Raw genomic sequence first — 42801 nt, 5'->3', positions numbered from 1 at the left:
CCGCGCCCCGCGCCAGCACCCCGGCCTGCGCCGGTGCCGCCAGCCGAGCCGGCCCAGCCTGCGGCGGTCGAGTGGCAATATCGCCCTGCGACGCCGGGCAACTGGACCTATCGCGCCGATCCGGCCGGGCCGGTCGCACTGTTTGGCGAGTCGGCTTCTGCCCCGCGTTTGACGCTGCGCTGCGACCGGGCGACACGGCGGATCAGCCTGAGCCGCGCCGGCGGCGGGCAGGGGGCGATCACGGTGCGGACAAGCTATGGCGCGAGCAGCTGGCCGGCGGTGATGGCGGGGACGCAGGTGCCGCAGCTGACTGCCGTGCGCGGCGCGAGCGACGCGGTGCTGGACCAGCTCGCCTATAGCCGGGGCCGGTTCGCGATCGAGGTGCAGGGGCAGGAGACGCTGATCGTGCCGGCCTGGGCCGAAATATCGCGCGTGATCGAGGAGTGTCGGGGCTGAAAATCAGCGGTCCCGCCGTTTCGGCGCGGACGTTCAAGTATGATTCCAAAAAAGAATATTACAAGTCTTGATCCTGCAATCCGTCTGATTCACAGTCCGTCTCGTGGCCGATCGAGGGGTAGCTCAAAGCCGGTCACGCGGGCTTAATTAGCGAAAGGAGGTGATCCGATGTCTCATGGTTCAGCAATGGGGTCGGTCAAGTCCATTCGGGAAACGCGCCGCTGACGACGCCGGAGCGTCGGTACAAACCCTTCATGGTGTAGAGACCAAGAGCGCCGACATACAGGCCGTCTCCGCCAGGGGCTTTAGCGCGAACTTGTCTTCCTTCTGGGCGGTTTCCGGCCGCTGACCATGCACATGATGGGCCGTCGGGCATTGCGTCCCGGCGGCCCCTCTCATGTCCGGGGTGCGGCGCTTTTTTTGAGACATCGCGAAAGGGCGATGTCTCGGTACGGTGCCGGCCCGCGCCCCCGCCCAACCACCCGACAGGATGACGCTGGATCGGGCGGTTGGGCGGGGGAGCGGGCTGGAACCGGCTTTCTAAAACGGACCCTCAACGCCGGCGGGTTGCGAACCAGATGACGTGGCGGGGGCCCTTGCCATTGTCGCGCGCCTTGACCGCGACTTCCTCGACCGCGAAGCCCGCATTCTGCAACCGCCGGGTGAAGGCGGCGTCCGATCCCGCCGACCAGATCGCCAATATGCCGCCGGGCTTGAGCGCGCGCATCGCGCTGGAGAGGCCGGCATTGGTATAGAGCCGGTCATTGGCGTCGGCGGTCAGGCCGTCCGGGCCATTGTCGACGTCGAGCAGGATCGCGTCATAGCTGCCATGGCCGGCGGCGATCACATGGGCGACATCATCCATCACCAGCCGCACGCGCGGATCGTCCAGGCAGCCGGCGGCCAGATCGACCATCGGGCCGCGCGCCCATTCGATGATCTCGGGCACCAGTTCGGCCAGCGTGATCTGTGCCTTGGTGTCCATTTCCGCGAGCGCGGCGCGCAGGGTGAAGCCCATGCCATAGCCGCCGATCAGCATATGGAGGCCGGCGCGCTTGCCCAGTCGCTCCAGCGTCATCAGCGCCAGCGCCTTTTCCGACCCGTTCATCCGGCTGCTCATCAGCTCATTGCGGTCGAGCACGATCATGAAGTCGCCGCCGCGGCGATAGAGGCGCAGTTCCTGTCCGCCCGGAACGGCGGCGGTGCCCAGCAATTCGCGCGGTGTCATGGCAATGGTCCTCAAGCAGGGCGGGGAAAGCGGCCGCATGACAGGTCGCGCGCCGCTGCGCAATGGCGGCCCATCGGACGGTTCGCCGCCTATGGGCTGGCCAGCGGCGGCGCAGGGGTCTATCGGCACCCCCATCATGCGTTATTTTCTCGATACCGAATTCAACGGCTTTGGCGGCGCGCTGATCAGCGTGGCGCTGGTGCCCGAACATGGCGACGATGATTTCTATGCGTCGCTGCCACTGCCCGATGTGATCGAACCCTGGGTCGAGCGCCATGTCATCCCCTATCTGCGCCATGTGCCGCCGGGGCTGGACCATGAACTCAGCCGGATCGAGGCGGCCGACCATATCGCCGCCTATCTGGATGGCGATTCCGATCCGGTGATCATCGCCGACTGGCCCGAGGATCTGGCCCATTTCTGCGCGCTGCTGACCACCGGGCCGGGGCAGATGGCGGCGGTCGACTATGGGCTGCGGCTGGAACTGATCAATGCGGCGGGCTTCAGCGCGGCGGCCAACAGCCGGGTGCCGCACAATGCCCTGCATGATGCGCGGGCACTGCGCGACTTTTACGTCAATAATTGAGGCGAAAGGGGCGGTGTTGCGCACCGCCTCTGGCTCTCAGAGACTGTTTGAGAAAGTCGGTTCCGGCCCGCTCCCCCGCCCAACCGCCCGACAGGATGACACTGGATCGGGTGGTTGGGCGGGGGAGCGGGCTGGTACCGCGCTGAAAAATCGCTCTTTCGCGATTTTTCAAACAGGCTGTCAGCGCTCCGTGCCCCTCGCCTTGCCCCAGGCATGGGCCGCGGTATAGCCGAGATAGGCGGTGCCGAAGAGCGCGTAGAGCGGCTCGGGCAGGGCGTCGAGATAGGCGCGCATGCCCGCGATGATCGCACCCGCTACCTCCGGCTGCCAGCCCGAGATCAGCCCCATCGGGATCGACCAGAGCAGCAGCGCATAGATGACGTAGAGAAAGGCCGGCCGCGACCGCTGGGTCCACAGGTCGGTCGGCTCGGTGGGGAGGGGGCCGGGGAGCAGGGGAATATCGTCGGTCTTCAACATGATCGCGTCTCCCTTCAGCCGATGCGGTTGGCGAGCCAGCCATAGAGAAAGGCCTCGTTGGCCGGGCGGCTTTCGGCCAGCGCCAGATAGCGTTCGCCCTGCAAGGCCTCGATCGCCTTGATCAGCACGGCGTCGCCGGCTGTGCCGCGCAGGGTGCGGAAGGCGCGCAGCGCGGCAAGCGTGCGGGCGCCGATCGCGCCATCGGCCTTCAGGTCGGGATAGTCGCGCTGGTTGCGGTTGAGCGCGTTCAGCGCTCGCTGGAGAAAGGTGCTGGCGACCCCCGGTCCCATGTTGACGGCGGTGTCGAACAGTTCGGCGGCGAGCGCCATGCTCTGCTGCGCGACCGCGGCATAGCCCGGCCCATCCCAATAGAGCTGGCGATAGATGGTGCGCGCGGTTGCGGGCGGCAGGCGGCGCATGTCGCCGGCAAAGCCGTTCGCCCGCGCGACGCCCAGCGTGATGCCCATATTGGTCGGCCCGCCGCGATCGGCCGGATGGTCGACATAGCCACCCTCCCGCGCGATCAGTTCGTCCAGCAATGTGTCGATGTCCATGATTGGCCCTTCCATGGTTCGTGGATGGCGAATCATTTATCCCATATGGTTATCTGTAGGACAGGGTGGAATGGCATGGGCGCGTCTGTCGAAGTTCAGTGTAAACGGGCTTCTGGGGTCGTTCGCGCCTGAACCGCGTCGGCAACGCCTCTGCTGCGCGTCGGTCATGCACTGGAACGCGCCCCGTCCAACAGGGGCTGGGCCATCGTGCCGCGTTAACGCCGCGCGCGGCACGCGCCCCGGACGCGACACCCACGCGCCTTGCTTGCACGCGGCACGCACCGGTCGACTGGCGCGGGCGCATTCACTCGCACCACCAAGTGTAGAGCAGGGAGAGAGAGCGTAGGAAAGGGGATGTCGGGGCGGGGCCAGCATGGCGCAGCCCGGATAGCGCTCGGTCCGCTTCCGGGCGGAAGGCTGCCTGGCGCGAAGCGAGCAGGAGCGCTCATTCCTTCTCCCGTTGGCGGGAGAAGGATACGAAGCCTTGCCGGCAAAGCCGGTTAGGCGAAGTTGGATGAGGGCGGCTTGTTTCAGAAGACCCTCACCCTCCCACGCCTTCGGCGCGGGCCCCTCCCTCTCCCGTGAACGGGAGAGGGTAGGCTGACAGTCCGCCCCCCCTCTCCAACATGACCAAGATTTCATGATTGCGCGGATTGATCCGGCGCGGTGCGGGGTCTAGCGGCCATCCTGTTCCAGCCGGAATATTCCGCCCATCCTTTCGAGGAAATCATGTCCGACAACGACCATAGTCGAAAGACCGCGCGTTCGGGCATGGGGGCGAACTGACAGGTTCGGATCACCCGCCCGCCCCGAAGGCGCGGTCGCACGAGGTGATCCATGAATGCAGCCATCCGTTTTCTCGTCGGCTCCCTGCGCCGCGGACCCCAGGCCCCTGATCTCAACCGCCTGTTCGATGACGGCCAGACCTATGGCGAGCGGCTGGCCGACCGCGTCGCGGCGATCGGCGGTTCCTGGCGCTTCATCATCGGTTTCAGCCTGTTCCTGGTCGCCTGGGCGCTGCTGAACACGCTGGTGCTGGCGCGCCATGCCTTCGATCCCTTTCCCTTCATCTTCCTCAACCTGATGCTGTCGATGCTGGCCGCGTTGCAGGCGCCGATCATCATGATGAGCCAGAACCGCCAGGCGGCCAAGGACCGGCTGGAGGCGCGGCTCGACTATGAGACCAACCTGCGATCGGAAGCGCAGATTGCCAGCCTGCACGACAAGATCGACCTGCTGCTGGCGATGGCGGGCGAGAGGGGGGATATGGCAGGGGCGGCCGACTGATCTTCCGGCATTTCCGGGTCTTGTTTGACATTGTGGGTCATGGTCCCGCAATGTGGCTGCATGTCCAATGGGGCGACATGGGGAGGGTCAGGTCGTGCAGAACAGGCTTATCATCGATCGGCGAACATGGCTGGCGGGGCTTGTGGGGCTGGCCGGCCAGGCATCACTGACCGGGCCGGCTCACGCCCTGACCGCGCGGGTCCGCAGCCGGGTGATCATCGACAATGATTTTTCCGGCGATCCCGATGGCCTGTTCCAACTGGCGCATCATCTGTTGTCGCCTTCGGTGCAGATCCCGCTGGTCATCGGATCGCATATTCATCCCAGGGATTTCCTCGACGGGTCGGACCGGCAAGCCGACAATGCCGTGCAATGCGTCAGCGCCATTATGGATTGCATGCGGCTGCCGCATCGGCCGCCGGTGCTGGCGGGGCGCAATGCCGCGCCGGCGCCCGGCATGCCGCCATCGGCCACCCCGGCGGTGGCCGCGATCATCGCCGAAGCGCAACGGACTGATAGCAAATTGCCCCTCTTCTATGTTGCGGGGGCTGGCCTGACCGACCTGGCCGAAGCGGTGCGCCTGCGACCGGAGATCGCGCGGCGGATCATCCTGATCTGGATCGGCGGGCCGGAACATGGGGATGTCGATCCCACCGTCCATGTCCGGGCAAGCAAGGAATATAATCTGACCATCGATCTGGCCGCCGCGCAGGCATTGTTCAACGATTCGGCAGTCGAGATCTGGCAGGTGCCGCGCAACGTCTATCGCACGCTGATGATCAGTCATGCCGAACTCGACCGGGAACTGGCAGGGGCGGGGCGGCTGGGCCGTTATCTGCTGGATCAGTTGGAGCGGGCAATCAGGCGGATCGATGCGCCGCTCGGCGAAACCTATATATTGGGGGACAGTCCGCTGGTCACACTGACCGCGCTGCAATCCTCCTTCGATCCCGATGCGGCGTCGAGCGATTATCTGATCCGGCCGACGCCGCGGATCAACGATCAGGCGGGCTATGTCGCACATCCGGCCGGGCGGCCGATGCGCGTCTTCACCCGGATCGATAGCCGGCTGACCTTTGCGGACATGTTTGCCAAGATCCGGGCCGGCAGCGTCTGACACGCAGGGGCAGGCCCTCCGCCGAAGCGGCGAAAATCATGGATTATGGCGATGTTCGGAGAATTTTGGTCGGGACGAGAGGATTCGAACCTCCGACCCCCACACCCCCAGTGTGATGCGCTACCAGGCTGCGCTACGTCCCGACCGGAGGGCGCCCAATAGAGGGATGAATTGGAAGTTGCAAGGGATTCGATGCAGGCTTTTTGCGGAGCGTGCAAATGAACGGCTTTCCCGTCCCTTGCCCGATGCTTTCAAAGCCCGTCATTCCGGGCGCGAAAAGCCAAGCTTGTTGCCTTGCCCCGGCCATCTGTGTTAGCCGCCCGCGCTTGATCCCATGCCCGCGCCCTGCGGGTTGGGGAGACCGAAAAACAAGGCGAAAGTCCCACCATGTTCATTACTCCAGCCTTTGCCCAGACCGCGGGCGGGCAAGCCTCCGGCGCCGGTATCCTGGTGCAGATGGCACCGCTGGTCCTCATCTTCGTCGTCTTCTACTTCCTGCTGATCCGTCCGCAGCAGAAGAAGATGAAGGAGCATAAGGGCAAGATCGACGCCGTGAAGAAGGGCGATCAGGTCGTGACCGGCGGTGGCCTGGTCGGCAAGGTCGCGCGCGTCGACGACATCTATGTCGATATCGAGCTGGCGCCGAACATGAAGGTCAAGGCGGTCAAGTCGACCCTGGCCGACGTGATCGACCCGACCACCGCCAAGCCCGCGAACGACTGATCCAACCATGCTGAACTTCTCGCGCTGGGCCATCGCCGGCATCCTGTTGCCGCTGATCATCGGCATCTTCTGCGCCGTCCCGAGCTTCCTGCCCGATTCGACGGTGGCGAAGCTGCCCCCCTTCATGCAGACGCGGGTCAATCTGGGCCTCGACCTTGCCGGCGGCAGCCATCTGCTGCTGGAAGCGTCGACCCAGGATGTGGCCAAGCAGCGGCTCGCCAATATGGAGGAGCAGGTCCGCACGGAACTGCGCCGGGGCGAGACGAAGATCGCGATCGGCGATATCTCCAGCCGTGACGGGAAGCTCAGCTTCATGGTCCGCAACCCGAGCGAAGTGGATGCCGCCGTCGAGCGCATCCGCCCGCTGACCCAGGGGGCGGGCCTGACCGGCCAGCGCGACTTCAATGTCGAGGTGGTCAACAGCTCCACCATCGTCATCACGCCGACCCAGGCGGGAATCGACAATGCGGTCAAGAGCGCGATGCAGGTCGCGACCGAAGTCATCCGCAAGCGCATCGACGAAATGGGCACGCGCGAGCCGACCATCCAGCAGCAGGGCGCCAACCGCATCGTCGTGCAGGTGCCGGGCCTGCAGGATCCCAAGGCGCTGAAGGCTTTGCTGGGCCAGACCGCGAAGCTGGAATTCAAGCTGGTCGACATGAGCGCCAATCCGAGCGAGGTGGCCCAGGGCCGCGCGCCGGTGGGCAGCGAAGTCCTGCCCTATCCGACCAATCCGGCCGGGCCGCCGGTGATCGCCGTCCACCGCCAGGTGATGGTGTCGGGCGAGGAGCTGACCGACGCGCAGCAGACCTATGACCAGCAGACCAACGAACCCAATGTCACCATCCGCTTCAACGGATCGGGCGGCAACAAGTTCGCCAAGGTGACGTCGCAGAATGTCAACCGCCCCTTCGCCATCATCCTGGATGGCAAGGTGCTGTCGGCGCCGAACATCAATGAGCCGATCCTGGGCGGGTCGGCGACGATTTCGGGCAGCTTCACCGTCGAGGGCGCCAACCAGCTGGCGATCGCGCTGCGGTCGGGCAAGCTGCCGGTCAACTTCGTCGTGGTCGAGGAACGCACTGTCGGTCCGGGCCTGGGCGCCGATTCGATCCGCGCCGGCCTGGTCGCGTCGATCGTCGCGGTCGTTGCCGTCGCCGCCTTCATGTTCGTGAGCTATGGCCGGTTCGGCATGTATGCGAACCTGGCCGTGGCGATCAACGTGCTGGTGATCCTGGGCGTGATGGGCATATTGGGCGCGACGCTGACCCTGCCGGGCATTGCCGGCTTCGTGCTGACCATCGGCACCGCGGTCGACGCGAACGTGCTGATCTATGAGCGTATTCGCGAAGAGCGGCGACGCGGGCGCGGGGTCGTGCAGGCGATCGAGTTCGGCTACAAGGAAGCCAGCCGCACCATCTTCGAAGCGAACGTGACCCATGCGATCGCCGGTGGCATCATGCTCGCGCTGGGCTCCGGCCCGGTCAAGGGCTTCGCCATCGTGCTGCTGATCGGCATCGCGACCAGCGTGTTCACCGCCGTGACCTTCACGCGCGTTCTCGTCTCGGGCTGGGTGCGTCGCACTCGTCCCACGGACATCCACATTTAAGAGGGGCGGGAGGAACAACCCATGAAACTTCTCAAGCTCGTCCCCGACAACACCAATATCGGCTTCGTCAAGCTGCGCCACTGGGCCTTTGGCCTGACGCTGCTGCTGACCGTGCTGGCGGTCGGCGCGACCTTCTACAAGGGCCTGAACCTGGGCGTCGACTTTGTCGGCGGCCTGATGATCGAGGCGAAGTTCCCGCAGGCGGTCGAGACCGACAAGGTCCGCGACACGATCGCGGGGCTGCGCGTGGGCGAAAGCTCGCTGCAGCAGTTCGGCGATCCCAAGACGGTGCAGATCCGCCTGCCGCTGCCCGAACAGGGCGGCGCCGGCGCGGCCAATGCGGTGGTCGAAAAGACCCGCAAGGCGATGGAGGCACAGTTCCCCGGCGTCACCTTCTCGCGCTATGACACGGTGTCGGGCAAGGTGTCGGGCGAACTGATCCAGAATGGCGTGCTGGCGGTTGTGCTGGCGATCATCGGCATCGCGATCTTCTCCTGGTTCCGCTACGAATGGCAGTTCGGCGTGTCGACCTTCGTCGCGATCGTCCACGACGTGCTGATGACGCTGGGCTTCTTCGCGATCACCCAGCTGGAGTTCGACCTCAACATCATCGCCGCCGTGCTGACCATCGTGGGCTATTCGATCAACGACAAGATGGTGATCGACGACCGTATCCGCGAGAATATGCGCAAATATCGCAAGATGGACATGAAGTCGCTGATCGACCTGTCGGTCAACGAGACGCTGCCGCGCACGGTCATGACCTCGGTCACCATCCTGCTGGCGCTGGGCGCGCTGCTGCTGCTGGGCGGCCATGTGCTGCGCGGCTTCACCGCGGCCATGATGCTGGGCATCATCGTCGGCACCTATTCGTCGGTCTATGTCTCCTCCTCGCTGCTGATCACGCTGGGCCTGAGCCCGCAGACGGCCGAGAAGAAGGCGAAGAAGGGCGGCATCGCCGCCCAGGCCGAGCGCATGGGCCCGCGCGACGGAGCCCAGCCCTGAGCGACCGTCACACCGGAATCGAACTGCGCCGCGACGATAGCGGCCAGGGTCCGATCGTCACCGGCTTTCAGGGCCGGGGCTTCCGGGTGAAGGACGATGTCTTCCCGGACGGGCTGTTGCTCAGCCCCGTCCGGGCACTGGCCTGGATGCAGGCGCCGGCGGTGTCGGCGATGAGCGTCGCGGCGCTGGGCGATTTGTTCGACCATCTGGAACTGGAGCCTGAATTCCTGCTGCTGGGCACCGGCAGCGGGTTGCAACAGCCGCCCCGCGCCTTCGTGCGGGAACTGGAAGCCCGCGGCATCGGCGTCGAGGCGATGGACAGCCGCGCCGCTGCCCGCGCCTGGGGCGTGCTGCGTGCCGAGGAACGCTGGATCGTGGGTGCGCTGCTGCCGCTCTGATCAGCCGGGCTGAAGTCGGGGATAGCGCGCCAGCCATTGCTTGGCGCGCACCCGTTCATCGAAGATCGTCCGCCTGGCGCCGAGAAAGGCCGGGCCGGGCACCAGCCGCAAGCCGAACAGATCATCCAGGCCGAAGGGGGCGTTGACCTCCAGCCGGTCGTCGGGCGTCAGACGGACGCCGATGGCGGTCGCCGTCTCGGTCCAGTGGCGCATCGCGTCGGCAGCATCGGCATAGGGGGCGTCCCGATTGCGCAGGTGCATCCGCGCCTGATTCTTGACCGACCAGTCGACGTCCGGGCGCAGCGTGGCCAGTTGCCGCTCGATCTGCCGGTCGAGCGCAGGATCGGTCCGGATGGGATCGAACCAGATGATGTCGATATCGCCGACGGGGATCGACGGGGCGTGGCCGTGGAGATGGTCCCAGACCGCATCGCGCACGAAGCCGGCGGCGACCCAGCCATCGGGCAGGTCAAGCGCGCGGAGCAGATGCAGGATGGCCATGCGCCAGGGATCGGCGTTCAGCAGATCGCGCAAACGGGCTTCCATGCGGATTACGACTTCATCGACCAGGCGGTCAGTTCCTCCAGGTCGAGGTCGCGTTCCAGTTCCTGCAGCACATGTTCGTCAATGTCGCCGGCGCGGTGCAGGCGCAGCAGTTCGGCGCGGCCGGCGGCGATTGCCTCCAGCACCAGATCGAAATGGGCGTGGAGCCGGTCGGCGAACTGTTCTTCCTGCCCGGCATAGTTTTTCGAGAGGACCGCGCGGCGCTGATAGCGTTCGAGCAGTTGCGGGTGGATGAGTTCGCCTGCCGCATCATAGGCGAGCTGTTCGACGCGCACGGCCTGGACCCTGGCGATGGCGGCTTCGGCATCGCTCATGCTGAGGCGGGGGCGATCATGAATCGGGTCGGAGAGGCCCGCCCAGCGGATCAGCAGGCCGAGCGTGGTGCCCTGGATCAGGACGGTGCCCAGGATCACGCCAAAGGCGGCGACCAGCAGGAAGTCGCGCCCCGGAAAGCCCTCCGGCACGGAGAGTGCGACCGCCAGCGTCACCACGCCGCGCATGCCGGCCCAGCCGAGCACGGTGGCGCCGCGCGGGCCGATCGGGCTGTAGCGGCGCAGGCCCATCGCGCGCAGCAGCAGGATGATGGCGTCCGAGCCGAACACCCAGACGAAGCGGGCGGCGGTGAGGGCGAGCAGGATGAGCAGCACCGGCACCGCCATATTGTCGAGCACGACGGCGAAGCCGCCGACCCGGTCGACCACGCCGCGCAGCGACGAGCCGATCAGCATGAACACGGTCGCTTCCATGAGGAAGATCATCACCGCCCAGAAGGCGGTGCCGCGCATCCGCACCGAGGCGGACCAGACGATATGCTGATACCAGCCGCAGATGAGGCCGGCTGCGACGGTGGCGATGACGCCGGAAACATGGAAGGCTTCGCCCAGCAGATAGGCCGACCAGGGCACCAGCATGGAAGAGGCGATCATCAGATAATCGTCACCCAGCCGCCGGACCAGCAGCACCCAGATGGCGCCGATCGCGCCGCCGACCACCAGCCCGCCGACGGCGAGCAGGATGAAGCTTTCGAGGCCGGCCACGGCACTGAAACTGCCGGTTGCGACGGCGGCGATGGCGAAGCGGAAGAGGACCAGGCCGCTGGCGTCGTTGAACAGGCTTTCGCCCTCCAGCAGGACCGACAGGCGGCGGGGGAGATGCACGCGTTGCAGCACGGCGCGCGCGGCAATGGCGTCGGGCGGCGAGACGATCGCGCCCAGCGCGGCGCAGGCGGCCCAGGGCAGGGACGGCATCAGGGCATGGGCGACGGCGGCGACCACGAGCGTGGTGAAGATCACCGCGCCGATCGCCAGTGACATGATGCCGATCAGGTGGCGGCGCAGATGGCCCAGCGCAATGAACCAGGCGCCGTCCATCAACAGCGGCGGCAGGAAGATGACCAGGACCAGTTCGGGGTCAAGCGAGATGACCGGCAGGCCGGGCACGAAGGCGAGCAAGGTGCCGCCGGTCAGCAAGGCGACCGCCGGCGGCAGGCCCAGCCGATGCGCGGCATAATGAAGCGCGATGATCGCCAGCAGCATGGCCACCAGCAGTTCGAACAATTCCACCGGATGCATCGGCCTGGCCCCTGTCTGTCGATCGCCCTACCCTAATAGGGTCGCCGATCCTGTCCAGCGGTCCGCCCGATCATCGCACCGGACAGGCGGCGAGGGCGGTGGCGATGGCATCATAAAAGGGTTTGGGCCGCAGCGCATCGTCGAAGGGGTTGCCGCGCATGGGCAGGCCATCCGGGCGGCGGCTCTTGGTCGGATAGCTGTCGCGATTGAGATTGGAATAGCGATCGCTGAGGCCCCAGCAGATGACCTGGGAGACATTGCGATGGCTGAGCGTGATGTCGAGATAGCCCTTCACGAAGGCGGCAATTTCGGCATCGCGTCTGGCCGGCTCCTGGTCGCTCAGATGGCGGTCGGCGCAATCCAGTTCGGTGATCAGCACCGTCATGCCCATGGCGTCCAGTTCGGCAAGGAAGCGATTCCAGGCCCGTTCGTCGCGGCCGCGGCCCAGCGTATTGCCCAGATGGCTCTGGATGCCGATGGCATTGACCGGCACGCCGCGCTTGAGCGCCTGTTCCAGCACGCGCAGCACGGCGTCGCGATGATCGGGATTCTGCTCCCAGCTCATATTGCCATTATAGACGCGCTGCGCATGGGGGGCATATTGCGCCATCAGCTGAAAGGCGAGGTCGAAGAAGCCCAGGCCAAGGATGCGGGTGTAGATCGAGTTCTTCAATTGTCCGCTCTGGACGACGAATGCCTCGTTCACGCAGTCCCATGATTCGATCTGGGGGAAGGTGGTCGCAATATAGCGGGCATGATCGTTCATCAGGGCGATGAGCGGGGCGCCACCCTTCTGTGCCAGCGCCGCCTCATTGGCGATCAGCCAGCCGGGCACCCGATCATCCTGGTTCCAGACGAACGTATGGCCCCGCGGCGACATGCGGTGGCGGCTGGCGAAGCGCAGGACGCGCAGCGCCTTTGCCGGGTTGCGCTGTCCCTCCTTGGCTTCGAGATATTTCCATTTGAAATTATTCTCGGCGGTCAGCACCGAACATTCCCGGACGATCAACTGGGCAAAGGCCGGATCGTCCAGATGGGTGGGCGATACGGCGGTGCCAAAGCGCAGGCCCCGGCTGCGGGCGATGGCGTCGAGTCCGGAAGGCGGCGCGACGGCCAGGCCGGGCGCGCAGGACAGGGCCGGGATGGCGCCCGCCGTCAGCGACAGCATGTGCCGGCGGGACAGGGGCGGGCCATGGTCTTTCATGCTGCATTTGTCCGAGCGGAGAGGCGCAGAGGCAATCGGTAATTGGCCGGAGGGGGCTGCCCGCAAAAAAAAAAGGGCCGCCCCATGCGGGACGGCCCAATGCTTCTGTTGCCGGGGAGCTACTGTCAGAAGCGGAATTTGAGTGCGGCGCGATAGCTCTGATAGCTGAGGTTGCCGCGCCAGGCGGTGGTGTCGGCCGACAGGCTGATGTCGACATTGCCGGTGCTGAGGGTCAGGCCGCCGCCCACTTCGCCCCAATTCTTGTCCGAGCCACCCAGCGCGAAGGGCGCGAGCGATCCGGTGCCGCCGACGAAATTGGCCAGGAAATAGGCCGGCTGGTCGCGGAACTCATGGACATAATTGGCGGTCAGATAGGGCTTGAACCCGCCGACATCGATCTTCGCCGTGGCCCCCAGGCGCCCCTGCGCGCTCTGGATCGCATGGCGATGGATCACCAGCGCGGTGTCGCCGCCATATTCAGCGAGGTTGCCGCCGCTGATATAGGCGCCGCGCAGCGAGGCGCGCGGCGTGATGGTGAAGGCGTCGCCACCCAGCGGCGCGCCGATGCCGATCTCACCCGACAGGGCCAGTTGCTGGTCGCTGCCGCGCAGTGTGTAGGGGGTGGTGCCCACCGCAAAGGCGCGCTTGGTCTTGCTGGTGAGGGTGCCGGCGCTGCCGACGCCATCCAGAACGACGCCGCCCAGATCCCAATTGCCATAGACGGTGGCCTGGTACAGGCGGGAACGGGCGGTGTCGCCGATGCCGGTATTGCCCTTGAGCTCGCTGAAGGAGGCGGCCAGGCCGATCACGGCATCGTCGCCGATCATCTTTTCGATGCCGGCCGCACCATACCAGCCGTCGAACTTGTCGCGGCCGGTGGTGATGGCGCCCCGCATCGGATCGCTCTTGCCGTCGATATAGCCGCCGGCGATGAAGGCGCTGACGTCTTCAGGCAGGGCATTTTCCTGGGTGACGGTTTCGTTGCCGCCGCCCTGATCCATGCCCAGGTTCAGATTGTTCATGCTGAGCGCGGCGAGCTGGAGCGGCTGACCGGTCATGGTCAGCGTGCCGCCCATGCTGCCGCCGCTGACGCGTGCCAGGCGATCGCGATAGAAGCGGGCCATATTGTCGTTCAGCACTTCGGACATGGAGGTGCGGAGCGCTTCGGTGCGCGGTGCCATGGCTTCGAGCGACGCCTGGATCGCGGCGACGCTCAGCAGGTCGGCCTCGCCATAGAGGGTGGCATAATTGCCGTAGAGGGCGCGGTTCTGATCGAGCAGGCGGGCAAAGCTGGTCTGCACCTGCGAGCCGCCATTGACGACGCCGGCATAGGTGCCGGCATCGACCGTGACGCTGACGCTGTTGGCGCCATAGGTCAGCACGGGCTTCAGGATGGCGCTGATGTTGGTCGGCGTGTCGAACGTGCCTTCGACGCCGCCTTCCGCAGTCAGGAAGGTGTAGCGGCTGCCATAGCGCAGCTTGGCGCCGGTCGCCGCGCCGAAGACGACCTTGCCATCGACCGCCGCGACGCCTTCGACATCATCGGTGGCCTTGACCGCGAGCAGATCGGAACCGCTGCTGCCAAGGTCGACATGCAGCGTGCTGCCCGAGGAGAGGATGGCATTACCCTCGACCGTGAGCGTGCCGATGGTGCCGATGCCGCCAGGCGCGACCACGCCCATGATGTTGGTGAAATAGGGGGTCCGCAGCGTGCCCTTGCCCGAGAGCAGGCCCGAGAGCAGCAGATAGTCGCCCGGTGTTTCGACCGCGCCATCGACATTCACCACGCCGGCGAGATGATTGATGTCCATCAGGCTGGTGAGCGATCCGGCGCTGGTCACGTCGAGCGTCGAGCCGGTGCCCGAGATGGTGAAGCGATCGACGGTGGCGTCGATGTCGAGCGTGGTCTTGCCGGCGGCGCTGAGCGTGACGTCATAATAGCGACCGACGACGCCCTGCGCAGCGACAGGGTCGATATTGTTCGGCACGAAATTGGTGGCGCCGGGCAGACCGTTGGCCAGGGTCGCGGCGGGCAGGACGGCATCGCCCTCCGCCTGGGCCTCCACGATGGCCTCGTCCGCCAGGCTGGCGGCACCATCAGACGGGCTGCGCTCGGCGATCTCGACCTTGCCCTTGTTGTCGGCGACGGTCTTGCTGCCGCTGGTGGTGGTCGCGTCGGTCGCCTCGACCGGCTCGCCATTGATCAGCAGCGTGTCGGTGCCGACGTCGTAACAGGCGTCGTCCGAGCCATCATTGGGCTGGTAGCAGACCTGGCCGAACTTCTGCGCATCATCCTCGCCAAAGGCGCCGGCGCCGGGCGTGGTCGGCACGCCGTTCACCAACGATCCGTTGCTGTCGATGATCATGTAATTGGGATCGAGCGCCGTCACCCAGTGGCTGGCGTCGCTCCATTTGCCGTCGCCGGCCTTGGCAGTGGCGTAGCGATAGGGATTATTCTGCGCGATCCAGTCCCAGAAGAGGTAGAGCGGTTGATAGAAGGCGGAGCCGCCATAAGAGCTTTGCGGCTGTTCCAGGAAGTAGCGGCTGCCGCCCGACAGGACGCCCAGCACCACCTTCTGGTCAAAGGTCTGGTCGAGGATCAGCGGGCCGCCGGAATCGCCGCCGGCGGTATTGCCTTCATTGGGAAGCGCATCGTCCTTGAAGACATTGAAGTCGAATTCGTTGGTCCGGGTCGGATCGTCGAAGTCGGTCTGGTAGAGATTCTGGGTATAGCCACCGCCTTCGCCGAACAGGAAGATGTCGATATCGTCGAGCGAGCCGAGCATGCCGAGGAAATTCTCGGCCACCTTGCGGCGATAATCGATGCCATAGCTGTTGCCGGTGGTGCCGCTGCCGCTGCGGCCATAGCCGGTGATCGTCACATGATAGCCGGTGCCGGTCGTGTCGCTGATGCTTTCCGGCGCGGGCAGGGCGGAAAAGAGCATCGCCCAGGTCGGCACGTCGCTGGCCGGCGTGTCGAGCGTGGCCATCGCCGTGTCGCCATAGAGGAAGCTGAGCGCCGGCGGATCGAGCGAGTCCGGATTATAGGCGATATTGTTGACGTTATAGACGCTGAGCGCGGTGTTGGTGCGATAGCCGTTGTTGATCCAGTTGACGAGGCCGGGGCGGGCGTTGCTCTGGAAGGCGAAGGCGACCGGAATGCCGTCATTCACCGTGCTGTAGGTGCTGGGGTCATAATCATTGACGCAGTGGGCGGCGAAAATGACGGTGCGCGGATTGATCAGCGTGCCGGTGCAGACATAGCCGTCGGCGCGATACATGATGCCGACGCCGTTCACATCGGTGCCATCGACGATGTCGGCCGGCGTATTATTGTCGTTCGGCACGACGGCATGGGCTGCCGGTGCGATGCTCAGAGCGGACAGAGCGGCCGATGCCAAAAGGGCAGAACGACCGGCGCGTGCCAACAGGCCCGCGCCATTCTTACGAATGCGCATGATGTTAACTCCCCAAAGACCGTTGGCGAGGCTATGCAGCTATCAGGCGCAAGACAATTACCCAAAAATGAAAGTTTCTGTCATGTATCCAAAAAGACACAATGTTATCTTTGCGTTATGAATATCCAACGTTGATTGACTGATCCGGCGGTCATGCCGTTTTCTATGTTAACGGTATCGATTATGTAATTTATGCAAATGTAATGGGTCGAAGAAATGCCGGGGATTTTCGGCTTGTTTCCCGCCCACTTGCGGAAGCGGGCGGTTCCGCTTAAGCATGAAGGCAAGTTCCGATCGGATTTGCGCGATCGGCGATTGATGAAGTGAGATACGGCCTTGGTGCAGCATAGCCGCCCATCGCCGCAGAGTTCCGGCCCGGTTGGCCGCGTTTCGGGCAAGTCCGCCCGTTCCGGTTCGGGTAATGGGAGCAAGGCTGCGGCCATTACGCCCCCGTCGAAGCAACGGGGCCTTTATCCCTACACGGCGCGTGACCGCCGATCCTATGCGGCAATCGATCTGGGTACCAATAATTGCCGTCTGCTGATCGCCAAGCCGTCAGCGGACGGGTTTATCGTGGTCGATGCCTTTTCCCGGATCGTGCGTCTGGGCGAGGGGCTGGCGGCCACCGGGCGGATCAGCGATGCGGCGATCGACCGGGCCATCGCTGCGCTGTCGGTCTGTGCCGACAAGCTGCGGCGGCGCCATGTGACGCTGGCGCGGTCGGTCGCGACCGAGGCCTGTCGGCGGGCGAGCAATGGCGCCGAGTTCATCCAGCGCGTCTATCGCGAGACCGGGATCGCGCTCGACATCATCAGCGCACAGGAAGAGGCGCGGCTGGCGGTGCTGGGGTGCCACGCGCTGCTGGAAGAGGGCAATGGCCCGGCGCTGATCTTCGACATTGGCGGTGGATCGACCGAACTGGTGCTGGTCGATTCCCATTGCGACGGCGCGCCGCGCATCGTCGATTGGGTGAGCGCGCCCTGGGGCGTGGTGTCGCTGACCGAGAGTGAATTGTTCGACCATGCCAATCCGGCCGAGCGGCTGGCCGCCTATGGCCGGATGCGCGCGCGCGTGGCCGAGGCGTTCGCGCCGCTCGCCCGTCGCCTGCCGCAGGGCGAAGCGGGCATCAGGCTGCTGGGCACGTCGGGCACGGTGACGACTTTGGCCAGCCTGCACCTTGACCTGCCGCGCTATGACAGGCAGGCGATCGATGGGTTGATCGTGCCGAGCAGTTCGATGCGCGCGATTTCCGAACGGCTGTCGACCATGGCGCTGGCGGATCGGCAGCGATTGCCCTGCATCGGCACGGAGCGCGCCGACCTGGTGGTCGCGGGCTGTGCCATTTTGGAATCGATCCTCGACATCTGGCCGGCCGAGCGACTGGGCGTCGCCGACCGCGGCATTCGCGAGGGCATATTGCGCGGCCTGATGGACCGCCATGGAGCAACGACGTGAGGGGTTCTGGCGCAGGCAAGGTGCGGGTGAAATCCGCCAAGGGGCGCACCGCGCAGTCGGTGCGCTGGCTGGAGCGGCACCTGAACGACCCCTATGTCCACAAGGCCAAGCAGGAAGGCTGGCGCAGCCGCGCCGCCTTCAAGCTGATCGAGCTGGACGAGAAATTCCATTTCGTGAAGGGATCGCGCGCGGTCGTCGACCTGGGCGTGGCGCCGGGCGGCTGGGCACAGGTGATCCGCAAGATGGCGCCCAAGGCGGCGGTGGTCGGCATCGACCTGCTGCCGGTCGATCCGATTCCCGGCGTCACCCTGTTCGAAATGGACTTCATGGACGACAAGGCGCCGGACCTGCTGCGCGAGGCGCTGGGGCAGGAGCCGGACCTGGTGATTTCCGACATGGCGGCCAATACGGTGGGCCATGCCCAGACCGACCATCTGCGCACCATGGGGCTGGTCGAGGCGGCCGCCGATTTCGCCGTGCAGAATCTGCGCAAGGGCGGCACCTTCGTCGCCAAGGTCTTTGCCGGTGGCACCGACGCGGAGCTGCTGGCGGTGCTCAAGAAGCATTTCACCACGATCAAGCATGCCAAGCCGCCGGCGAGCCGCAAGGGCAGCGTCGAATGGTATGTCGTGGCGCAGGGATTCAAGGGACGGCCGGACGCGCAAGAGTAACGGGGACAAGCGATCGGCCGCCTTCATGGGGGAAGAAGGGGGCGGGGCCTTTGGTAGCGACGGTTTCGACGGTGGCCTATCTGGGCCTGGAAGCGCGCACGATCGAAGTGCAGTGCCAGCTTGTTCCGGGATTGCCGGCTTTCATCGTCGTTGGTCTGCCCGACAAGGCGGTGGCCGAAAGCCGCGAGCGGGTGCGCAATGCGATCGCCGCGATCGGCCTGTCGCTGCCGCCCAAGCGGATCACCGTCAATCTTTCCCCCGCCGACCTGCCCAAGGAAGGATCGCATTTCGACCTGCCGATCGCGATCGCGCTGCTGGGCGCGATGGGGGTGATCGATGCCGAGACGCTGGCGGGCTATATCGTCGTCGGCGAACTGGGGCTGGACGGCCGCACCGCGCCGTCGCCCGGCGTCTTGCTGGCGGCGCTGCATGCCGGCGGGCAGGATCTGGGGCTGGTCTGTCCGGCTGCACAGGGGAGCGAAGCGGCATGGGCGGGGCAGGTGGAGGTGGTGGCGACACCCGATCTTCTGAGCCTGCTCAATCATTTCAAGGGCACGGCCGCACTGTCGCCGCCCCAGCCCGGCGCGGTCGAGCCGCCGATGCGGGCCGCTGACCTGCGCCAGGTGAAGGGGCAGGAAAGCGCCAAGCGGGCGCTGGAGATCGCGGCGGCCGGCGGCCATAATCTGCTGATGGTCGGGCCGCCGGGGGCGGGCAAGTCGCTGATGGCGAGCTGCCTGCCCGGAATATTGCCCGAGCTGACGCCGACTGAGGCGCTGGAAACGTCGATGGTCGCGAGCGTCGCCGGCACGCTGGAGGGCGGACGGATCAGCCGCGCCCGGCCGTTCCGCAATCCGCATCATAGCGCATCGATGGCGGCTCTGGTCGGTGGTGGCCTCAAGGCGCGGCCTGGCGAGGTCAGCATGGCCCATCTGGGTTCTCCGCGAAGATCAGATGCAGTCTCAAACTTTCTGTCACATTTACACCGCGTAGAACTTACCTGTATGATAGCCGAGAAGCAGGACCTTCTGCGGAAGGCAGGATCTGCGCGGAGCTTTCCCGTCCGCGCAGCGCTGATCCTGCCCGAGCCTGACACTCAATAGGAGGCATGGACCCGGCGCTCAGCGCCGGGCTCCCTCACCTGGGAAATTAGCCCGACGTCTCAGGTCCGCCTTGAGTTGGCCGGATCGGGACGATGTTTCCGCCCAACTTGTTGACCTGCTCCGTTAGCGCTTCGATTGTCTCGTGTGCCCGGCGTAGTGCAAGTGTCGCCCCGAACAACTGATTGACGAGTGTTTCGATCACCTGATCTGCGTTGTACCCGACATGCTCCCGCCTAGAGCGCCATGGCACCGCAGTCTTCATGTCCACCCAGGCCAACTGGATTTCCTCAGGCATCTTGTGGAATGCAGCGTAGTCAATCCGAGCGGTGTTCCAGAGTAGCTCATCAGTAAGGTCCAGTGAGGGGTCCTCGACCTTTCGAGCGCCAAGGGCTTTAATAGCTTCCGCAGCCGCAGCTTCCTTGGCCAGCCGCCACGTGATCATGGGTTCCTCACAGCGATACAGGGTGGCTCTTGACACCCCAGCTTCCAAAACAAGATTGGCATCGAGCAAATCACAATTCGGCGCGCGAAGCGGATCGCCGTCAAGGATGCGCTGCACAGCGGCGCGGACAGCTTCCGAGTTCGCACTTTTAACAGGCATGCTCTGCCCTGCTCAGTGATGAGCGGTACTTTGCTATCACCACGTCAAGTGCGGTCCGTTGGTTCTTGGATAGCTTAGGCCTTTTTCTGAGGCTTTGCGCATGCTCGAGGCTGGACTGAAACGCCGCCCGATGCTTACCCCAGAAGCAGCTGTTTGGGCACTTCTCCCAATCGCATTGGGCGAAGTAGGGCTTGTCTCGACCTTTCAAACCCGGTCGATGAAGGCAAAGTGCGGTCGCTCTATCGAAATAGCAGTCGTTCAAGAGCCCGGGGTAGATTTCACGCGTAGCGTTCTTGAGCATTCCAAGGAGACGCTTCTCGTCCACAACCTGGCCAGGGAGGTCGCCGAGCTTTGCGGCAACCGCTCTGAACTCGTCTGCGAGTTCCTTCCCTTTGGGGCCGCCCAAGGTTCCACCGTTTCTGACGTGAGCATACATCTCAACAATATCGCGCGTTTTGCCGATCTGACGTGCGACCTCAATCTCGTCGCGAAATCCCGCCTTCCAAGAGCCTGCATAGCCCTGGAAGGTAGTCTCTTGGACATGGCCAAACTGCCGTTTGCCTGCAACTACGCCAAACGGCTCAGTTGCGATGTACCAAGCAATCGTGCGCCGGAAATTGCGGCTAATCCAGTTCCATGGGCGGCCGTAGTCGTGCACCGGGATCAAATAGTTGCGGGCAATGTGCTCACGCTCTTTCTTGGTTTTCGCTCTAGCGATCGCATCACTTGCCAACAGAGTCGCGTGCTTCTCGAATGCTCGCAGCCACTGATTAATCTGGATCGTGATCGCCGCAACACTCGTCCGAACGTTAGAGTATCTTCGAAAAAGCAGGTCCGAGTCCGGCCATTCGAAGAACCGTGGCTCTAACTCCCGCATCAAGTCGGATATTTTCTCGACGCGTTCTAAAGCGCGATGCACCTCTGGTAAAACCACCCACTCTTCGATCACGCCTCTGACGTGCTGACGCTTAAAGGCCATCGAGACAATCGAATGCCGATACGGATTGCCCTCTTCATCCCGCTTCACTCGCGCAGAACCGCGCCTGATCGCCTGCACTTCGCAATCCCTCATCCCGGATAAGTAGGCAGTGACTATGTAAGCTGCTGTCACAAATAGATGTATCTGCTCATACCGAAAGCGATCTCTATGTTTGTCCGAACGCCAACTGACATTTGTACCGGGGATGCAGGCGCAGCCTGTCGTTGGACGGATAACAGATGCTCGATCTCCTCGGGCAATACGCAAAACATCTTCGAAAGCGACATCGACATAAAGCAGGGCCCATCTGAGCATCGGATCCATGATCGATCGCGGCACGCGGTTTGTCGTGTTAACGAAGGTCTGCTCTCTTTTGCCAAGCACTTCGTTCGCTTCGCGATCTCTCCAAGGCCCCTCTGCAGGCATATCTACGTCGAGATAATCCCGATATATGTGAAGGCGCTTCGGAACTGAGGAGGCCCTCACTCTGCTGGGGTGCGATTGGCCCCGAAAGAGAGCCATCCACGCGTCGTTATCTGAATCCCTGATGTTAGCGAGGCCAACGCCCCTGTTCTTCATAAAACGAAGGTATCTCAACAGTCGCTTCGCCTCTCGGCGAACTCTAGCCGGCGGAACTGCGGCGAGATTAGTCGCCACGCAACTATGATCAAAATTCATGCATAACCATGAATAGGCCCATATTAATTCAGCATATTCAATAGGATAGTCCTCGAATCTCACTTTCCGGTCATGGGTTGGAACATTTGTCCTCGCGATTCCTGGAGTAAGATCCCACTCTTTGTCACCCTTGATGCTGAGCTGATCGGCAGGCTCCCCTGGGTCCAGATAGTTTTTCGGGATGACGGGAAGAGACGGATCGATTTTGAGACCTAGCTTCGCCGCAGCCACCTCTGTCACGCCATCAGTCATGCCGAAAGTCCAATCACCGCCGGAATGAATAGTTCAGGGTCGTCGTCGAGACTGTCTCCTTGAATAATCTTCGAAGCTCCAGAAATCTGCGCCTCGCTAAACCTGGGAAGTATCTGTTTGGTCAAGCGATACCAATCCTCCGCATAGAGCGCTGCCCACTCTTCGTCGCCGACCTCAGTTCGCCGATCGGATAAAATACCTTTAAAGCGCAATAGATTGGGGAGCTTGCGGGCGGTGAATACGCTGTTGGGGCAGTGCAAGCACTCGGTGAATGGCGTAGGGCAATCCTCTCCCTTGGCGCCATATGGACTTGCAGAGAAGTCCAAGCAGCCGGCTAGCCAGACATCCTCTTCACCATCAATGACAGCGAGACAGGTGGCCACGCTGAAGCCTGTTGCTTGACTTAGCTGTTCAGCCTCCGATTCCCTATTCGATAGATCTGGCAGAACGCGATGGTCACAATCCGACAAAGCGCGCCTAAAAGCACTGGCAACAGCTTCGTCGTGCATCTCAGCAAGCGCTGGAAGATTTGCATAGTGGTCCCGGGCAACGTTTTTACTATTGTCGTCAGCGATAGCGTTGACATCGCCGCCACTTCTCAAATATTTTACCGCTTTGACTGTCTTACGGAATCTTGATGGCTGGATCGCATCTAGAACGTCGCCATTATCATTGGTAATTTTGTTGCGATCACAAAACGCTACCCAAGGATGGCTCTTAGTATCGAAAAAATCGCAAGCGTGTACTCCAGAACCTCTGAAAACACCCAGCCATAATTTTCTTGCATCTTGATGTCCGTGCTTCGAAAGTATTTGGCTTGCTAGATCTGTTATCTCCAAAACAGCTCTGATCAATCCGCCCGGGGTTTCCAAGCTTCCATCCTTGACAGTGCGTGATAGGAGTTTCTTAGAATTTCTGTTCTTTCTGTAGAATATATCTATCGTACCACCTTCTGAGTTCCTCAGGCATTCACGATCCAGCTCTTTCAATGAACCCAAGTCTATGTCGCACATGAGGGCCAGCTTAAACAGGAAGCTCGTCAGCTGGTGAGTGGTGGGGACAAAAGACGCTACAAGCTTTTCAATGCTCTTGCGGTTCTCAATGGGCGTCGGCGACGGAGCAACGCTGCCTAACTGCCGCCGCCTTGAGATTTGGAATGCAGCAAAAAGAGAGACTGCCCATTGTACCAAACCACCATATCTAGCATGGGTCGTGATCGTCCGTTTGTGCACGAGTTTCCCGAGTCCAAGGCGCGGATCTTCCCACTCTTCCAGAAATTTAGCTGTCGAAGCTTCATCTCCGAGTTGTAGGGCTTGCTCTCCCAGAACGGCGGCCTCAAGGTATTCGATCTTGCGGATCAGCATTTTCGAATGGGCCCTGTTCGGATGCCCGGGGAATCTTCTAGCTAAGGCGGCTATCAGCTTGATTAGTTCTTCTAACGTCTCGTGACTGTCCGCAACATTGCGGAGATTGCCAATGCCAATCGGAATGATCCCATAGTCGTCATCTTTCCATAAGCAGACATCCCACATATGGAAGTGCAACGTATCGAATTTCGAACGCGGCAATCCGTTGTAAAGCCAAGACCTCAGAACGTGAACTCGCAATTTAATTTGAATAATCAGATCTACGGGGTTTTTTCTATTAAGTTCAATAATTTTAACGGGTTTAGATAAATATATGAGCGATTTTTCGATAGAACGACCATTTATGATATTTGTTTTAACGCCTGAAAGATGCTTATCTTCTTCAGAAATTTTTAATAAGTTAAAATGAAATGAGTATTTTGTGAGAGCAGCTATCTCCGATCCTGATAGTTTTATCCGGTACTCCCCTGTCAATTTTTTCCCAATAGCTAATGATCGTGCCAATTTAAAGACTTCAATCTGGCTATATTCCGAGACATCGACTTGTCTTGTTGGGACTCTCTTGAGAGGAGATCCATCAACGATCTTAGAGTATTCTTTTACAACGGAACTGTAAGACTTTCCTCCGGCATATTTCATGACGCCTCGCCAATTCGGCGTGAGATCCATCACATCCTTCGCACTTTTTTCATCGAAGGCGTGTCGGCCAGCCCGCATTTCTTTCAGGACGACCTGAAGCTCCAGGCGCGCCGCTTGTTCGATTTGGCTGGCGACGTAGGGTGTATATGGGTCTCGAGGCGTGCTTTTCGGCTTGGGCCAACGACTAATAAAGCTAAGGCGGTCCGAAACGTTCGAGCCTCTTAAATCCTCCGAAACTGATTGAGGGTTTGCTTTGCGCGCTTCCCTCAGCAGGACAATGAGTACCAGGAGGCGACCGTAAGCGGCACTTGATAGGCCAGGGCCATCTAGTCGCTCTACAAACGACCTCGAAAATGAACTAATATCTATAATATCATTGTATGGATCAATCGCATCAATGTTTTTAATGATGTAAGAGATTGAATGTTTGTACTTAAGAAAAGTATTCCAACTGGTAAATAATCGACCTAAATTCAAAACATCAAACATCAACATCATGAAGTTTATCGCGAGATTTTTGCGCCGATATTTGGCGAAATCCCACCGAACGGTTTGGCTGGCAACAGAAGCGACGAGAGCCATACCTTCAACAGTCGCGCCGCTGACGATCGCTTGCTTGCAGTCACTCGCGTCCGCCTCTTCGTCGAAGGAGACGACGCTAGCTTTGCGTGATCTGCTCATGCTGCGAGTGCCATGTGTGCATCCCACGCTTCAAACGCCAAGCTGATCATCCGGCTGTGTTTCCGCGAGAATCTAAGGTATTTGAAAGTAGTCTTGATGCTCCTGTGCCCGAGAAGCTCCTGAAGAACCTGCAGCGGATCTCCGATCAGAGCGTCATATATCTCGCCACGGCTGTTGAGATGTCCCCGTGCTATGCGAAGCTCGACCAGTCCCTTCAGCATGAAGCTGAGCATGTAGACAGCGAACGTGTGCCGCAAGACGTGAGGGGTGATGTCGACACCGACCTGTTCTTCAAGGCCGGATCGTGCAAGGGCTGCGGAGAACGCTGAACGCCAAGCGGAATTCGAAACGCATGTTCCAATCTCGGAAATCCAGAGCGACCCGAAGTCGACAACCTTGAAACGATTTGGTTGGCCAATTGGACGAACCTCGATAAGACGCTCGCGCTCACGCAAAGTGAAGTTTGCGAGCGGCATTTCAATCTTCCTCGCGTCTCCAGCGATAACTTCTGCAATGCCTGGCCGACGAAGTTGAAAAAATATGCTGTTGTTCGACATCGTCAAAGTTCGGGGAGAGTATGATTTGAGAGGGAACCGCTCCGAGATTATTTTTGCTGCAACATGCGAGCGTTCCTCGTAAATATAAGGGTTGATAAAGTTCTTAATAACTCTTTTTGAAATAAAAGTATCTCTGCCTTTTTCCCACTTCGTAACAGTAGCAGGTATAGACCAAATTCTTGTAATGTCGTCTTGAAATAGGCCGATCTTTGGTATTTCCTGCCTCAGGATGTGAGAACACTCATTACATCGGATGCCGGTTGTTACGAGCATTTCGGAGAAAGCGCCATTGCGCAGATTGTTTCTGCCAGACATCATTCCAGTTTCGCGAAATGTTACGTAATTTTCCAAGGAAACCATTTTAACTTGGTCGTCTGCTTCCCGGGTGCCGCAGTATGATCGCCAAGTCACCTCCGAGAAGTGGATTTTAAGGTGTCGAAGCATTCGGAGGATGACGGCGGCAACTTTGTTCCAACTATTTGGAGACAGCCTCTCTGAAAGCGGGCCGTATAGTCGCCTGTTGCGGTATTCCCATAGGTCCGCTTCCCTGAGGTCTGCTAGCCTTCTTCCATGGCGCGCCATGAGGAAGCGAGCGAAAACCTCAGCCTCAATGGCGTAAGTTCGCCAAGTTTCGCGCGATGTCAGGGTTGCAGCAATCCTATCCGCAAAGCCGGTGAGCGTATCATCTAGGGTCCAATCAGAGTGAAGTATGATCGGCTGCTCAATCTGAACTGCGTAGTGATCGATTGCCTCCAGGGCGAGGCGCTTCATTTCATCATCAAAGAAGGCAGCATCAGGTCGGCCAAGGTCGCGTTGGAGCGAAATCGGATCATACTCAAAGCGGGGCACGATAAATCTCCGACCCGCAAAGAAACCAAAAAATTTCGCCGTACTTCATGTCGCGGCTTTCGATTTGTCTCGTTTTGGCGTCCAACATAGCATGGATCTTGCTCCGCAACTGCCAATCGTACCGAAGCTGACCTTGGTGATAGACCGCCGTCGCGCGGCGGATGCTCTGCGCCTCTTCGGATCGAAGCACGGAACAGCGGTCCGGCTCAGAGTAGCGCGTTGTAAGTGTCGAAAATGGCCTGGGCTCGATCAATCGTGCCGGTCACCGGCGCAGACTTGGCGTCGAGCATCTTGGGGTTTCGGATAAGCCATCCCGCCGGCGTGAAATGGTCGAACTCGGCAACCGTAGTCGGCATGATTGCGAAGGCAGCCTCGGCCTGTTTGACCAGCCGTGCGGTGCCCGTGTTCGCGGCCGCGAGCCGCTTTGAATCGAGCAACGTCGTGTCCGCCAGGCCATAGGTCGAGTTGAGGATGGACACAAAGAGATCCGGTTCGAAGATGTCCTCAATATCGGCCTCGGCCCGTTGGAGGAAGTCGGCCATCGTGTAAAAATGTCCGGCCTTCAGGACTTCGGAGCGCTTCATTTCCTCGACCTTGCGCTTGTCTCCCTGCGCTTGGTCCGAGAGCACTGCGATATGAAGAGCGTTGCCAGCGAACATCGCGACGAATGGGCGAATCTTATCGATCCCGCCCGCCGGACAGAGCGTCCAGCGCTGATCCAGGCCCGGTCGTCCGCGACGTTTGAGCGCGTCCGACAACGCCTGGATGTAGAGAATGTCGCCGGGCCCTTCGACGAGAAGCGTGTGCTCGCCGATAAACAGCGACTGGCTGATCTCATAGCCGAGCGCACCTTGCAACGGAAACAGAGTGTCGGGATCGCGGGTGAGCACGTCCTCGCGCACCTTTGTGCCGAGCGGCATGCGACGCTGCCCCTTCATCTCTACCTTATCCTCGACGATACGGACGGAAGCGAGCTCGTCGGCCGGCACCATGAACGGTGAATGGGTCGAGTAGACGATTTGGTGATGTGGGGCGAGCTTCTCCTTGAAAAAGCGCAGTAGGTCCGCCTGCGCTTTGCCGTGCAGGGTAAGGCCGGGTTCGTCGAGGAGCAGAACGACTGGCGTCTCCTCGTCCTGTACCTGCGCGAACTTCACGAGGAAGGAGAAGAACCAGACAAAACCAGCGCTTCGCTCGGAGAACGGCGTATCAACGCGGTGCAGCCCGTTGTGGATGCGGGCCCATGCGATCATGCCACTATTGAGCGGTGCGGTATCGCCCGGCCGAGATTGTTCGACGCGGACGACAACACTGAGATCCGGATTCTGCGTCCAGTATTCCAGCACCTGATCGGTGATGCTGTTGGAGGCCGCCTGCAGGCGGGCATTGAATGTCTCGTAGGTGGCAACATTGGTGATGTCGTCGATTGAGACGCGTGCGTATTCTAGGAACTCGGCGAACAGCCGCGCACCGCGATGCGCATCCTCGTTGATCTGCCCATTAGCGATCAACTGACGCGTCTGTTCGAGCTGTATCGCGCCATCCATCCTATCGTACGCGGCGAAATACATGAACTTCGGCAACATGTCCCGGATGAGCTTGCTGACCTGCCCGGTCACTGCGCCCACCCCGTCTAAGTGAGACTTCAAGGCGGCGTGGCGTTCCGTCGGAGATGATATCTCAGCCAGCGTGGTGATCAACTTCGAGGTGGTGTCGGCTGAGGAAAGGACCGACCGTTCCGAATCGTCGAGTTGGAACTTGGTATAAAGATGCTCGAGCGCCTTGCCAAAATCGAGATCGACCGAGACGTCGACTTCTTTGCCGTAGGCGCGTGAGATTGTGATCAGGTCGGTCGTCACGACACCCTCACCGACAGTGGCAGCGATGCGAGCGGCTTCGGGAGAGGTGAGGCGCCAAGTCGTAGTGATTGCGACAGCGGCCTTCCCAGAATGACGGTCCTCGTATTGGGTCAGCAGCCGGCGCGGATAGTCGCGCTCCTTGTCGAAGGTCGCGGGTGTCGAGAGATGTGGGTTCAGCGCCGCGAGCGCCAGAAGGATCGCGCTCTTGCCCGCCTCGTTCTTTCCGACGAGGCAGGTTACCGGCTCGACGCTAAACTCCTCGCTGTCGTCGACCGACCTGAAGTTGGTGACGTGAACCTTCTCGAGCTTCATTATTATCCTCCCAACTCACTTTCTCCTTGAGATGGCAGATCGCCGCTCCAAATCAACTTTAGAGTGCGACGGTATCGGGCCGGGGGCGTCTAGGTAACCTAAGGTCGTCCGTGAACTTCAGGTTGAACCGGCAGCGGCTTTCGGGATTTTCGTTGGGCCAATCGAGCCGCGGCAACTAGGTCGCATTGCCGCTCCGCCGTTTTGTGGAAGCTGATCGGCAGTTTTTGGCATGTGCCGACATACCGAGAGCTGGATCGGAACGGCGTATTATGGTCGCGTGCTGGCGGAAGCGGAACGCCGCCTCGTGGGACAAAACCGACGTTCGCGAGCTGCGCCGGGAACGGCAGGTTCCCGTCCAACACCTGCCGTTCCTGAAGCACTGATGATCGTTTCCCGGAATGCGAGGGATGGCCGATTGCGGAATGGCAGCTTCTCGTCGGCCGAGATGCACTAGCTGCCAGTCCGGTTCCGGGTGGGAAATCATCGAGGCACGAAGCGTGCGATTGCCGTCGAGCATGGCCATCATCCCAGAGAAAGGGGGTAGCGGAATATTGGACCGATGTGCATAGCAAGTCATGCCCCGGCGCAAAGACATATGGAGATGCGGGATCGTCCATCAGCCGATGGCTGCAATCATCGCATCGGGCCGGATCGATAGCGCGTTGACATGGCTCCCGGAGGAGCCGGCATTCCAGTTTCTTGCCGATCCATTCGGATGGAGAGGTGCGGACGGAACGCTTCACATCTTTGCCGAGCATTATGATTATCGCCATCGTCATGGCACGATCATGCGCCTGTCGCTCGATGAGCATCTGTCGGTTGTCGAACGGCGCCTTTGCCTGAGTGAGCCCTGGCACCTGTCCTACCCCCAGATTTTCGCCGGCGAAGGTGCGACCTGGATGCTGCCCGAGGCGCATCGATCGGGCGCGCTGACGCTTTATCGCGACCATGGCGGCCTGGCTGACTGGCGGCCGGAACTGCGCATCGCACTGGACTGCGTTCCGGTCGATGCAACGATCCTCCATCATCAAGACCGCTGGTGGCTCTTTTATTCGCCGGCCACCTCAAAGCAGACAAAGATATCGCAGCTTCATATCGCCTGGGCCGAGCGCCTGGCGGGCCCCTGGATCGTGCATCCGCGCAATCCCGTGCGCGTCGATGTGACATCATCGCGCCCTGGTGGCTCGCCCCAGATCCTGTCCGGACATGTCGTTCTGCCGGTCCAAGACTGCAGCAGCACCTATGGCGGAGCCATCCGTCCTCTCTGGATCGACAGGCTGGATGAGGCGAATTTCAGCGCGAAAGCCGGCGACGCCATGCCGGTCCCATTGTCCGCCGGCGCCTATCGGGACGGCATGCACAGCCTGACCGCATGCGGGGAGATCAGCCTGGTCGATGTGAAGCGGATCGACCGATCCGCACGCGGGCTGGCGCTGGAAATCAGGCGTGCGCTTGGCGGATATGGGTGAGAATGGCTGTACCTGTTCTTTCGAAACGCTCTCTTGAGTAGCGCTGGTTCACCAGGTTTCGTGCGGCCTGCCCCATTTCTTCAAGCCTTGAAGGCGTAGCAAGCAGGGTCTCCAGCGCATGGGCGAGAGCATCAGTATCTGCCGGTGCGCAGGTCAGGCCGCTGACGCCCGGCATGATCGAATAGGGCATTTCCCCGACCGCTGAAGCGATCACCGGCAGCCCGGCCGCCATCGCCTCATGCGCGGCGATGCAAAAGCCTTCGGATCGTGACGGCTGAACATAGAGATGCAGTCCGGCGAGGAAGCTCTTGGGGGCATCGGTAAATCCGGCGAATTCGACATCGACCCCTGCGTTGCGAGCCAGCATCTCCAGGCGACCGCGCTCGCTCCCCTCACCCGCGATCGCCAGCGAGAATGGAGGCGTGGCAAGGCCCCGAGCCTTGATTTGCGCCAGGGCCGCGATCAAGATGTCATAGCCCTTGACCCGATGAAGCCGTCCCAAAGAACCGATGCGGATCGGCTCGCCGGCCTGCCATGGGGATGCCTGCGGCATGGCTGGATCGACGGCGTAGATGGGCCAGCAGCGTAGCCGCTCGTCCGGAACCTGGAGTCGATGCTGCGTCAGATCGGTGACGGACTGCGAATCCCCCACCCACAAAGCCGCCCTGGGCGCCAGGAGGCGCATCAGCCTTTCATTCCAGGGCTTGAGGAAGGCAGCATGCTGCCAGCAGACGACCGGAAGTCCGAGGGAAGGCCCGATAATGAGACCAAGGATCGTGGCACGGCTGAGCGACGTCCAGATATGGGTCGCGCCCCAGTCCATCAGTTCCCGCCGTAGCCACAAGGCGGCCGCCAGATGATCGCCTGTCCCGCCTTCCCGAACGCGCGGAAGCAGCCCCGCCTCGATAATCGCGGGCAAGCCGCGCCTGTCGCTTGGCCGAAGCGCGAACAACCGCACCTGCGCGCCGCCGGCGCGCAGCACGTCGGCTATGGCGGGCACGGGCTGCGCAGCGCCGCCGCCTTCGACCGAATTGATGACATAGGCAATGCGCATGCCGTTCACTGCGACAGGCTCCGGTGCCAGGCCAGGCCGCCCAGCAGGAGACTGGCAATCAGGGCCTGACCAACGGCCTGTATCCCTGCGCCCATCAGCCCGAACGACCCGAGCAACCAGGGCAGCGCCGGCAGGAAAATGAGGCTCGCAAAGAGGTTCGCGCTCATCGACAGGGCCGGATATCCCATAGCGGAAAGCGCAGAACTGCAGGGCGGTCCGACCAGCGCGATTACCCGCGCAATGATCAGAACCACCATGACCGCGCCGGCCGCCTGGAACGCGCTGCCCGCCAGCAGGGTAACCATCATGGTCGGGAAAAGCGCCGCCAGGATGACCACGGGCAAGGCCGCGGCGATCGCGATCAGAATGACGCGCACAAGCGTGCGGCGGAGCGGTGCGCCGCCTTGGCCGGAGGCAACCATCCCTGCCAGTTCGGCATAGGCGGTGTTCCCCAATATCTGTGCCGGCTGCGAGATGATCACGGTCGCGCGCTGGGCGACCGCGAAAAGCCCGGCGACGGCAGGCCCCATGACCCAGCCGACGATCAGCGGTGCGAGCCGCCCAGCCAGTTCCGCTAGCGTGACATCGGCATTGCTGGCCACCAGGAACCGCCAGATGCCGGCATTTTCGCTTGCCACATTACCCGCCTGTGGACGGATCAGGACCGCGCCCAGTCTTGTGTAGGCACAGATAAGCCCCATGCCCCAGAGTACCGCGAACTCGGCGATGGCGGCCAGCAGCCAGGCAGCGAGGAAGCCCTTGAGCCCCCAGCCGAACAGCAGCGCCAGCGAGGCTCCGCACAGGCGCACGAGCGGCTGGACCATATTGTGCAGGCCGATAAGGTCGAAGCGGTCGATCAGTTGCAGATAGCCCGCCGGCGTAGAGCGCACCGATCCCAGCACGGCGAAGCTGTAAGGAATGGCGAAAGCCATGGTTTCGGGCGGCCAGCCCAGATGTGGTCCGACCCAGGGCGCCAGCAGCATGGCGGCGATGATCGCCGCGACGCCGCCCGCCAGTTCGACCTTGGCACCGAAACGAAGCAGACGTGCGAGGCGGTGCGATGCCCCTTCCTGTCGCGCCTCCGCGCCATAGCGCACGATCGCCTGCCAGGCCGGAAATTCGACGATGCCGCATATCGCCGTCACATAGGCATGGACGAGAACCAATATGCCATAGTCATGCGGCCCCAGGGCGCGCGCGGCGATGACAAGATAGACGAGACTGATGAGCCCGGCGCCGGCCTTGCCGCCGAGCACAAGTCCCAATCCCCTGAAAATACGCCCTGTAACGGTTGCTCGTTCGATCATGGGCGTTGGGCAGGCCAGTCTTTCATGCGCAGGGCATCGCCCGTGCCGTTGCGTGCCGCAAGACGCCGGCCGAGGAAAGTGTAGAAATACCAGTCCAGGGCAAATCGCGGCGTGTAGCGGTAGATCAGCCGTTCGGCCCGTGTCCAGCTTACGGCCTTGCGGCATGATCGCCGCGCTGAGGGAAAACAGACATGATCCCGGTCGTAGATGGCGCGGCCATGCGTCATCACGCGATGCACGATTTCATGATCCTCAAGGACATAGGGCCATCGTTTGGCGTCGAAGCCGCCTGCTGCCCGCAAGGCATCCGTGCGATAGGCCTGGGCATAGCCACCGGCATGACATTTCGCCGAGAAACGTCGGCTCTTGCGCAGGATGAAATCGGTCCGTTTTCGTGACTCAGCGCTCTCCAGCGGCGCATAAAGGTCGATGGCCATCACCGAGGCCGCTTCCGGATCGCCCGTAAACAGGTCGAGGATGCGCTTTACATAGTCGATCGGATATTCCGTGTCCGCATCACAGATCGCCACAAAGGCGGTCTCAACCCTCGACAGGCCAAGCGCCATGGCGTGAATTTTCCCGGGGGTCGGGCACGACAATATCTCTGCCCTGGATCCGAGAGATCGGGCTGCCTCGCGCGCTTGTTCGGTGCCGTTGTCAGTCGAGCCATTGTCGATAAGAAGCAGTCGGAAACGAATATCACTTTGAATCGCAAGGGTCTGAACCGTCTTGTCGATCCAGCCTTCCTCATTGAAGAAAGGCAGAATGATGGTCAGCGAGGACATCAGGCAGCACGAAAATTGCTGAAGCCAACGACGTTGCCTCGGCGCTTGTCTGCAAGCTGCGTGATGACCGCCGCTGCCCGGTCTGACGACGGTCGGCCGTCCAGATCGAAGCTGTCGGCGAACAGATTCTCCTGAATGGCTTGGTAGTGATCGCGATGCAGACCATTTGCGCGGGCGAGAGCCGGGCCAAGATCCTTGGGATCCGAGATGACTTCGCCGGCTCGCCAGTGCGCAAAGTTCGGATCCCCCCGCCAGTCGATGCCATGGCTGTTGAGAAACACACAGGGTCGCGGACGCAGCAGAAATTCATAGACCTGGCTACTCGCGTCGCCCAGATAGACATCGGCGATCAGCGTATAGCTCATATCGGTCGATGCCCGGCTGCCGAGGTCAATATGGATATTGTCGCCATGCAGAAAGCGCTTCGCGATGGTCCCCGGGCGATTGACGCTCAACTTGTCTATCGTGACTACGAACGGCCTTTCGAAGAGCATTACATGGGGTGCAAAAATAAGCTCTTGCGCATCCCGCTCGACGAAATGATCGAGCACCTGTCTGCCATGCTTGTACCAGGAAGAAAGATGCGGCGAGCAGTGCGGATTATATAAAATGATCGGCCGCTCGCGGGAAAAATGCTGGGTTCTGCCCGCCTGCCGAACAAGATCGAATTTGGGATAGCCCACGATGCTGATGGTAGAGGGATCAATCCCGGCTTCAGCGATCAGCCGGCGACGGATCTTCTCGCCCGAACACAGAACATGGTCGAACCCGGCACTGGCCTTGTCAAAGCCGATCGCACGATCGCCCGCGCCATGACGCGTATGAATCATGAAGAGCTTGTCGAGGCCATAGCGCTTCTTGAGGAGCAGAGATGTCTTCTCCGCCACGACAAGCATGTCCAGGCTACGGAAAAATTCGAGATTGTCCCGATAGAGCAGCAATTTCCTGGCCGGGATCATGCTGCCCAGCATCCCGACAAGCCGCTCCGACCGCGTCGTCAGGCCGAGTTCGACATGCTGGATCCTTGATCCCAGTAACGGTCCCGCCAACCGCCGCACCTCATGGGCCAGGCGATCATTTGTTGTTGCGATGATGATCTCGCCGGCAAAACCGCCCGCAGCGAGTGAAATCGCTATGGGCAGGCTGTGGGCCAGTTGGTGGATCTGATCATGGTTGAACAGGAAGCCGATGCGCATGGGGCGCTGACGCCGTGGCACTGGAGCCACCTCAGCTCACGAACGAAAAATATTTGCGGAAGGCGCCATCCGATGAGTTTTGCGATCTGGAGCTTCGTTCTCTCCATATTCTGTACGATTGGCCCGTTGATAGCAGGGCGCTTTCAGACCTGTGGCTTGAAGGTCAGTTGCTGCGGGCAATTACCTTCAATGCCATTCCGGCGTTGCTGCTTTCCGCCATTTGCGCCGTTCGTTCCGTCCTGCAGAATATCCGGCAAGCCGTTGCGCAGACCCGACCTGATCGCATCGACGGGCGATGCCATATCATCCTTGGGGCTGAAGCGTCGGAAAGGTGACTTGCACACACATGCCGGCACTATCCTCACAGATTGTGCAATGTGCTTGATGCAAGTTCGCTATCGCGGCCACGAGCGCCAGCCCCAATCCGGAGCCCTCGGTGTTGCGACTGGCATCCAGGCGATAGAAGCGACCGAACACCTTTTCCCGCTCGTCTGCTGGTATGCCTGGGCCATCATCGCAGATCTCGATGACAGGCGAAGTATCCTGATAGCGGAGTCGTGAGGTGATCCGTGTGCCGGCAGGCGTATGAACGAGGGCGTTTTCGATGAGGTTGATCACCAATTGGGTAAGCAACTCGCCATCGCCATGGATCAGAATATTTCCGGCATGGTCGGCAAGGAGATGGTGGTCGCCATCTTCCGCAACAGGCTCATAGAGTTGCTGGATCCGATCCATGAGTTCGCTCAAATCCACGGCCTTGAACCGCCTGCGCCCAATTCCTCCCTCCACGGTGCCAATGCGCAGAAGGGCGTTGAATGTGGCAAGCAGGCCCGATGTCTGTGCCAGCGCTGCCTCCACTGCCGCCGGCTCGATCGGATCGGCATCCCGCATCTGCTCCAGTTGCTGGTGCAGCCTTGTGAGGGGGGTACGCAGGTCGTGGGCTATGTCGGTGGAAACCTGGCGGAGGGCCTCCATAGCCGCCTCGTTGCGATCGAGCATGATGTTGAGATTGTGGGCGAGCCCGTCAAATTCCGGGCCAAAGCCGATCATCGGCAATCGCTCCTCCCGCTCGCCTTCGACAATCCGGCTTACCGCCAGATTTACGCGTTCCAGGCGCCGCAGGAATAGGACGGCCGCCAGGAAACCGCCCACCAGAACGAACAGCGTAATGCCCACCCCGCTGAGCAGGGTGAAGGCAAGGAGGCGACTGCGCAGATCCAGCACATCGAAATTGTCGGTGGCGACGACCAGCGTCAGGCCGTCCGGTAGGCTCGTCCCCAGCGCCGTCAGCGTCTCCAACCGACCGCTGACCGGGCCGCTGTCATGCTCAACCATTTCGAGCGCATATGTGCCAACCCGGGCCGCGCTGACCGGCAGGTCGCCGGCAAGACGCCGCCGCTGCGCATCGACCAGCAGATAGTGAAATTGCGCGTCATCGCCCACGCTCTGGTGGCGCGCGATGGCATCGGTCAGGCCCGATTGTCCTAGCTGCGCATATTCGCCGCCAAGGATGGCAACTTCCGCCTTCAATCGGCCGCTCGTCGCCTCGGCTGCATAATGTCCAATCTGGCTCCGAACAGTGAACAGAAGTGCCCCAGCCCCGATCGCAAAGATCAGGGCCAGCAGCACGGCAAATCGAAACGCCGCGCTACGCAAGGGCGCACGCAGCACGGCTTCAAACGTCATCGATACGATATCCCGCCCCGCGCACGGTCTGGATCAGTTCCCTGCCAAATCCGCGATCGACCTTGGCGCGCAGCCGACTGACATGGCTTTCGATGATGTTGGTTCTCGGATCAAAATGGAATGACCAGACATTTTCGAGGAGCATCGTCCTTGTGACGATCTCCCCGGCATGCAGCATCAGATATTCGAGCAGCTTGAATTCCTGCGCCTGCAATTCGATCCGATTACCGCCTCGGAGCACCGTTCGCTTGATCCTGTCCAGGCTGAGATCGGAGACCTCAAGAACGGAAACTGTTTCGGCGATGGGCGGACGACGCGCCAGCGCATTGACGCGGGCAAGCAGTTCGGTCGCGGCGAAAGGTTTGGCGAGATAGTCATCTGCGCCCGCTTCAAGCCCCTCGACGCGGTCTTCGACGCCATTCATGGCGGTGAGGAACAGGGCTGGCGCTCTCACGCCAGCTGCGCGCAGCGCTTTCAAGACCGCCAATCCGTCAAGGCCCGGTACCATTCGGTCGAGAATGAGGACGGCATGGTCCCCGCTTGATCCCAGGAAGATCGCATCGCGGCCATTGTCGCACACATCCAGCACATGACCGGCAGCAGTCAGGACGCGCTCGAGATGGACGCGCGTCGTTTCATCATCCTCGAGCAGCAGCAGCTTCATCGCCCGTCCTCATCGCACGATCCTGGTCTTCAACAGAAGGATTTTGCTTCATCTTCCTTCGTCCCCGCAAGTTGGGGATTATCAATGTTCGCGTCACGCTGCGCGAAACTGGCGACCGCTAGAGCGGGTAATGCGCAGATTCGCGCAGGAGGATATCGCCATGAAAAGGATGCCAACCGCCCTGGCGGCTGCCCTGATTGGCAGCATTGCCACGATGCTGCCCGCCGCGCCCGCTGCAAAACTCAAGGGCAGCCAATATGCTGCTCAATCCAAGCTCTCGCTCGCTGCTGCGCGGATGGCGGCGCTCAAGCTGCGCCCCGGCACGATAACCGATCAGGAACTGGAAAAGGAAAAGGGCGGCAGCGGACTGCGCTATTCCTTCGACATCATGAGCAAGGGACGGGCCTATGAAGTGGGCATCGACGCCGTGACGGGCAAACCGCTCGAAAATGTGCCTGAAGGCCATAACCCGGATTGAGCGCCTGGTACCGGGCCAGGCCAACCGGCCCGGTCGCTCCATAAACAGGGGTCAGCCTTCTCATGCCACGTCGCCTTCCCATGTCTGCAAGCCTTAGCCTGCTGGCACTGTCGCTTGCTGGCTGCGCGCATTATACGCCTCTGCCGCTCGCAACCCAGGCGCCGCTCGCGCCTGATCTTCGCTCGCTGGATCCGTCCATCCCCAGCGAACCGCTTGGCGTGGAGCAGGTGGTTACCCTTGCCCTTGCGAACAATCCCGATCTCAGGGCGATCCGGTTCAAGCGCGGCATCGCCACCGGACAGACATTGCAAGCCGGCCTTCTGCCCAATCCGTCGCTGAGCGGCGCACTGCTGCCGCTGCTATCCGGCGCCGGCAGCGTACCGGCGTGGAATCTGGGCATTGCGCAGGATATCAAGAGCCTGGTCACCTACCGTTCCAGGCGCCGTGCCGCCGCCGACAGTGAACAACAGGTCGCAGCCGACATCATCTGGCAGGAATGGCAGGTTGCAGGCCAGGCGCGCCAACTCGCCTGCGACCTCATCATGGGGAACCGCGCCCGCCCGAGCTATGCTGGAGCCTACACGCTTCTGGTCGAGCGCAACACCAAGCTTGAGAAGGCATTGGCAGCGCATAGCGTGACGCTGGTGACGGTCGCGCCCGATCGACTGGCTTTGCAGTCTGCCCGCGCCGCGCTCGATGCCCTGGATCAGCGTCAACTTGGTCTCAAGCATCAGCTCAATGCATTGCTGGGCCTCACGCCCGACGCGCAGCTTCCATTGGCCGAGCAGGTCGATCTCCCACCATTCGACATGGCAGCGATCAGGGCCGATCTTCCCAACTTGCCGGCTCGCCGCCCCGATCTCATAGCCCTGCGCATGGGCTATGCCTCGTCAGACGAGCAAGTGCGCCAGGCGATCCTTTCCCAATTTCCCGACATGAACCTTGGCGGAAGCGTCGCAAGCGACAATGCCAAGGTCATCAATGGTGGCCCGAATATTCAGATCGGCCTGCCGATATTTGATCGCAACCAGGGCAATATCGCCATCGCCCGGGCTACCCGCGAACAGCTTCATGCCGATTATTCCGCGCGGCTCGCGGCCACGATGGGCACAGTCGAAGCCATGTTGAGCGAGGCAGAGCAGCTTTCAGCCCAGCTCATGACGGCCCGGCATGATCTTCCCGCCGCACGCCTTGCTGCCGAGCGGGCACAGGCCGCCTTTGGCGCGTCCAATCTCGACGAGCGCGGCTATGTCGACCTCGTTTCCAATCGCTTCACCAAGGAGCAGGAAATCATGACACTCGAACTTGCGCTCCTCGATCGCCAGATCGCCATACAGACCCTCATCGGATCGGGCCTGCCCAAGGCAGATGCGCTGACTGCGCCGGATGCGGCACGATGAAGGGCGCAGCTTTCCTTGCGCCCATCGTCCTGCTTCTTGCAGGATGCGGAAATACGCCAGTGGCGCCGAGCGATGCGCCGACGACATTGGTCAGCACAGTGACAGCGCGGCGTGGCGCACTGCCGGCAACGCTCGACTGCTATGGCACCGTGGCACCTGCCATCAATGGAACACAGAGCCTGAGCGTTGCGCAACCCGGACAGGTTACCGCGCTGCTGGTAGCGCCCGGCACGGCCGTGAAAGCGGGCCAATCCCTGGCGACTTTCATGGTCGCGCCCTCGGCCCGCAGCGCTTATGAGCAGGCCTCGAGCGGGCTGGCTGCCGCGCGCAAACAGGCTGCGACGACAGCGCAACTCCTCTCGCAACAACTCGCGACCCAGGATCAGCTCACCCAGGCGAACAAGGCGGTTTCCGACGCGCAACATGCACTCGCAGCCCTTCAGGCGGAAGGGGCGGGGCAGGCAGCCCGCACGCTTGTCGCGCCCTTTGACGGGATCGTGACCAGCATATCTGTCGCACAGGGCGATCGCCTGCAGGCTGGCGCCCCGATCGTCACGGTTGCCAGGGCCGGTGGGATTGTCGTCACCGTTGGGGTCGATCCCGCCGTCCATGGCCGCGTAGCGGTAGGCATGCCTGCATCGCTCAAGCGGCTTTCGGGCGGGCAAAGCCTGGCAGGACAAGTCGTTCGGGCAGACAGCGCTCTTAACCCACTCACCCGACTGATCGATGTTGATGTCAGCTTCCCGGCTGGCGCGCTGCTCCCCGGCGAAGCCATGCAGGTAGCCATCGAGACCGGCCAGGTTTCCGGCTGGATCGTGCCACATCAGTCGGTGGTGACGGCTGGCGGCCCGGCCCGCCTGTTTCAGGTGGCCAATCGCCAGGCCCGGGCGATCCCGATCCGCATCCTGCTTGCCTCCGACCGGGGCGATGTCGTCGAGGGCGCACTTGATCCAGGCAAGCCGCTGATCGTCTCGGGCGCCTATCAGGTCAGTGACGGCGACGCCGTGCGGTGGAGCAACTGATGCTGGAATATCTGCTCCGTACGCAAGCGCGTACATTGGTTCTCATCGCCATGGCGCTTGCGCTGGCAGGTGTCGTTGCATCGCTATCGCTGCCCACGGGACTGTTTCCCCAGGTGTCCTTCCCTCGGGTGGTGGTCGATCTCAACGCCGGAAGCCGTCCGGCCGACCAGACGGCGCTCACAATTACCCGCCCGGCAGAAGAAGCGATCCGCGCCATACCCGGCGTCCAGAATGTCCGCTCGGAAACGAGCCGCGGATCGGCGCAGATCTCGGTCGATTTTGGCTGGGGGCGCGACATGGTCGCCAGCACTTTGCTGGTCGACACGGCTTTGGGGCGGATATTGCCGTCGCTGCCCGCCGGCACCCAATATGACGTCCGTCGCATGGATCCTACGGTCTTTCCGATCATCTCCTATGCGCTGGTATCCGAGCATGGCGACCCGGTGGCCTTGCAGGATTTGGCCACCTATCAGATCACGCCCCTGCTTTCATCGATCAATGGCCTGGCGCGTGTCGGTGTCCAAGGCGGTGATACCGCCGAGGTACAGGTGCTCGCCGACCCATATCGATTAGCCGATCACGGCCTGTCGATGACCGACCTGGCCAGCGCAATCCGCAATGGCAATGTGTTGAGCGCGGTCGGCCAGGTGCAGGATCGCGGCCGTCTGTCGTTGGTCATCGCCGACCGCAGCATCATCAGTGCGGGCGACGTCGGCAACATCGTCATCAAGGCTGCAACTGCCGGGATCGTTCACGTCCGCGATGTCGCGACCGTCCAGGACGGCGCGGTTCCGGTTTGGCAGCGCATCGTCGACGACGGCAAGCCTGCGGTGCTGTTCAATATCTATGAGCAGCCCGATGGCAACGCGGTCCAGATAGCCCGTGAAGTGCAGGCAAAGCTGGCTGGCGTAAAACTGCCAGCCGGCGTCAAGCTGGTGAACTGGTATGATCAAAGCGAACTGGTCACCCAATCTGCAGCAAGCGTGCGTGATGCCGTATTGATCGGCCTTGTCCTGGCCGGCCTCGTCCTGTTGTGGTTCCTGCGCAGTTGGCGCGTGACGCTGATCGCGGTGATCGTCGTCCCCGCCACATTGGCAGCGACAATATTGCTGCTTTCGCTGCTCGGCATGAGCTTCAACATCATGACCCTTGGCGGCATTGCAGCGGCCGTCGGCCTGCTCATCGACGATGTAATCGTGATGGTCGAACATATTGCGCGGCGGGCGGGCGCCCTTGGCAGCGATGGGAAGCCACTCGGCGACGCCGCCGTCCTGCCCGCAGCGCGAGAGTTCATGGTACCACTCACCGGCTCCAGCCTTGCCACCTTGATCGTGTTTCTGCCGCTGTCCTTCCTGACCGGCGTGACCGGTGCCTTTTCCAAGGCTCTTTCCATCACCATGGCCGGAGCACTGGCTCTTTCCTGGGCGATGACGGCCTTCGTCGTTCCGATACTCGCGCGCTGGCTGATCGATTTCAACCAGTGGCATGATCCTGGACTGGCCGGTGACGGACGTATTGGGCGTCTACATGAGCGTACGCTCGATCGCCTTTCGGCTCGTCCATGGCTCCTTGCCATGATCGCAGGCCCGCTGCTGCTGATCGGCTTTGTCGGCTATTCCAATGTGCCCACCGGGTTCATGCCGAAGGTCGATGAAGGCGGCTTCATCATGGATTATTTCACGGCGCCCGGCACATCGCTCGAGGAGACCGGCCGACAGGTCGGGCAGATCGATGCGATGCTGCGTGCCAATCCCCAGGTGCTGACCTTCTCGCGTCGCCTCGGCACCGGGCTCGGGGGCGACCTCGGACAAAGCTATCATGGCGACTATTTTGTGCGACTGAAGCCGGATCACAGCACGCCGACCGAAGTGCTTGCCGCCTCGATCGCAAGCGAGATCGCCATCAAGGTTCCCGGTGTTGAAGTGGAAGTCGCGCAGTTGATGGAGGATCTCATCGGCGATCTGACGGCTGTTCCTCAACCGATCGAGGTAAAGCTTTATGCCGCTGATCCTGGCATTCTACAGAGCGAGGCACGCAAAGTTGCAGCCTTGATCGGGCAAATTCCAGGCGTCATCGAGGTGAAGGACGGCGTGCAACTCGCCGGCGACGCGCTCAACGTCCATGTCGATCCTGTTCGCGCCGGAATCGAAGGAGTCGCCCCCGCAGATGTCGAGGCGCAGCTTTCCACCGCTCTTACCGGGGCGATCGCCACGACACTGGCGCAGCCCAGCAAGGCGGTCGATGTGCGTGTCCGCTTGGCCGAGACAATGACGCTCAGCCAGGATGGCCTGTCTCAACTGCCGATCCGGGCTGGCGACGGTCATATATTTCCGCTCTCGCGGGTCGCCACGATCGAGGCCGTCACCGGCCAACCGCAGATTGCGCGCGAGAATCTCGAGCCGATGGTGGCTGTGACGGGGCGTATCCAGGGGCGCGGTATCGGCGCAGCCGTCGGTGACGTAACCAGGGCGCTCGACAGGCCGGGGGCACTTGGCACCGGCGTGCGCTACGAAATGGGCGGCCTCTATCAACAGCAGCAGATCGCCTTTGCAGGACTGATCAAGGTGTTCGCCATGGCCCTGGTCGCCGAACTCATACTCCTGCTGATCCTGTATCGGCGCTTCTGGCTGCCGGTCATCATCATCGGCTGTTCCCTGCTTTCGACCACCGCCGTCTTTACGGCCCTCTGGCTCGCGGGCGTGGACCTCAACATCACCGCTCTCATGGGCATGACGATGATCATCGGCATCGGCACCGAAATGGCGATCTTCTACGTGTCCGAGTTCGAGGAACTCTGCCGCGTAATGCCCGCCGCACAAGCCACCCGGGAAGCCAGCCGGAATCGCCTGCGACCGATCCTGATGACGACCCTGGCCGCAATGTTGACACTCCTGCCGCTGGCGCTGGCTATCGGGCAGGGATCGGGCATCCAGCAGCCGCTGGCGATAGCGATCATCGCTGGCCTGCTGCTTCAGTTCCCGCTCGTGCTGCTGGCGATGCCAGTGCTGGTGCGACTGACTTTGCCGCGCGGCGAAACGGCACAAGCCGGGACGGGAGCCCTACCGGCCACATGACCATATCAAGAGGGCCAGCGCCCCAGCAGCAATCTGCCCATCTGAAGGAACAGCCCATGAAACATGCCCTCCTCCTTCTCGCCGCCCTGGCAGGAAGCGGCAGCGCGCTCGCTGCAGCGAGCCCCCCTCCTTACCGGATCACCGATAAAATTGCCGGACCCGATGGGGGATGGGACTATGCCCGCGTCGATAGCCGGACACATCAGCTCTATGTCGCCCGTGCCCGCGAGGTGACGGTAATCGACACCCGCACCCACAAGATGATCGGCTCGCTAGGCGTCATCGCTCACGGTCATTCTGCAGTGCCGGTCTCGGACGATCGACTTCTGGTGACCAGCGGCGACGATGCAAGCGTAAGATTCCTTCAGCGTGCCAATGGCAAGCAACTGGCACGCTTGACCGTCGGATTGAAGCCGGATGCGGCGATCCTCT

35 protein-coding genes, 1 tRNA gene and 1 pseudogene (1 of these 37 cut by a window edge) are annotated in these 42801 nt (G+C 61.8%); 17 read left to right on the top strand and 20 right to left on the bottom strand.

Features of this window, described 5'->3' with window-relative positions:
- Positions 1-456, top strand: a 456-nt coding sequence (locus A0U87_RS05800; RefSeq protein ID WP_137405285.1) for a hypothetical protein, incomplete at its 5' end; no start/stop codon positions are given.
- A 553-nt stretch (positions 457-1009) separates the two neighbouring features.
- On the opposite strand, the gene A0U87_RS05790 is transcribed toward A0U87_RS05800, so the two are convergent.
- Positions 1010-1684, bottom strand: a complete 675-nt coding sequence (locus A0U87_RS05790; protein ID WP_010339522.1) for an MnmC family methyltransferase — start codon at positions 1682-1684, stop codon at positions 1010-1012.
- A gap of 136 nt (positions 1685-1820) precedes the next feature.
- On the opposite strand from A0U87_RS05790, the gene A0U87_RS05785 reads away from it, so the two are divergent.
- A complete protein-coding gene (locus A0U87_RS05785) occupies positions 1821-2270 on the top strand; it encodes a hypothetical protein (RefSeq protein ID WP_026108855.1) in 450 nt (149 codons plus the stop codon).
- Positions 2271-2450: 180 nt separating this feature from the next.
- Here the strand turns inward: A0U87_RS05785 and A0U87_RS05780 are convergent, their stop codons facing one another.
- Entirely contained in the window at positions 2451-2747 is a 297-nt protein-coding gene (locus tag A0U87_RS05780) for a 3TM-type holin (RefSeq protein ID WP_004208747.1), read from the bottom strand.
- 14 nt (positions 2748-2761) lie between these two features.
- Entirely contained in the window at positions 2762-3301 is a 540-nt protein-coding gene (locus A0U87_RS05775) for a glycosyl hydrolase 108 family protein (protein ID WP_029547986.1), read from the bottom strand.
- Between the two features lie 837 nt (positions 3302-4138).
- Between A0U87_RS05775 and A0U87_RS05770 the strand changes: the two genes are divergently transcribed.
- Complete coding sequence (locus A0U87_RS05770; protein WP_010338412.1) at positions 4139-4588, top strand: DUF1003 domain-containing protein; 450 nt, start codon at positions 4139-4141, stop codon at positions 4586-4588.
- A 94-nt stretch (positions 4589-4682) separates the two neighbouring features.
- Entirely contained in the window at positions 4683-5705 is a 1023-nt protein-coding gene (locus A0U87_RS05765; protein WP_137405284.1) for a nucleoside hydrolase, read from the top strand.
- Positions 5706-5771: 66 nt separating this feature from the next.
- On the opposite strand, the gene A0U87_RS05760 is transcribed toward A0U87_RS05765, so the two are convergent.
- Positions 5772-5848: transfer RNA gene (locus A0U87_RS05760), tRNA-Pro, on the bottom strand.
- Positions 5849-6092: 244 nt separating this feature from the next.
- On the opposite strand from A0U87_RS05760, the gene yajC reads away from it, so the two are divergent.
- From yajC to A0U87_RS05740, 4 genes are read left to right on the top strand one after another with little or no spacing between them, the layout of a single operon-like run.
- A complete protein-coding gene (gene yajC, locus A0U87_RS05755) occupies positions 6093-6428 on the top strand; it encodes a preprotein translocase subunit YajC (RefSeq protein WP_004208743.1) in 336 nt (111 codons plus the stop codon).
- Positions 6429-6435: 7 nt separating this feature from the next.
- Positions 6436-8037: a protein translocase subunit SecD gene (gene secD, locus A0U87_RS05750; protein WP_010338410.1), complete on the top strand. Its 1602-nt coding sequence runs from the start codon at positions 6436-6438 to the stop codon at positions 8035-8037.
- A gap of 21 nt (positions 8038-8058) precedes the next feature.
- Positions 8059-9042, top strand: coding sequence for a protein translocase subunit SecF (secF, locus tag A0U87_RS05745; RefSeq protein WP_010338409.1), 984 nt, complete (start codon positions 8059-8061; stop codon positions 9040-9042).
- Complete coding sequence (locus A0U87_RS05740; RefSeq protein WP_313041677.1) at positions 9039-9440, top strand: MTH938/NDUFAF3 family protein; 402 nt, start codon at positions 9039-9041, stop codon at positions 9438-9440. Before secF ends, A0U87_RS05740 begins: the two co-directional genes overlap by 4 nt.
- Here the strand turns inward: A0U87_RS05740 and A0U87_RS05735 are convergent, their stop codons facing one another.
- The 4 genes from A0U87_RS05735 to A0U87_RS05720 all read right to left on the bottom strand — a co-directional run bounded on the left by A0U87_RS05735 (position 9441) and on the right by A0U87_RS05720 (position 16237).
- Positions 9441-9986 (bottom strand): nucleotidyltransferase family protein, encoded by a 546-nt coding sequence (locus tag A0U87_RS05735; RefSeq protein WP_010338406.1) that lies wholly within the window; start codon positions 9984-9986, stop codon positions 9441-9443.
- Positions 9987-9991: 5 nt separating this feature from the next.
- Entirely contained in the window at positions 9992-11575 is a 1584-nt protein-coding gene (locus A0U87_RS05730; protein WP_122928368.1) for a Na+/H+ antiporter, read from the bottom strand.
- A 70-nt stretch (positions 11576-11645) separates the two neighbouring features.
- A complete protein-coding gene (locus tag A0U87_RS05725; protein WP_010337282.1) occupies positions 11646-12779 on the bottom strand; it encodes an endo-1,4-beta-xylanase in 1134 nt (377 codons plus the stop codon).
- Between the two features lie 125 nt (positions 12780-12904).
- Positions 12905-16237, bottom strand: a complete 3333-nt coding sequence (locus A0U87_RS05720; RefSeq protein WP_122928367.1) for an autotransporter domain-containing protein — start codon at positions 16235-16237, stop codon at positions 12905-12907.
- Positions 16238-16573: 336 nt separating this feature from the next.
- Here A0U87_RS05720 and A0U87_RS05715 point away from each other — a divergent pair, with 336 nt between their 5' ends.
- The 3 genes and pseudogenes from A0U87_RS05715 to A0U87_RS05705 all read left to right on the top strand — a co-directional run.
- Positions 16574-17692: a Ppx/GppA phosphatase family protein gene (locus A0U87_RS05715; RefSeq protein WP_010337284.1), complete on the top strand. Its 1119-nt coding sequence runs from the start codon at positions 16574-16576 to the stop codon at positions 17690-17692.
- Positions 17689-18363 (top strand): RlmE family RNA methyltransferase, encoded by a 675-nt coding sequence (locus tag A0U87_RS05710; RefSeq protein WP_004208734.1) that lies wholly within the window; start codon positions 17689-17691, stop codon positions 18361-18363. Before A0U87_RS05715 ends, A0U87_RS05710 begins: the two co-directional genes overlap by 4 nt.
- A 50-nt stretch (positions 18364-18413) precedes the next feature.
- A pseudogene (locus A0U87_RS05705) lies at positions 18414-19298 on the top strand (ATP-binding protein); the annotation flags it as partial.
- Positions 19299-19509: 211 nt separating this feature from the next.
- On the opposite strand, the gene A0U87_RS05700 reads toward A0U87_RS05705, so the two are convergent.
- The 5 genes from A0U87_RS05700 to A0U87_RS05680 all read right to left on the bottom strand — a co-directional run bounded on the left by A0U87_RS05700 (position 19510) and on the right by A0U87_RS05680 (position 28234).
- Positions 19510-20064, bottom strand: a complete 555-nt coding sequence (locus A0U87_RS05700) for a hypothetical protein (RefSeq protein WP_137405283.1) — start codon at positions 20062-20064, stop codon at positions 19510-19512.
- On the bottom strand, positions 20054-21973 hold the full coding sequence (locus tag A0U87_RS05695; RefSeq protein ID WP_137405282.1) for a hypothetical protein: 1920 nt from the start codon (positions 21971-21973) through the stop codon (positions 20054-20056). The genes A0U87_RS05700 and A0U87_RS05695 overlap by 11 nt, the downstream gene beginning before the upstream one ends.
- Complete coding sequence (locus tag A0U87_RS05690) at positions 21970-24660, bottom strand: hypothetical protein (protein WP_137405281.1); 2691 nt, start codon at positions 24658-24660, stop codon at positions 21970-21972. Before A0U87_RS05690 ends, A0U87_RS05695 begins: the two co-directional genes overlap by 4 nt.
- On the bottom strand, positions 24657-26066 hold the full coding sequence (locus A0U87_RS05685; protein WP_063141541.1) for a hypothetical protein: 1410 nt from the start codon (positions 26064-26066) through the stop codon (positions 24657-24659). Before A0U87_RS05685 ends, A0U87_RS05690 begins: the two co-directional genes overlap by 4 nt.
- Before the next feature lie 206 nt (positions 26067-26272).
- A complete protein-coding gene (locus A0U87_RS05680) occupies positions 26273-28234 on the bottom strand; it encodes an AAA family ATPase (protein ID WP_063141539.1) in 1962 nt (653 codons plus the stop codon).
- Between the two features lie 623 nt (positions 28235-28857).
- On the opposite strand from A0U87_RS05680, the gene A0U87_RS05675 reads away from it, so the two are divergent.
- Positions 28858-29703, top strand: coding sequence for a hypothetical protein (locus A0U87_RS05675; RefSeq protein ID WP_010335866.1), 846 nt, complete (start codon positions 28858-28860; stop codon positions 29701-29703).
- Here the strand turns inward: A0U87_RS05675 and A0U87_RS05670 are convergent.
- The 7 genes from A0U87_RS05670 to A0U87_RS05645 all read right to left on the bottom strand — a co-directional run bounded on the left by A0U87_RS05670 (position 29675) and on the right by A0U87_RS05645 (position 36395).
- On the bottom strand, positions 29675-30757 hold the full coding sequence (locus tag A0U87_RS05670) for a glycosyltransferase family 4 protein (protein WP_017183057.1): 1083 nt from the start codon (positions 30755-30757) through the stop codon (positions 29675-29677). The two genes, A0U87_RS05675 and A0U87_RS05670, sit on opposite strands and share 29 nt — an antisense overlap.
- 5 nt (positions 30758-30762) lie before the next feature.
- Positions 30763-32013: a lipopolysaccharide biosynthesis protein gene (locus tag A0U87_RS05665; RefSeq protein ID WP_010335868.1), complete on the bottom strand. Its 1251-nt coding sequence runs from the start codon at positions 32011-32013 to the stop codon at positions 30763-30765.
- A 47-nt stretch (positions 32014-32060) separates the two neighbouring features.
- Positions 32061-32849, bottom strand: coding sequence for a glycosyltransferase family A protein (locus A0U87_RS05660; protein WP_010335869.1), 789 nt, complete (start codon positions 32847-32849; stop codon positions 32061-32063).
- A complete protein-coding gene (locus tag A0U87_RS05655; RefSeq protein WP_010335870.1) occupies positions 32849-34045 on the bottom strand; it encodes a hypothetical protein in 1197 nt (398 codons plus the stop codon). Before A0U87_RS05655 ends, A0U87_RS05660 begins: the two co-directional genes overlap by 1 nt.
- Before the next feature lie 143 nt (positions 34046-34188).
- A complete protein-coding gene (locus A0U87_RS26115; protein ID WP_017183059.1) occupies positions 34189-34347 on the bottom strand; it encodes a hypothetical protein in 159 nt (52 codons plus the stop codon).
- 1 nt (position 34348) lies between these two features.
- Entirely contained in the window at positions 34349-35731 is a 1383-nt protein-coding gene (locus A0U87_RS05650; RefSeq protein ID WP_010335871.1) for an ATP-binding protein, read from the bottom strand.
- Positions 35721-36395: a response regulator transcription factor gene (locus A0U87_RS05645; RefSeq protein ID WP_010335872.1), complete on the bottom strand. Its 675-nt coding sequence runs from the start codon at positions 36393-36395 to the stop codon at positions 35721-35723. The genes A0U87_RS05650 and A0U87_RS05645 overlap by 11 nt, the downstream gene beginning before the upstream one ends.
- A gap of 160 nt (positions 36396-36555) precedes the next feature.
- Between A0U87_RS05645 and A0U87_RS05640 the strand changes: the two genes are divergently transcribed.
- From A0U87_RS05640 to A0U87_RS05620, 5 genes are all read left to right on the top strand, one after another.
- Complete coding sequence (locus A0U87_RS05640; RefSeq protein WP_010335873.1) at positions 36556-36873, top strand: PepSY domain-containing protein; 318 nt, start codon at positions 36556-36558, stop codon at positions 36871-36873.
- 80 nt (positions 36874-36953) lie between these two features.
- Positions 36954-38273 (top strand): TolC family protein, encoded by a 1320-nt coding sequence (locus tag A0U87_RS05635; RefSeq protein WP_010335874.1) that lies wholly within the window; start codon positions 36954-36956, stop codon positions 38271-38273.
- Between the two features lie 59 nt (positions 38274-38332).
- Positions 38333-39295: an efflux RND transporter periplasmic adaptor subunit gene (locus A0U87_RS05630; protein WP_010335875.1), complete on the top strand. Its 963-nt coding sequence runs from the start codon at positions 38333-38335 to the stop codon at positions 39293-39295.
- Positions 39295-42369, top strand: a complete 3075-nt coding sequence (locus A0U87_RS05625) for an efflux RND transporter permease subunit (protein WP_017183062.1) — start codon at positions 39295-39297, stop codon at positions 42367-42369. The genes A0U87_RS05630 and A0U87_RS05625 overlap by 1 nt, the downstream gene beginning before the upstream one ends.
- 56 nt (positions 42370-42425) lie before the next feature.
- Positions 42426-42801, top strand: the 5' portion of a protein-coding gene (locus tag A0U87_RS05620; RefSeq protein ID WP_010335878.1) for a YncE family protein. 641 nt of this gene lie beyond the right edge of the window; the window shows 376 of its 1017 coding nt (coding positions 1-376); its start codon is at positions 42426-42428; the stop codon falls past the right edge of the window.

Source organism: Sphingobium sp. MP9-4, from assembly GCF_005281675.1.
Classification (GTDB): Bacteria; Pseudomonadota; Alphaproteobacteria; order Sphingomonadales; family Sphingomonadaceae; genus Sphingobium; species Sphingobium yanoikuyae.
Note: the sequence above shows the minus strand (reverse complement) of the source record. Positions and strands in the feature narration are given on the sequence as shown.

Excerpts from the sequence above, each read along its gene's own strand:
- A0U87_RS05790 (WP_010339522.1), bottom strand. The coding sequence starts at position 1,684 with ATGACACCGCGCGAATTGCTGGGCACCGCCGCCGTTCCGGGCGGACAG.
- A0U87_RS05785 (WP_026108855.1), top strand. The coding sequence starts at position 1,821 with ATGCGTTATTTTCTCGATACCGAATTCAACGGCTTTGGCGGCGCGCTG.
- A0U87_RS05780 (WP_004208747.1), bottom strand. The coding sequence starts at position 2,747 with ATGTTGAAGACCGACGATATTCCCCTGCTCCCCGGCCCCCTCCCCACC.
- A0U87_RS05775 (WP_029547986.1), bottom strand. The coding sequence starts at position 3,301 with ATGGACATCGACACATTGCTGGACGAACTGATCGCGCGGGAGGGTGGC.
- A0U87_RS05770 (WP_010338412.1), top strand. The coding sequence starts at position 4,139 with ATGAATGCAGCCATCCGTTTTCTCGTCGGCTCCCTGCGCCGCGGACCC.
- yajC (WP_004208743.1), top strand. The coding sequence starts at position 6,093 with ATGTTCATTACTCCAGCCTTTGCCCAGACCGCGGGCGGGCAAGCCTCC.
- secD (WP_010338410.1), top strand. The coding sequence starts at position 6,436 with ATGCTGAACTTCTCGCGCTGGGCCATCGCCGGCATCCTGTTGCCGCTG.
- secF (WP_010338409.1), top strand. The coding sequence starts at position 8,059 with ATGAAACTTCTCAAGCTCGTCCCCGACAACACCAATATCGGCTTCGTC.
- A0U87_RS05735 (WP_010338406.1), bottom strand. The coding sequence starts at position 9,986 with ATGGAAGCCCGTTTGCGCGATCTGCTGAACGCCGATCCCTGGCGCATG.
- A0U87_RS05730 (WP_122928368.1), bottom strand. The coding sequence starts at position 11,575 with ATGCATCCGGTGGAATTGTTCGAACTGCTGGTGGCCATGCTGCTGGCG.
- A0U87_RS05725 (WP_010337282.1), bottom strand. The coding sequence starts at position 12,779 with ATGAAAGACCATGGCCCGCCCCTGTCCCGCCGGCACATGCTGTCGCTG.
- A0U87_RS05720 (WP_122928367.1), bottom strand. The coding sequence starts at position 16,237 with ATGCGCATTCGTAAGAATGGCGCGGGCCTGTTGGCACGCGCCGGTCGT.
- A0U87_RS05700 (WP_137405283.1), bottom strand. The coding sequence starts at position 20,064 with ATGCCTGTTAAAAGTGCGAACTCGGAAGCTGTCCGCGCCGCTGTGCAG.
- A0U87_RS05695 (WP_137405282.1), bottom strand. The coding sequence starts at position 21,973 with ATGACTGATGGCGTGACAGAGGTGGCTGCGGCGAAGCTAGGTCTCAAA.
- A0U87_RS05690 (WP_137405281.1), bottom strand. The coding sequence starts at position 24,660 with ATGAGCAGATCACGCAAAGCTAGCGTCGTCTCCTTCGACGAAGAGGCG.
- A0U87_RS05680 (WP_063141539.1), bottom strand. The coding sequence starts at position 28,234 with ATGAAGCTCGAGAAGGTTCACGTCACCAACTTCAGGTCGGTCGACGAC.
- A0U87_RS05675 (WP_010335866.1), top strand. The coding sequence starts at position 28,858 with ATGGCTGCAATCATCGCATCGGGCCGGATCGATAGCGCGTTGACATGG.
- A0U87_RS05670 (WP_017183057.1), bottom strand. The coding sequence starts at position 30,757 with ATGCGCATTGCCTATGTCATCAATTCGGTCGAAGGCGGCGGCGCTGCG.
- A0U87_RS05660 (WP_010335869.1), bottom strand. The coding sequence starts at position 32,849 with ATGTCCTCGCTGACCATCATTCTGCCTTTCTTCAATGAGGAAGGCTGG.
- A0U87_RS05655 (WP_010335870.1), bottom strand. The coding sequence starts at position 34,045 with ATGCGCATCGGCTTCCTGTTCAACCATGATCAGATCCACCAACTGGCC.
- A0U87_RS26115 (WP_017183059.1), bottom strand. The coding sequence starts at position 34,347 with ATGGCATCGCCCGTCGATGCGATCAGGTCGGGTCTGCGCAACGGCTTG.
- A0U87_RS05650 (WP_010335871.1), bottom strand. The coding sequence starts at position 35,731 with ATGACGTTTGAAGCCGTGCTGCGTGCGCCCTTGCGTAGCGCGGCGTTT.
- A0U87_RS05645 (WP_010335872.1), bottom strand. The coding sequence starts at position 36,395 with ATGAAGCTGCTGCTGCTCGAGGATGATGAAACGACGCGCGTCCATCTC.
- A0U87_RS05640 (WP_010335873.1), top strand. The coding sequence starts at position 36,556 with ATGAAAAGGATGCCAACCGCCCTGGCGGCTGCCCTGATTGGCAGCATT.
- A0U87_RS05635 (WP_010335874.1), top strand. The coding sequence starts at position 36,954 with ATGTCTGCAAGCCTTAGCCTGCTGGCACTGTCGCTTGCTGGCTGCGCG.
- A0U87_RS05625 (WP_017183062.1), top strand. The coding sequence starts at position 39,295 with ATGCTGGAATATCTGCTCCGTACGCAAGCGCGTACATTGGTTCTCATC.